Raw genomic sequence first — 43,080 nt, forward strand, 5'->3', positions numbered from 1 at the left:
GGGCTCATTCCGTTTTGCGGGTAAGAGATCGCAAGCGTCAAACAACAAGGTTCGGGAGTGCGCAGAAGGGAGTATAAATGTCCATGAATCCGGGTCAATCCAAAAACGAACGTAAGACCATCCGCCGCAATCCCCTTGCCGTGTTCAGCGGGGGGACCGTCATAGGGGTTCTCGGCGGCCTCATTGGCCTGGGAGGGGCTGAGTTCCGCCTTCCGTTGCTTATAGGGGTCTTCGGCTTTGGGGCGCTCGAGGCCGTGATGCTCAATAAGGCCATGAGTCTTGTCGTCGTTGCCGCGGCCCTTCCTTTTCGAGCCGCCGTTGTTCCATTCGCAAGCGTCCTGCAACGCTATGACGTGATTATCACCCTCCTGTCGGGGAGTCTCGCTGGCGCATGGCTGGGGGCCGGCTGGGCCATACGGCTCAGGTCTCAAGGGCTCTATCGCGTTATCTCTGTTCTTCTGATTGGTATCGCAGCCGTCCTTCTATGGGGACATGGCTTGAGTTCGGGGGGCGCACCGTTGTTCCATGGGTGGTTATTGATATCCGTTGGTGTCCTTGCCGGAGTGGGTATCGGCGTGGTTGCGGCATTATTGGGTGTTGCGGGAGGGGAATTGCTTATCCCGACGGTCATGCTGCTGTTCGGTGTGGACCTGAAACTTGCCGGCAGCATAGCGCTGGCCGTCAGCTTGCCGACCATGATCACCAGTTTTACACGCTACAGCCGCGACAGTGCTTTTGCCGTGATCCGCAGGGAACGACGTTTCCTGGCGATCATGGCTGTGGGTTCTATAGCGGGCGCATACGTGGGAGGGCGTCTGCTCGGTATTATTCCGACTCCTGTGCTGCTGCCCCTTCTGGCGGCGATACTGGTAATCTCCGCAGTAAAAGTCTGGTACCACAAATAAACATCGGTGCGGGGGCCCCGAAGCCCTGGAACCGCCTTCGGTGGTTTCTTGCACTTGCCACCCCTTTAGGTTAATATAGAGCGCTTTACGGGCGCTGCCATGCTTATCGTCAATAACCTTTCAAAGGCCTACGGGACACAGACACTTTTTGATGGGGCGAGTTTTACCGTCGGGCCGGGGGAGCGCCTCGGGCTCGTCGGGCGCAACGGGACGGGGAAGACGACGCTCTTCAGGATGATCCTCGGGGAGGAGACTCCCGATTCGGGAGAGATCCATATCCCCCGGGGCTATACCATCCGCCACCTTTCCCAGCATATCTCCTTCAGTGAACACTCCGTCCTCGCCGAGGCCTGTGTCAACCTTCCCGTCCACGAGGACGGCCGCGACGAGACGTACAAGGCGAAAACGGTGCTCGCCGGACTGGGTTTCAGCGAGGGCGAATTCAGCCTGGACCCGGGGAAACTGAGCGGCGGTTTCCAGGTCCGTCTTAATCTTGCGAAGATCCTCATTGCACAGCCGATGATGCTCCTTCTTGACGAACCGACGAACTATCTCGATATCGTCTCCATACGGTGGCTGACACAGTTCCTTCGGGGGTGGAAGGGCGAGATGGTCCTCATCACCCACGAGAGGGATTTCATGGACTCCGTGACGACGCACACCATGGCCATCCACCGCATGAGGATGCGCAAGATCGCGGGCACTACCCACAAACTCTACGAGCAGATCATCGAGGAAGAGGAGGTCTACGAGCAGACCCGCGTCAATGAAGAGAAGAAGCGCAAGGAGATAGAGCTTTTCATCAACCGCTTCCGCGCCCAGGCGACACGGGCGAGGTCCGTTCAATCGAGGGTCCGTCAGCTCCAGAAGAAGGAGAAGATGGAGAAGCTTGCCACCCTGGAGAACCTCGAATTCTCCTTCAACGCCGCGCCGTTCCCCGGCAGGTGGCTCATTGAGGCCGACAGCGTGGGTTTTTCCTACGATCCGTCGGGGCCGGAGCTTATCAGGGATCTCACGATAGCCGTCAAGAAACGCGACCGCATCGGCATTATCGGAAAGAACGGCAAGGGCAAGACAACCCTCCTCAATGTCCTCGCCGGCGAGCTCAAACCCCGCTGCGGCACGATCACATACAGTCAGAACCTGAAGCTCGGCTATTTCGGGCAGATGAACATCGACCGTCTCGACCCGGAGTTGACCATAGAGGACGAGATCTGGAGCGTCGAGCCGGGCCGGGGCAAGACCGCCGTGAGGGGGATCTGCGGCGCCATGCTCTTTGACGGCGACAGGGCCCTCAAAAAGATAGGCGTCCTCTCCGGCGGGGAGAGGAGCCGGGTGCTCCTGGGGAAGCTCCTTGCCGAACCCGCGAATCTTCTCCTCCTCGACGAGCCCACGAACCATCTCGACATGGAATCCATCGATTCCCTCGTGGAAGCCATCAACAATTTCGACGGCGCCGTGATGATCGTGACCCACAGCGAGATGATACTCGACGCCGTTGCCGAGAGGCTTATTATCTTCGACGGCAACAAGGTCGATATCTTCGACGGGAGCTACGAGGACTTCCTGTCCCGTGTCGGCTGGGAGGATGAGGCGCGTGAGGGCGGTGAAGAGCGTGAAGATGCCGCTGCACCTGCCAAAAGCGCCGGCCGGAAGGAATCGAAGAGGCTCAGGGCCGACATCATCAATGAGCGCTCCCGGGCCATGACCCCGATGAAGAACCGCATCAACGAGATCGAGTCCGCCATCACCGAGGCGGAGGCAGAGCTCGCCCGCGACAACGAGGCCCTCGTCACGGCCTCACAGAAGGGCGACGGCAAGGTCATCATGAAATTGTCGTTGTCCATCCACGAGGCAAAACAGCAGATAGACGGCCTATTCGATGAACTTGAGGTCCTCACCGTGGAACACGATGCGCTGGCCCGCGAGTTCGAGGAACGACTCAGAGAGATATAAAACCGTTTTCTAGAAGATCATCCGTGCGATCGAGTTCTTCTGGATGTTTCCTGTGCCTTCGTATATCGATGTTATCCTTACATCCCTCAGGGCCCCCTCGAGACCCTGGTCGCGCATGTAACCATAGCCTCCGAGGATGTCGATGGTCCTGTTGAGCACCCTGATGGCGCACTCCGGTATCGCCAGTTTGACGAGGGAAGAGTACTTCTTCGATTCCGGGTCCTTGTTGTCGTAGAGCCAGGCCGCCTTGTAGAGAAGGTTCCTGCATTTTTCGATCTCCACGTACATGTCCACGAGATCGTGCTCGACGGACTGGAACCGTATGATCGGCTGGCCGAACTGCTTGCGTTTCTTTGCGTAGCCGACGGTTTTTTCGTAGCCATAGAGCATGCTTCCGAACGCCTGCGCCCCTATCACTATCCTGCCGAGCTCGAATCCATCGAGGACCATTCTGAGACCCTTGCCGCGCTGACCGAGCACGTTTTCCTTCGGTATCTCGAAATCGCTGAAGACAAGCTCGCCCGATGTGGTTGTGTTGATGCCCATCTTCCTGCCCAGGTCGTTTATCTCGAACCGCCCCGGGCCGTTCCTTTCGATAAGCTCGCCGTCGATGATCATTATGCTCTGGCGGTCCGCGTCCTTTGCGAGAAGCGTGTAGAAATCGGCGTAGCCGGCGTTCGTGGTGAATACCTTGGAGCCGTTAACCGTGTAATGGTCTCCCTTGTCCTCCATCGAGGTCTTCAGGCTCATGAGGTCGCTGCCGCTGTCAGGTTCGGTGACGCTTATGGCGGAGACATAGCGCCCTTCTATCATGGGCCGGACATATTTCTCCCGCTGTTCGTCGCTGCCGTACATATCGACGACAAAGCCCGGGATGTATCCAAGGCTCAGGGCCATGCCCATGCCCGGCAGGCACCGGCAGAGTTCTGTGACGGCGACGACGTGGCCGAGCGCCCCGTACCCCGAACCACCGAGGTCCTCGGAGAAACCGACGCCTATGATCCCCAGTTCACCGATCTTCGCGTACAATTCCCTTGGGTACCGGTGCTCATCCTCAAGCTCATGCAGGTGGTCCTGATCCATTTCCTGCGCGCAGAATTCCCTCACCGCGTTCTCAACATCTTTCAGGTCATTGCCGATATATGCGTCCATCGCTCTTCACCGCCTGTTTTGGATTGGTTTTGCCGACTGCATCCATTGTCCTGCGGTTGCCAGTCTTTTGCAAGGAGAAAAAGGATGGTTTCAGGTTAAGACCTCTTGCTCTTTCAATCTCGGTGGCGGATCAAGGATACTTCTTCACACTGTCCGGAAAGATCGGAACCTTTACACACAGTATGGTATACTTGGACCTGGAACATGAAACCGTCTTTTCCCTGGAGGTTCTATGCCCCTTGCTTTTCATTCCCTCAGTCACGGGGAGGTGGCGTTCGGTTTTTTCAATATCGATACTGACATGATGCTCCTCGATGTTCACTTCTTCTTTGCCGACGACTTCTCGGCGGCCGTATCGGAACTGGCGTCTTTCCGTGAGGATGGACCGGCAACGGTGAGCCTCGATGCGTATACCCTTGATCGGGGCCGCATCGGCAACCTGATGGGGGCGATACACGGCATTGAGTTCCAGGGGTTTATCGGCGATGTCTACAGGCGATTCCCTTTCCCGGCTGAAGAGGAAAAGTTCAGGCAGCAGCCCGAGGGTTTTGAGAATCACGGTGTCATCGAGGAAATAATTGAGTCCTATGCCGGCAAGCGAACCATCTCCATCACCTGCGACGATCGCCGTCATGCCGTGGACATCGGGGGGTACCTCTTCGACAAGCTGGGCTTCCACGCCCTTGTCCTCTACGTCTGGCGCGGAGGCTACCCGCGCTGGCGCGACAACCTGCGGCCTGCCTGCGTGATGGAGATGATGAATACGATAGAACAGTCCCGTAACCCCCTTTTCCAGGGCCTGAAACGTTCATGACCTTCAGGATCGGAAGTCTTTCCTCTCAATCTGAAATCTGAAACCTGAAACAGATTGCTCTTTACTCTTTACGCTTCACTCTTTACACTATAGGACTATGGAAGAAAAGAAAAGCAAAGAGGAACGTTATAACGAAGCCCGTATCCTGCACAAGTCGCTTGACGAAAAGCTTCAGATGCTCCAGGTGAAGCCATACCTGACAGAGGATGAAGAGCTTGAAGTAAAGCTGCTGAAGAAGAAGAAGCTTTACTTCAAGGATATGATGGAGCGGATCAAGAACGAGGAATGATCTTTCCCGCGGTAAGGCTCCTGATCTTCGCCGGCCAGCATGAGAGGGGTTGCCGGGCTTGCGCCGGTTCAGCCTGAGGAAGACCATCTTTTCCCCGGTGAGGGGCATCTTTCCGTACAAATCCACCGCCGCCATTTTTATTTCACTTCGCGAGAAAAACCACCCGACGAGATAGACCGCCACGACAAAAAGGACCTTATCCTGCTCTCGGCTGGGCTCCGGAGGTCGGATGATTCACCAAGTTCGGAGGATGCTGTCGACAGTTGATCGATTATTTCCTTGCAAAGCATGCCGAATGGAAGGACAATGGAAAAAAATGCTTCATCGGGGATGATCCTCGGCAGCAGAGGGTTTTCTGATTTCTTAAGAAAATCCACAGCGTATAGAGATCAACATTTTCTGACCGGGAGGAGATCGTTATGACCGCTAAAAAGCGATGCCTGATTGTTATCTTGCCGGCCGTCGTATCTTTGATGATCATGGCGGTGTCACCTGTCTTTTCACAGCAGTGCAGGCAAGTGCCGGGTACCCGCTACAACATTGATAATATCAACAGGTGGCTGCAGGAAGCACAGGGGTTTCTCGGAGGCTGTTCACGGTCCAGTTATGATGCTTGCAGGCAAGCTGACAAAAGGCTGCAAGAGGCCGATGTGGCCATTATTCAAATCCTGACGGAATGCACTATGGGGAACTGCCTGAGGGGCAGGCTGGATGACCTCACAGCCGTGTCACAAAGGCTGGCGAGACTTTCGGGGCAGCTTGTAAGCCAATCAGGGATGCGCAGGACCTACGATAATACCCTCGTTACTGTGAACAGCTGGAGAAGTACCAGAATGTGCCCGGTGGCCCGGTGTCAACAGTACGCGAACGCGGCGGTTTCCCATAACAAGGAGAACCTCGCGAGAAAGTGCGGATTCACGGGTACCAGGTGGACCAGCGACTACAAGGGGCACTATGACTGGTGTTTTACGGCTCCACAGAATCTGGCCGATTCGGAGACCAGGGCTCGGGCCGACGCACTCAGGCAGTGCCGGACCAACCAGGCCAACCGCGGACCACTCTGCCAGCAGTATGCGCGTACAGCGGTTTCCCAGAACCAGCAGAACCTCAACAAGAAATGCGGGTATGCAGGCGCCAGATGGACCGGCGACTACCAGGGCCATTACAAATGGTGCCTTGGAAACCAGCAGTCCGTTGCCGATTCGGAGACCAGGGCTCGGGCCGACGCACTCAGGCAGTGCCAGGCCAACCAGGCCAACCGGGGGCCTCTTTGTCAAAAATATGCGAGCACGGCGGTTTCCCAGAACCAGCAGAACCTCGCGAAGAAATGCGGTTACAAGGGAGCCAGGTGGACCGGCGACTACCAGGGTCATTACAAGTGGTGTCTTGGAAACCAGCAGTCCGTTGCCGATTCGGAGACCAAAGTCAGGGCCGACGAACTCAACCGTTGCCAGTCCAAGCCCAAATCCTGTCCCGGCCCCGGAATGACCGTGGTTCACAAGTTTGTGAACCCCCCGCCCTACACCGGAGCGTTGGTGATCTGCCGGGACGGCACAGGGAAGTTGTGGCTGCAGGGTGCCAATGCCGCCCCGATAGCAAGCCTGACCAGGGGAAAGCTAAACAGGCAGACAGGCTGTTACGACGGGTCAAAGATCGGGGTCCCTGGCAGAACCATCGACGGCAGACTTTGCCCGCCCTGAAAGTGCGGGAACGGGGACGGCGTTGAGTATCTCCTCGACAACCTGCTCCTGGGACCTGCCCTGGAGTCGATTGAAAAAAGACTGCACCCGCTGGACGCGTCATGGGTCTTGTTTTCGTCTGTGCTCTACTTTCCTGCCTGGTTCATGAATCTTTCGATTGCTTCATTTACCGCGGCCGGCTTTTCGATCATTGCCATGTGGCCGGTGTTCTGAATAAGTTCGAGATGTGCCCCGGCTATGTTCTCGGCGAGATAGCGCGAGTACCCGGGGGGTGTGAAACGGTCGGCCATGCCGCAGACGACAAGGGTCGGGACCGTGATCGCCCCGATGTCGCCCATGACATTGAACCCGTCGCAGGCGGTGAAGTCGTTGAAGATGGTCCGGGCGTCGTTCTTCATATACTCCGCGAAGACCTTGTCCTTGAGTGCCGCGGGCACCGTGTCGGAGAAAGCCGTGTCGAGGATCGTCCGTGCCGTTCCCCCCTTGTCCCTGAGGATGCCTTCGAGTATCTCTGGATAGACCTTGAGCCTTGCGCCCGTCCCGATGAGGATGAGTCCTTTCACGACCTCTGGATGGGACAGGGCGAGGCGCATCGCAATGGCGCCGCCCATGGAATGACCGGCTATATATGCCGGGCCGCAGGCAGAGTCTTCAAGAGCGCCTGCCACCGCCTCCGCGCAGGCCTCTATGGAGGCTGACGAATCGCCGCCGGACCTGCCGTGACCCGGAAGGTCAACGAGGACCACCCTGTTCAGCTTCTCGAAATGTGCCTTCTGCGCAAGCCATGACAGGGTCGAACCTCCCGCGCCATGGATGAAAACAATGGGAATGCCGTTTCCGTATGTCTCTACGTTCATGATTGTCTCCTGTAGCAAACATTATAGGGGATTGGAAGGGGAATTCCAAGCGTGCCCGATGACGGGGCCGCAGGCCGCGGGGTTCCCGGACCCATGCCGCGGGTTGCCCCGCAGATTTTCCTTGTAATCCTGGCATTGCTCCAACTATTGTATTCATATCTCGCCACATGTGGTGAAATGAAGATATCCCGGAGGTGGGTTTCTGGTGAAAGTGTTCTTCTGGGGGGCGCGGGGGTCGCTGCCCGCGGCAGCGAATACGTTGAACCTGGGGCAGAAGATATTCGAGGCCTTGAAAAGGTCACGGGGGAGGACATTATCCCGTGACGATGATATCCGTGAATTTGTGGAGAAAGAACTGCCCTTCTCCGTGGCGGGTTTCTATGGCGCGAACACATCATGTGTTGAGATAACGGGCGGAACGGAGCATGTGATCTGCGATGCCGGGACGGGGATCAGAGACCTCTCCCGCAACCTTTGGGCAACCGGCACGGACGGCGCTGACGTCAGGCCGCGCATCTTCAATATCTTCATCTCCCATCTCCACTGGGACCATATCCAGGGTTTTCCTTTCTTCATGCAGAGCTATGCCGAAGGCAACAGGATCGTCGTCCACGGGTGCCATCCTTATATGAAGAGGGCCTTTCTGTACCAGCACAAGCTTGCCAACATCCGCCTTCCCTTCAAGGCCGATATCCGCTTTCACAGACTTGAGCCGGGCAGGCAGTACGATATTGCCGGTTTTTGTGTGCAACCGATATCGCAGAACCATCCCGGTGATTCATACGGGTATCGTTTTCAGCTCCAGGGTAAGAGTGTTGTCTATTCCACCGACTGTGAGCACTTTGAAGAGGTATCGGAGGACGATTACCGGTTCGTAGATTTCTTCCGCGGCGCCGACGTCCTCATCATCGACGCCCAGTATCCCTTGCTCGACGCCCTTTCCGTGAAGGAGAACTGGGGCCATTCGAACAACATGGTCGCCGTCGAACTGGGCGTGAGGGCAGGGGTCAAACGTCTGTGCCTCTTTCACAGTGAACCCACCGTCGATGACATGGCCCTCGAGGCTTTCCTCGATGGCACCAGGCGCTACCTCGAGATCTACGACCCCGAAAGCAGCATGACCGTAGACCTGGCGTACGACGGGATGGAGATAGAGGTCTGAAACCCGGAACGGTCTTTTCTTCCTGAAACGGTTTCTCACAGGTAGTAGTGTCTTGTGGGTTTCAGGTTCTCTGAGAACTCGTAGACGAGGGGTTTGCCTGTGGGTATCTCCAGCGCGGGGATGTCCTCGTCGGGCACGTTGTCGAGATGTTTGACGAGGGAACGCAGGCTGTTGCCATGCGCGGAAACGATGATTCTGGCGCCCCGTGCAAGAACGGGGACGATGGTCCCTTCCCAGTAGGGGATGACCCGTGCAGCCGTGTCTTTCAAGCTTTCGGAAACGGGCAGCTCTTCGGGGGCGAGGGCGTCGTACCGGGGGTCATTGCCGCAAAAGCGCTTGTCTTTTCGCTCCAGCGGCGGGGGTGGAACATCGTAGCTGCGGCGCCACAGGCGGACCTGCTCTTCGCCGTACTGAACGGCGGTCTCCGCCTTGTTCAGGCCCTGCAGGGCTCCGTAGTGGCGTTCGTTGAGTCTCCAGGATTTGCGCTCGGGTATCCACATTCGGTCAAGTTCCTCAAGGACGACCCAGAGGGTCCTTATGGCCCTTGTCAGCACCGATGTGAAGGCTATGTCGAAGACGAACCCGGCCTCTCTCAATAAGCGTCCGGCCTGCCGCGCCTCCTCGGTCCCCTTGTCGGAGAGATCGATGTCGGTCCAGCCCGTGAATCTGTTTTCCAGGTTCCATTGACTCTCTCCGTGCCGCAGTAAAACTATCCGTGTCATAAATGCAGCTCCTTTATCATTATTATAGTTGCTCCACCGTGAACCCTTCCTTTCTCAGAAGCTCCACTATCCCCGTGTCGCCTACGAGGTGTCCCGCGCCCACTACCACGAAGACGGTCCCCGGTGACGCGAGGTGAAGGGCGATCTTCTTTGCCATGTTTCTGTTCCGTTCGGTCATGATCTTGCGATAGACGGCCTGTCGGTCTTTGTCGTTGCCCACCGATCTCTCAAGGATCGCGGCGATCCGCGCGCTGTCGCCCGTTCTCCAGGCGGTCATCAGGATGTCGGCCTGCCGCACGAGGGAACCAAGGTCTTTCAGGGCATAGAGAAGAAAGGATTCCTGTTCGGTGTCGGGGAGTCCCGCCAGAAGGTCGATCTGGTAGTCGAGACTTTCCAGCTCCACTATCTTCTTACGGCCCGCCGCCCTTGTCAGAAAGTACTTGTCGATGCCGTAATGGGGGTTGTAACCAGCCCGCATCAGCTCTATCGAAGACATCGTCATCGCGAGGAACCACGGCCTCTGCCGGTTGAGGGCCGCCACGGGGAATCCCAGCCGTGCGGCCTCGGCAGTGATATAGGTGTATGTTTCGCGAGACACGTGGTTGGCGATGGAGTCATCGGTGCCATAGAAGCCTGTGGAGCGAAGTTTTGAGAAGGTCCCTTCTCCTATGTCATTGATGTCGGCCTCGACGGCTATTGTGTCGGACCTCGTGAAGGCGGCTTCAATGACCGGGCTTAAGGGATAGGCCTCTTTCTTCATGAAGTGAACGGAACCGAGAAGGTAGACCGTCGCGGTGTCCGTCGTGGCCCGCCAGAGAAAATGCCTTTGCCCTTGGGCTCCGGAGAGGGCCGGTGCGGCAAGAAGGCAAAAAAAGAGGATGAGAATAACGGGCAGGGATCGACGGAGAGTTGTTTTCATTATGTCCTCACGCAGGTCGGGATGCCCGACCATTATACCAGAATGGCCGCCGCCTTACAAAGGATGCATGAAGCCTTGATACTATTTCGGCCCGCTCCCTGACGCCTCTTCCAGTGTCCTGAGGTATTTGACGCGCCCTTCGGTCTCGGGGTGGGTGGAGAAAACGCCGAGTTTGAGTGCGCTGGGCTGGCTGGCATCGAGCTTTTCCAGCATCTTCCGGAAAGGGGCGGTTCCCTTGCCGCCGGCAAGGAGAAAGGACCCGGCCGCGCGGTCGGCTTCCCTCTCGAATTCACGTGAATAGCCGTTTTCGATGAGCAGGGTGGGAAGGAAGGCGGCGAAACTGGTTATCGATGTGATATCCCCGGTAAGGAGGGAGATGAGGAAGACAATGCCCGTGCTTTGCAGGATACTTCGCATAGCATGGCGGCCTTTCACATGGGCGACCTCGTGTGCGAAGATGGAGGCAAGCTCGTCATCACTTTCGGACAGGGAAATGAGCTCGTCGGTGACGATGACCACACCGGAGGGGAGCGCAAAGGCGTTGGCGCCGATCTTTCTCCCCGTGCGGAATTCCAGGCTGTAGCCTGCCGCACCGTCGGGATCGACACGGTGGGCGACGTTCCTGAAGATGCCCGATATCTCAGCCTGCCGCGAGGCGGTCAATCCGGTGGGTTTCAGGAGACGAGCGTCGAACATCTTGAGGGTGTTCCTGCTCGCGGAGGCGGTGACCTCCGGCGGGATGGCGAGGGCGACCCGGCTCGACACGCGGGGAATGGCGTAATAGACGAGCGCGAAGAGGACAACCACAAGGCATGCCATGCAGAAGACCACCGTCTTCCAATGGGACTCGAGGAAATGGACCAAATTCCAGGAACGATTTGTGCCCAGGCTGCGCTCGAGTATCCTCACCGCTTCGTGATCGTGCGTCTGCAATAGCGCGCCCCCGGGCAGGCGGATGGACCGTTTAGTCCTTCCAAGAGCCGGGTCGATGGAACAATCCCTGATGGGCACCCTCATGCCGCCGCTTTCCATCTCGTTGCCAGGAACAAGCGTGACCCCGTCGAAATTGACGGTGACGGGCCGGGCAAGGGATGTTTTTCCGTCGAAAAAATGGGCGTCGAAGTGTCTCATAGACCTATCTCTATACCCACGAAATCCGTCGCCGCATCGCCGACGGCGGTTGTGTCCGAGGCGGCCAGGTCGGCAAAATCATCGAGGCCCCGGGCAGTGACGACGGTGAGATGTTCCAGAATGTACCGGGTGCGGCGTATCTTTGCCCAGGGGATGAGAAGTCCCAATGAGCAGAAGATGGCCGCCATGTTGGTGATCCGTATGAAGAGAAGCCTGCGGGCCTTCAGGGTACTTGCGAATTGAACCTCTCCCAGCCGAGTCCTGGCCCAGCAGTGGTTCATCGTCATAGAGTAGACGATGGCCTGGAGGACGTAGAAAATGGTCGCCGCCAGGAGGTAGGTAAAGAAAACGGAATAGAGGAAGGACAGCGGCCCCCACCCACCCGGGGATCCCGTCGAGAGCCGGTGGACGCCGTAGGCGGCAAGGGAGCTCAGCGCAATAAAGACGGCAACCCCGAGAACGGATGCGAGGAAGTAGGCCCTGTAGAAGGGTCCCTTGCGCCCCGAGAAGGCGCTCGCCGTCGTGCCGTATGCCAGGTTGTTGAAGAAGAACCTTTTTTTATAGAATTGCCAGGCCGGGAAGAAGATGAAGAGAGTGAAGGGAACGATGCCGGCAAAGAGAAGGTACGTCTCGAAGCTTTCCCCGAGGCCCCCGCGGAAGTGAAAGCGGATGTTCCTGTATGAGGTGTTGTGCGCGTTGAAGCGAAGCGATTTGTAGACAAGAAAGGGAAAGACGGCGGTGAAAACAAGGAAGAGGATGCCTGCAAAAGCAGGTTCGAACCGTTTCATCCCGATGTAGGCGACGAACATGGCGGCTATGATCATGTTTCCTCTCAGGATGGCCGAGGGATTGCCATGAAAGGTGAAGGGGTGCCCGTCGAGGTTGGTACTGGCCCAGATGTACCGTCGGTTTCGCACCTTCGCCCAGGCGGCGTATACCCCCAGGGTGACGACGGTGAGAAAGAGATTTACGATCCAGATCCTGAAATACTCTCCCGCCGTGGCGGTGAATTGGAAGGCATACCTTTCCACGGCCGCCGGAGTCCCACTGAGGCGAGCCGCCGCGGTGTCCGCGGTGACCATCAAAGGGGCCCCGCATTTCAGGCAGTACAGGGGCCTGCCGATCGACGATGTATCCTCCATCGGGTAATCGCATCTGTTGCATACTATCCAGCCCAATCCTTCAGACCCTCCCTACCTGAAATCTGAAACCGTCTACTTCGTCTTGAGATACTTGTAGGTTTTCTTTTTGAAAAGGGTGGTTGAGTATTCCTGGAGGACGATGCGGGCGTACGATGGGGGTGCCTGTTTTTCGGGGATGAAGACCACCGCCTCGTCGCCGTTGTCCACCTTGACCTTGTACGTGCTCGACGCGGGGTGTCCGCCGGACACAACATCCTTTCCGATGATGCTTGCTTCCATCGTCCTCCCTGTCGGTTTAGACGGGTCAAGGGCCGCCGCATAGAGAACGATGAGAACTATCAGGATAACAGGCGCCCAGAGAAAGACGAACCTCCTGAGCCGCTTCCTGTCGTCATATCCTGCCCTGTCCTTCTGGCGAGCCGTCCCCGCCCCTTTCTTGCCCATGACCCACAAAACTTAGCAGAAGGCCCGGGTAATGTAAAGACTGTTTCGGGCAGGCGGTCGATGAGGGGACCCGCGAATCGGTGCGCCGCTATTTTTATCCTTAACCTATCCCTGGTTTCTTCGATAAATGTCCATGAGGAGATCAAAAAAAAGGGAGGGGCTTACACAGTGAAATCATTTCTGCAGAATCTCAGCATTACCAAAAAAGTGTTTGTTTCACCTGTTGTGGCGGCCGTCTTGATGGTGGTCCTGGGTGTTGCTTTCTATATTCTCTTTCCCGGTTCCGCCAGCCCTGTGATCCTGGCTGTTCTCGGCGCCGCAGTGGTGGTTGTTCTCGCATCGGGGTATTGCATGGCTCAACTTGTCCGTGCACCGGTGAAGGATATTTCAGAGTCCTTCGAGGGTCTTTCGCAGGGCGACCTTACAAAACGGCTGGATAGCTCACCCGGCAACGAGTTCGGCGCCATGGGAAAAAGTTTCAATACCTTTGTGGAGCGCTTCAGTGATGCCCTCTCCGGGGTCGCGGACAGGAGCGGGCAGATATCCTTTGCCGTCAATACCCTGGACGCCACCGCAGGCCAGATGGCAAGGGGCGCCGACGTGGTCCTGACAGAGATCACCTCCGTCGCTACGGCCAGTGAGGAGATGTCGGCAACGGCGACGGAGATAACCAACAACTGCATCGCAGCGGCAAAAAGTTCCGAGATCGCCAACAATTCGGCGGTAACCGGCGAGAACATCATCCAGGAGATCATCCGGAGTATGGGCCGCATCGACGAGCGCGTCAAGGAATCGGCCCTCATTATCCACAAGCTGGGGGAACGCTCCGATCAGATCGGTGAGATCGCCGGCATCATCAACGACATCGCCGAGCAGACGAACCTTCTCGCTCTCAATGCCGCCATTGAGGCGGCCAGGGCAGGCGAGCACGGCCGGGGGTTCGCCGTTGTCGCCGACGAGGTTCGCAAACTGGCCGAGAGGACTACGGGTGCCACGAAGCAGATCGGCGATACGATACAGACGATGCAGGACGAGATGAAGAATGCTGTCGTCTCCATGGAAGGCGGAGTGAAAGAGGTCGAGATAGGCAATAACGAAACGGCGAAATCGGGCAATGCTCTCAAGGAGATACTGAACCAGATCAATGCCCTGGCATCGCAAATAAACCAGATAGCCGTGGCATCGGAAGAGCAGAGCGCCACAACGAACGAGATCAACAATAACATCCAGAAGATATCGAAGATCATGGACGCAGCGGCGAAGAACATCGCCGAGAATGCGGATGCCTCCTCAAACCTGTCCAACCTGTCGGTGGAACTCAACAAGCTTGCCAACCAGTTCAAGCTTCAGGACCGCAACGGTTCTGAAAAGAGCACCGTCACCAAAGAAGAGGTCGTGCTTTTTGTCGAAAAGGCCGCGGACTATCTCAAGAGCTCAAGTGACAGGAAAAAGGTCTACATGGAGATGAGCGATCCCCACGGCCGATTCGTGAAGGGAGACCTCTACATATTCGTGAATACCATCGAAGGCATCACTCAAGCCCATGGACAGAACCCGAAGCTGGTCGGCAAGGAGATGCACGAACTGAAGGACGCGGACGGCAAATTCTTCATAAAAGAGATCACCGATGTGGCGAAGACGAAAGGCAAGGGCTGGGTCGATTACAAGTGGATAAACCCCGTCACGGGCAAGATCCTGGAAAAGACCACCTATTGCCAGCTGGTGGGCGACGTATACCTGGGGTGCGGGATATACAAGTGAAGACGGCTTCAGGTTTCATTCCCCATACATCACAAATGCCGACCAGAAGAAGGGGTGGGAGAAACCGTCCTTTTCCGTATCCGACAGGAGCTGGATCTTTGCGGCACGGAGGGCGTCGGTCTTTGTCATACCCTTGTTGATCATGCCCTCATAGAACCGGATCATCAGGTCTCTTGTACCTTCATCGGCGACATTCCAGAGACTTACGAGCGCAGCGGCGCTGCCGGCGTACATGACGGCCCTTGTAAGCCCCGTAACTCCTTCGGAATAGCTCATCTCGCCCAGACCGGTCTCGCAGGCCGATAAAACCACAAGACGCGCGTTGAAGCGGCTGTTCATGATCTCCCCGAGGGTGAGGAACCCATCTTCCTTGTCGCCCGGTATCTGGCTCAATGCTATCGCCTGGAACCCCGGCTCGAGGATGCCGTGGGTCGAAAAATGAATAAAGGCATACTGGCCAATTTCGGCTGATCTGGCATTCTCTTCCCGGGCGTCGATCCTGAGGAAGGAGCGGGCGGGACTGCCATGCTCTTCATGTATCTTACGGATACCCTCTATCTCTTCACCGCTGCCTTCCAGCCTTGTAAGGGTCCCTCCGGCCCGCAGGTAATTGTACTTCATGAATGCCGCGCCGGGGGTCGTGCCGGGGGCACCATTCCCGCTGCCTTTGCCCCCGGAAGGGTCATTCTTGTCCTGCACATTCTTGTCCGCCGCGACCGAACGTTCCGACGTATACGCTGTGTAATCATAGACGGGATCACCGAAACCGACAAAGCCGCCGCCGTACCCGTCGCGCTCATACTGGCTGCGCAGTACCGCGAGGACCGTTCCCGACTGGATATACTTGACGGGATACTTCTCGACCATGAAGATCTTCCTGCCGCCCTCCTCGGTCCTGAGCGCCTCAAAGGGAAGATATGCAAGGATCCCCTGGGGTGCGACGATGAGCGTGCTCTCGCCCAAAAAGGGCTCAAGTGGCCTCACCAGCATGTCATAGAGGCCCCAGGCAAGGTCTTCACGGAAAGGTTCCTTCTGCTGATGACCCCTCATATTGCCGAGAAATTCCTTTACTCTGGAAATGAGGTCTCCGTGACTGACGGGGAGTTTTATGACGTTGAATTCCTTCTTCTTCACGAGGAGGCAGTAGACACCCTTTTTCGAGAGGAAGTACTGGGCGAGGACCTCGCCGTCCCTGAGGACCTTTTCCTGGAGAGCTTTCACCTCGATGGGCTCCGGGTATTGGACGGAGGCATAGAGAGGATTTTTGTACCGTATGTCCCGCCTCAGGGCGTCAAGTTTTTCCTGGATGACGGAGAATTCCTTTTTCGATCTCTCCATGACCTCCTTGTCCGGTGTTTCCTTTCGGGATTCTTCCGCGAGCTTCCTTTCCATGACGAAGAGTTCCGCTTCCAGGGAGTCCCGTTCCTTTTTTACGGCTGGATCGATGCCTTTCTCAAGATCGACGCGGGCCTCCGCGAGCTGGTCGAGGAATACGCGGGCCTTCATGGCCTCGATGTAGTAAAAGGCCTTCTCATTCTCGTTGTTGTCGAGCATGAAGACGGCCGCGTCCTCATAGTGGCCGTAAACCTTTTCCATGTAGCTCTTCTTCATGTCCGGGAACACGGCCTGGGTCCGCACCTGTTCCAACTTGGCAAGACCCGCTTCATAGAGCCTCATGGATTCCCTTACATCCTCCTTCCGGCCGAACAGGCCTGCTTTCTTGAGAAGGATGAAGGCTTCCGATTCCTTGTCCTGCATCTGGCGGTAAAGTTCGAGGGCGGTATCATAGTTCTCGAGAGACTTGTCCAGATCACCTGCCGACAGAAAGACATCGCCGATGCCCTGATATGCGTGCCCCTGGTCTATAACGGAATGTGCTGTTGTGAGGTAGCCCAGGGCCTCCCGGAACATGTCGAGAGCCCCCATCCTGTTGCCCTTCCGGAGGTAGATCTCGCCCAGGGTCTTGTAGATGTCCCCCTGCCCGATGGGCTCGTTCGTCTTTTTGTACAGTGCCATGGCGGAGTTGAACATCGCAAGCGCATGATCGGTCTTCTTGAGTCTCACATAGGTCTCGCCGATGGTGCGGTAGGTATTTGCCTGACCCATGGGGGAATTTGCCTTTATATAGAGGGAGAGGGCCTTCTCGTAGTATTCCATGGCCCTTGCATAGTCGCCGGCGTAAAAATAGATATCACCCGTGGCACGGTGAACGTTGCCCTGTCCGAGGGGTTCTCCGGCATGGACATAGTAAGGCAGCGCCCTGTCGTACATCTCGAGGGCCTTCGAAAAATTCCTGCCGTAATAACCGATGTCGCCGAGTCCCTTGTATACATCAGCCTGCCCCACCGGCTCTCTGACCTTCCTGTATATGGGGAGTGCTTCCTCGTATGATCCACGCGCCGCTGTCATGTAACCTGTGCGAAGGTTCAGCTGGCCCATCCTTCTGAGGACATCGGCCTGCCCCAGGGGATATCCTGCCGCCGTAAAGCTTTCAAGGGCCTTCTTGTAAAGTCCGCCGGCCTCATCATTTTTGCCGGAAAAGAAAGCGATATCGGCAAGGCCCTTCCTGGCGTAACCCTGGCCGATAAGAGATCCCGTTTTGTCATAGAGGGCAAGCGCCTTTGAGTAGTTTTCGCCTGCCTTTTCGTTATCTCCCGTCCTGAGCGCCGTTTCGCCGAAAGCCCGGCGGATATCGGCCTCGCCATTGCTGAAGCCGGCGGCCGTATACCGCGCCAGGGCAAGTTCAAAGAAGCTCAGGGCCGTTTTGTGGTCACGCTGTCTCATCGCAAGATTTCCGAAACTGCGATAGGCGTTTCCTTCCTCGATGGGGTCCCCGGCGCTTTTGAGAATGCTCATGGCTTTCTCCAGCACCGTCGCGGCCTGCCCGTTATCTCCCGTCTGTATCAGCACGTCTCCCATCTTGCGCGCAACAACGCCCTGACCTGGCAGTGACCCGCCCCTGGTGTAAAGATCGGCGGCCTTCTTGTACATCATGAGGGCGTTCGTCGGATTCCCGGAATAAAAGGAGATATCGCCGTTGCCTTCATACGCCTTTGCCAGTAAGAGAGGGTTTTCCAGGTTTCGGGCCAACGGCATGGAAGCATCGTAGAGTTTCAACGCCTCGTCATACCGGCATGTGGAAAGAAAGTAATCGGCTGCGTCAAGCATGAGAGAGACCAATGCCTTCTGGTCACCCTTTATGCGGGCCCCTTCAAGGACGAGGCCTACAAGGGTATCGTCCCGTTTTGCCGCCGCGTGGTGGAGCGCCTTATCGAGAACGGGCCCGTCGATCTTGTCCTTGTTGTCGCCGAAGACGCTCCAGAAGCGGCCCGCCCCGGACTCGTAGCCTTCCATAAGCTCATTGAAGGACCTTTCCCGGTCGCCGTCCAGTAAGTTCGATGCGAAGGAAACTGTGAAGGAGAGGAAGAATATCGTGACAAGGGATACCATCACGAAGGGAGCGAAAAATGGAAGCTTCGTTTTGTCGTTGTTCATTATGTCGGCCGTATCCTTAGATGTATGGTTTTTTTATGTGTCTCCCGGGAGAACACGCGCGGGATGTGTACGGACGGAGGCCACGGTACGCCCCTGCGGCATGTTGATGAATATCGGGCTTCTCAGGAATCGCCTCGATCAGAGGGGTGCCGGGACGGTCCATCGGACGGTGGGATGACCGGGACACGGGGTGTTCCTTCCCGTGGTGCCGACAGGGAAAGATCGATAGGCGCGGGGGTGGGTGCGACCGGTGGATCGGGAGGATCGCGCCCCTTGTCTGCGAGACAGACACCGACGGAGGTGACGATAAATATGACTGTTACCAGGACGAGGGCAAGCTTCTTCACCAGATGTCTGTGCCTCCTTGTGTCATCACGGATCTGCCGTTTACTTTCAGCCCGGCAGGGAGATCGTGTAGTCTGACGGCGGCTGGGGCGCCGGCGGATCGGGCGGATCGGCAAAGCAGATGCTTGACGCGGATATCACGAGAAGGGTGGAGATGATAATCCTGGTGATTGTTCTCATTGTGCGAACCCCCTTGTCTTAAGGTCGTTGTCTTGCTGCCATTCCTAGTAGAAGTTATATGCAAAAGGTTGAGAATTGTCAATAAGTACAGCCGGTTTTGTGTTGACAGGGACCGGCGGGAGGTGCAGAATCTCAACGGGGTTTTGGAGCAGCAGTAATCTGTCAAGAAAGAGAGGTTTGTGCCATGAAGATCTTTCACGTCAACGCCTTTGCTTCACAACCGTTCAGCGGGAATCCCGCGGGGGTCTGTATCCTTCCCCACCCCAAGGTGGATACATGGATGCAGTGCGTGGCCGCAGAGATGAACCTTTCGGAAACGGCATTTCTCATACGGGCAGCGGACGGTTACAGCCTGAGATGGTTCACCCCCGGGGTGGAAGTCGACCTGTGCGGGCACGGTACCCTGGCGAGCGCCCACATTCTGTGGCAGGAAGGCCTGGCGAGGGTTGATGAGAAGATCACTTTTCACACCCGAAGCGGCACGTTGACCTGTATGCAGGAAGGCGAATGGATCGGCCTCGATCTTCCCTCGACGCCCGATGATGAGGTCGGTGAGCCGGAAGGCCTTGCGGAGGCGCTCGGTGCGGCGCCGCTATATGTGGGCGCCAGTCGGTTCGATTATATCGTTGAGGTTGATTCCGAAGATACGGTGAGAAAGCTGACGCCCGACTACGACAAGATCCTTGGGCTGCCCGTTCGGGGGGTCATAGTGACGAGCAGGGCGACCACGGAAGGATTTGATTTCGTTTCCCGTTTTTTCGCACCCGCCGTGGGTGTCAATGAGGACCCGGTGACCGGTTCGGCCCATTGCTGCCTCGGCCCCTTCTGGGGCAAGCGCCTTTCGAAGGATGATCTCATTGCCCGTCAGATATCAGAGCGAGGCGGCGTGGTCAAGGTCCGTGTCGCAGGCGACAGGGTCCACCTTTTCGGCCAGGCCGTCACGGTGGTAAAGGGCGAACTTCAGGTGTAGAATGGACACCATGATGTGCGGAAAAAGGCGGGCCATGACAGGTGCGAAAGTCTGACCTCTTTTCCGCGAATTGTGATACCTGTCATTTCCCGGGTCCTTCATCTCATATATAAAGGTATGAAACACAGGGGGATGAGGGGGTCTGATGGACGGTCTTTTCGTTACTTCCAAAGATGAATATGAGTCGCGAAGGCAAAGCTCGAAACTCCTGTGGATGCTGTTTGTCGGGGAAGATGGTGCGCGAAAGAGGGTGCAGGCCCGCTTTCCTTTTTTCACCGCCCCCGGTAAAGGATGGAAGGGTGACGGAGTACAAAAAAAGGAGGCAGATCAATGATACGCGAGATCAGATTCATTGTGACCGGCGAGGTCAGGAAACCAAAGCTGGGTGACTGGTTCCTCAACAGGAACAACTCTCCCATACGCGCCGCCCAGGATTTTAACGTCACAAAATTCCCTATATTGGAAATGGAAGTCATCGACGACGAAGGGAGAGTTGTAGAGACCTGCCGCGCCAGTATGTAGGTTGAGGGGCAGGGCCTGTCTTCCTTGCCCTTCACCTGGAAACACTCACGCATTTCTCAAATATTCAGGCTGTTTTTAGGGTGGCAATCGCCGCTGTTGTCGGTTAGTATATCCGCGGAGGTTGGTCGCCAGTGAAGCTCGATCACATTGGTTTTGTTGTCGAGAGGATCGACGAATTTGTGGAGGTCTTGAAGACCCTGGGTTTTGCCGCGGCCACGAAGCCCGTCCCCGACTATGAGAAGAATGTCAATGCATCCTTCCTGCCCGTCGGGGAAAGGGACGAGATATATCTCGAGGTGCTCGAACCGCTGGATGAAACGTCGGCGGTCCACAACTTTCTCAAAAGGACGGGCGGTGGCCTGCACCACCTTTGCTTCGAGGTAGACGACATCGAAGCTGTCTCGAGAGAACTTGAGGGCAGGGGTTTCAAAATGGTTTCGCCGCCGACGGACTGCGGTGCCTACGACGAAAACCTGAGGCGTGCCTGCGCGGGAATAACGAGGATATCTTTTTTCCTTTTGCCCAACCGCCTTCTTATCGAACTCCTGGAAAAGGGCTGCTGAAAAAGGGAGCATGGTGAACAATAGCGACGTGAAGGCAACTGTTTTGGAGAAGATCGGGAACTCGGCCTATCTTCAGGCATTCACGAACCGGCGTATGGTGGTGATGGTCCTTCTCGGGTTCGCTTCGGGCCTGCCCTTGCCTTTGACCGGGGGCACCCTGCAGGCGTGGCTGACCGTGGCTGGCATCGATATAAAGACCATCGGCATCTTTTCGCTTGTGGGAGTCCCTTATACGCTCAAATTCCTCTGGTCGCCTTTTATGGACAGATTTGTACCGCCATGGCTGGGCAGACGCCGCGGCTGGATCGTGTCCATGCAGTTTCTTCTCCTCCTTGGCATCGCCGTCATGGCCCTGAGCTCTCCCGGCAGGATGCCTCTTGCCCTTGCGGCCATTGCACTGGGAGTCGCTTTTTTCTCGGCCTCCCAGGACATAGTCATAGACGCCTACCGTACGGATGTCCTCCCCGAAAAAGAGAGAGGCATGGGTGTGGCGGTCTTCATCTTCGGCTACAGGATAGCCATGCTCGTTGGGGGGGCGCTGGCCCTTATAATGTCCGATATCATAGGATGGCAGAGGACGTATTTCTTTATGGCGCTCTTCATGATCCTGGGGATGCTGGGCGCCTTCGTTGGGCGCGAACCCGATCACCACATCGTGCCGCCGCGGACAATGCAGGAGGCCGTGTGGGGTCCCCTGAAAGATTTCTTTTCGCGCAGGGCGGCCGTAGTGATCATCCTGTTCATCATTCTTTACAAACTTGGCGATGCCTACGCAGGCGCTCTTTCGACAGCCTTTCTCATACGGGGAGTAAATTTTACTCCCACGGACGTGGGGACGATAAACAAAGGAATGGGCCTTGTAGCAACCATCGTCGGCGCTCTCTTTGGCGGGACGTTGATGGTGAAGATGGGACTTTTCAGGTCACTCTGGTATTTCGGCATCCTCCAGATGGTGTCAAACCTTTCCTTCATGGTGCTGGCCATCATCGGGAAGAGCTATCCCGCAATGATCGTCGCCGTCGCATTCGAGAACCTTTCCGGGGGCATGGGATCCACGGCTTTTGTCGCCTTTGTCATGGCGCTCTGCAACAAGCGCTTCAGCGCCACGCAGTTCGCCCTGCTGTCGTCTCTCGCCGTGCTGGGACGTGTTGTCATATCTCCGACGTCGGGTTATATAGTGACCTATGTAGGGTGGGCCAATTTCTTCCTTTTTACCACCCTGGCCGCCCTGCCCGGCCTGCTCCTTGTCCTGTACCTGAAGGGAGAGATCACGGCGCTGGACTCGCCCACAACCACCTGACCGGGAGGCCTTGGGCAAGCATTTTTTCATCGGGATACTTTCCATTAAAAGTTCTTCATAAATTTCATTGACAGCTTTTTGATACTGTGGGATACTGACAACGAAGTTTCGGAAGTCGCTGTCAGTAGTGATGAATTTCATTTTTATCTGAACATCTCCATGACGCAGTTCCGTTACCTTCAAAAATATTACCAAGGAGGGTTTTAGTAAGATGGCAAAAGGAACTGTGAAGTGGTTCAACGAGTCCAAAGGTTTTGGTTTCATCACACAGGATGACGGCGTGGATGTTTTTGTTCACTATTCGGCAATCCAGGACTCCGGTTTCAAAACCCTTGCGGAAGGCCAGGAAGTCAACTTTGACGTCGTCAAGGGTCCTAAAGGACTTCAGGCGGCAAACGTAACCAAATCATAAAAGCCAAAAGAAAGGGTCCGGTCGTACGGCCGGACCCTTTTATAATAGCTCGAAGGCAGTGATTTCCAGAGGGAAGCCCCGAAGGGGGTTTATTCCTATCCCGGGCGAGGTCTTAGCACCACCGCCCCCGGCTTTTCTTTTATATAATCCCCGAACAATTGATCCATCACCCTGCGAGAGGCTGGCGCCGATGAGGCGTGACGCAGGTATACCCCCCCCTTTTCCTTGATGACGATCCCGACATGGGATACATCGAGCCCATCGATATCCGAATAGACCCCTGCATAGTCGCCGCTGCGCAGTTCATTGAGAACATCCTGATCGATCATTGCCGACGGGATGTAATCCACAGTCCGGCTTTGGGCGGGGATCCCTTCAAGGAAGAGGTCTCCATTCGCTTTTCGGTTGAGGGTCTTCAGGCTTCGCCGTGTCCGTTCCTTGCCTATGGTGCCGGTGACATCGCTGACAAAGCGTCCGTTATATTCCCTCCAGTCAGTAAAGAAATGGTTGCGGCTGAAGTACGAAACAACGCCCTCTCTATAACGGACCTTTTTAAGCCCATCAAGGAAGTCCGCGAAGGAACACGCCAGCCGCATCGCCTCAATGTAGTCAATGAAGGTAAAGCAATCGAGAGCGGCAAGGTCCACAACGAGTTTTTCGGGAGTCCCGGGATCTCCCACAAGCGTCGATTCCCCGTAAGGCGTATCCAGAAAATGCCGCGAAAGAAAGGTTATGCGCGAACCCGTCTCGTCGATCTTTGACGCTTCGGTAAGCATTTCATCGATGCGGCCCTGAGACCAGGAGCCAAGCGTGATCCTCGCTCTCATACCCACGGTTTCACCATCATCTTCCATCTTTCATTCCGTTCTCACCTGAGCCCATGAAATCCTGCAACTGCTTTTTCCCTACCAATCCGTCAGCATGAAGCCCACACTGAAGCGGTTGACGCTCTTATTGTAATCGATAAGACTTTCTCCGTAACCATTGAAATACTGCAGGTAGCCGCTGATGTACCGGGCAAGAGGGAAGCTCCACTCCAATTGCACGGCGCCCTTGTTTCCGGAAGGCCTCAGATTGTTGCGCACCATCAAGGCGAACCTCTGTTTTTTCCAATAATAGGAACCCCACAGCTCCCCGTATCCCATGTATTTGTCTATGTCGGGATTGTCGTCGTCCGTGTCGTTCTCGGGTATCCTGTACCACGTTTTGAGAAGAAGGTTGAATCTGCCCCGTTCAAAACCGAAGTTTGCCACCACCCGGTTCCAGCTTCGGGAGAGGGGCTGGGACCTGCCATTCGACTGATGGTTGAGCCCGAGATTGATCATTCTTCCTTTCAGGCCGAAAAGATTGTAATCGGTGCGGAAGTTAAGAAGCAATTCAGGTTCGTAGTTGGTCTCACGGAAAGGGGAGGAGAATTGCTTGTTGTAGACCTGCCAGAAGGCTAGCTGTGTATACGCGAACCACAGGTCCATATCTTTTCCCAGGATGTCTTCCCAGAGCTTTACCTTGAAACTGATCTGAAATTTGGCCTCCGTGTGTTGCGGCCTGGCTTTCGGATCCAGGTCAAGGCTCGAATCCATGTTGGGGGAATTGTTGTAAGCAAGGGGAAGGACATAATTGGGGCGGTAGGGCCTGATGACGAAACGGCGGGACCGGCTCTTTACATCGAGGTCCCATTCCCTGGCCATGACGGATTGCTCCGATGCTTCCTGGCCCTCCCTGGAAAGTGAGATGGCTTCGGAAGATTGTTCCGGTGCCCCTGCGTTTCCTGCAGGCTCGGAAGGCTGCGCGGGCTTTTGTGTTTTTCTGCCTGACACGCCGTCGTAGCATTTCAACCGGGCACCGTCATCCTCTATCGCGGCACACCCGGCTATCGTGTCAACGGCGGCTTTGGAAGGGATCGCCGCCATCACCACGAGCAGCGTCGCCATGAGCGATATATGGAGCCAACGGGCATATCGGTACGGCAGCATGTTCTCTTCCCCTCTCTTCATTGTTTATGCAAAGACAATAATCTCCTTCGAAGAAAAAAGCAACCGCAGGAGAAGAGCGAATACTGCACTGAGACTTCTTTCCTGAAGCCTGAAACGTGGAACGTGGGCCCTCTATCTGGTATAATTCCCCCATGCGGATGATCCCGAAGAAAGTGAGGATTGCCCGGTTTCTGGCACGCCCCAATCGTTTTGTCGTGCAATGCATCCTTGACGGGGACATCACCGATGCCTACCTGCCAAACCCCGGCAGGCTTTGGGAGCTTCTCTTTCCCGGCTGCAAGCTTTATCTTTCGGAAAACCGCGGTACCGTGAAGCTTCACTATACCGTCGTAGCCATGGAAAAAGAGGGCGTTCCCATCCTTCTCCATACGCACCTCGCCAATGATGCCGCGGAAGCGCTCCTCAGGAGGGGCCTCGTGCCGGGGCTCGAGAATGCCCGCGTTCTCAAGCGCGAGGCCACCTTCGGCGACAGCAGGTTTGATTTTCTGCTGGAAAAGGATGGCCGGGAGATGGTCCTGGAGGTGAAGAACTGCACTCTTTTCCGGGGTAGGCTTGCCATGTTCCCCGATGCGGTGACGAGACGCGGAAGCCGCCACCTTGAAGGACTCATGGGGCTTGCCTCGAAGGGCATCCCCGGGGGCGTACTTTTCCTCGTCCAGTGGCCGCATGCGCAATACTTCATGCCTGAGTATCATACAGACCTTCTTTTTTCGCAGACGTTCCTGAAATGCAGGAACCGTATCTTTGTTGAAGCCATGGCGCTCACCTGGCATACAGACCTGTCTCTGGGCAGCGGTGTGAAGAGGCTTGTCATTCCCTGGGAGATGATCGAAAGAAAGAGCCGTGACGGGGGATGCTACATACTCATCCTGAGGCTCGACGAGGACACCCCGATCATGACAGGCGGTCTGGGAGAGGTCCTTTTCAGGAAGGGTTACTATCTCTATGCCGGTTCCGCCAGGAAGGCGCTCACGAAGAGAATGGAGCGACATGGCAGAAAACGGAAGAAGCTTTTCTGGCACATCGACTACCTCCGCGAAAGGGCGTTCTTTCATAAAGTCCTTGCGATCAGGACCCAAAGCGATATCGAGTGCGCTCTTGCCTCCGACCTTAAACGGGTGTCCCGGTGGTCGGTGCCCGGTTTTGGATGCTCCGATTGCTCCTGTGTCAGCCACCTCTTCGGCATGGACACGGACCCCCTGCATTCCCCCGATTTTATCGATCTGCTGTGTGACCATCGGATAGGTTCCGTTGAAAGAGAGCTCGATCTTGAAGATAATTGATATACATACCCACGGCATTGACGGGTACGAAACAAGGGGGGCGAGATCCGGGGACATCCTCGAGATGGCACAGATCCATGGATCGCTGGGAACAGAGGCGATCGTTCCCACGATATTCCCCGCGCCCGTCGATGAGATGCGCAGTGACATGGCCGCAGTGAAGGAGGCGATGGAACAACAGCGCGAAGGAAAGACGGCCCGCGGTGCCCCGGAGGCGAGGATCCTGGGCGTTCACCTCGAGGGCCCGTTTCTCAACCCGTCCAAGGCGGGAGCGCTCGACGGCGGGTCCTTTCTGCCCGCCACCCGGGACACATGGATGAGACTTGTCGACGGGTTTGCCCGGATGGTGAGGATAATCACCGTCGCCCCCGAGCTTCAGGGGGCGACAGAACTGATAGAGAACATCGCCGGCATGGGGATCATAGTGAGCATGGGTCATTCCGATGCGACCTATGGCGAGGCCGAAGCGGGGTTCCGGGCGGGAGCCCGGGGCATAACCCACATTTTCAACGCCATGCGCGTTTTCCATCATCGCGAACCGGGTATCGCAGGCTTTGCCCTCATGAACCCCGATGTCTATGTCGAGGTGATAGCCGACCCCTATCATCTCGATGCAAAGACGGTCGGGCTTGTTTTCGAGGTGAAGGACCCGGGTCGCATCATGATCGTCTCCGATACGGTAAAAGCATCTGTTTCGGTGTCTCAGGGGAAAGCGGTCACAGACGCGGCCGGCGGGCTCCTTGGTGGTTCCATGGCCCTGACAGAGTCCGTGAAACGGCTCATTCGGCTCGGGTTCGACCGCGACCACGTGGAACGCGCTGTGGGTCAGAACCCAGCGGGCTATCTTGGCACATGAAGGTCGAGAAGCTGTCGTGGGTTGCGGGTTGTGCGTTGTGGTCAATTTGTAAGACGTTGTAATGACTGGTGGATAACTCTTAATTAACATTGACTATCCGGGATCTTTCCATTAGAATATACCCCATACCATATGTTTGAGAAACTACAGGAAAGATTTGAGTCGACCTTCAAGAAGGTTCGAGGGTACGGAAAGCTCACCGAAAATAACATAAAGGACACCTTGCGCGAGGTGAGGGTGGCCCTCCTTGAGGCGGACGTAAACTTCAAGGTGGCCAAGGATTTCCTCGAGAAGGTCCGGGTAAAGGCGACGGGCGAGGAGGTGCTTACGAGCATCACCCCCGGTCAACAGTTCGTGAAGATCGTCTATGACGAACTTTGCGACGTTCTGGGGAGCGCCAATAAGCCTCTGGATGTGGCCGCAGCGCCGCCCGTTTCCGTCATGCTCATCGGTCTTCAGGGTTCGGGTAAGACGACAACCTCCGCAAAACTTGCGATTCACCTTCGCAAGATGGGTCGCAGGCCGCTCCTTGTCCCCTCGGATATCTACCGGCCGGCGGCCATCGATCAGCTTGTCACACTGGGAAAGCAGATCAATGTGGAAGCCTTCACCATGGACGTGGTCAAGGACCCGGTAACGATCTGTAAAGAGGCAAAGGTTTATGCCACACGGAACGGCTACGACACCCTGATCGTCGATACCGCAGGTCGCCTTCATATCGATGACGGCATGGTTGGTGAACTTGTCGAGCAGAAAAGGCTTCTCAACCCGAAGGAAACACTCCTTGTCCTCGATGCAATGACCGGTCAGGACGCCGTGAGCATAGCGGGAGTTTTTAACGAAAAGCTTGGCATAGATGGCATAATACTCACCAAGCTCGACGGCGATACCCGCGGTGGCGCTGCCATATCCATCAAGGCGGTGACGGGCAAGCCCATCAAGTTCATCGGTGTCGGCGAGAAGCTGGATGCCTTGGAACCCTTCTTTCCCGACAGGATGGCGTCTCGGATATTGGGCATGGGCGATGTCGTTTCCCTCGTCGAAAAAGCGCAGGATGTCTTCGACGAGAAACAGGCCCGGGAGCTTGAGCGAAAATTTCGCAAGGACGAGTTCACCCTCGAGGATTTTCGTGACCAGATCCGCCAGATGAAGAAACTTGGTTCGCTGGAATCGATCATCGGCATGATCCCCGGCATGAACAAGTTCAAGGGTGGCATTGATTTCGCCGAGGCGGAAAAGGACATCAAGAAGACGGAGGCGATCATCAATTCCATGACCGCCAGGGAAAGGACCCGCCCCAATATTATCGACGGCAGCAGGCGGGTACGCATCTCGAAAGGGAGCGGAACACAGGTCCAGGATGTGAACGAGCTGTTAAAAAAATACATGGAAACAAAGAAGATGTTGAAGAAATTCACGAAGGGAGGCGCAAAGGGCCTCCAAAAACAACTTTTCATGAGATAGGAGGTGGGATTTTGGCTGTGAAATTCAGATTATCAAGGTTTGGTGCAAAGAAAAAACCTTTTTACCGCATTGTTGTGGCTGACGAGCGCTCCCCAAGGGACGGGAGGTTCATCGATAAGGTTGGGTTCTACGATCCGTTGAAGAACCCTGCGGAGATAAGCCTCGACAAAGACAAAATTAAAACGTGGTACGAAAAAGGTGTGAGACCGACGAGGACGGTCGAGAGTTTGTTCAAGAGAGAGGGGGTTCTTAAGGAGCTTTCATAAAACCAACGGAGGTGGATCATGTTGAAAGAGTTGATCGAGTATATTGCGAGGGCGTTAGTTGACAATCCTGAGAGTGTCAGGGTCTCCGAGATCGAGGGGGAAAAGACCTCTGTCATTGAACTCAACGTTGCCAAGGATGATCTGGGTAAGGTCATCGGGAAACAGGGCAGAACCGCCCGGGCCATGAGGACGATATTGAGCGCGGCTTCGACGAAGGTTAAGAAGAGGGCCGTCCTCGAGATCATCGAGTAATGAAATGGATCCCTGTCGGCCGAGTCGTGTCGACATCCGGCATGCGGGGTGAAGTAAAGTTCTACTATTACAACGAGGTGAAGGGAGAGTTTTTCGACCACACCTCGTTGTTTGCCCTTAAAGGCGACGAATATATTGAACTGAAGCCTGTGGGGGCAAAATACCGGAAGCGTTTTTTTTATCTCTCATTTCATGGGGTTTCGACCGCTGAGGAGGTCTCCTTCCTTGTGGCAAAGGAGCTGTTTGTCAGGGAAGCAGACCTCCCCCGGTTGGAAGACGGCGAGTATTACGAGTACCAGTTGATCGGACTTGAGGTAATGACCGCAGAGGGGACAATCCTTGGGAGGGTGCAGTCGCTGTTGCGTACCGGCGCGAATGATATTCTCCTTGTTGAAGGGGAAAGGGAACTGATGATCCCCATGGTGGAAGGATTCATCATCGATATAGACGTGAGCCGCGGCACGATCCGCGTGGACATCGAGAGACTTCTTTTATGATCTTTTCAATTCTAACCTTGTTTCCGGGGATCTTTTCATCGCCCCTTAAGGAGAGTATTCTTGGCAAGGCAGCCGACAAGGGGCTTGTCAATTTCAATATCATCAATATACGGGACTTTGCCGATGATCCCCATCGCTCATGCGATGACACGCCCTACGGGGGCGGGCCGGGAATGGTCATGAAGGTGGAACCTATCTACAGGGCCATAGAGCATGTGAAAGAGGCTTCTGGAAAGGCGAAGTTTGTCCTCCTGACGCCCCAGGGACGCAGGTTCGACCAGTTCACCGCCGAGCGGTTCGCCCGTTCGCCCCATATTTGTCTTGTGTGCGGTCGTTACGAAGGTGTCGACGAGCGCGTGCTCGACCACATCGATGAAGAGATATCCGTGGGGGACTATGTCACGTCCGGCGGGGAGTTCCCGGCGCTCGTTCTCATCGATGCCGTCTCCCGCTTTATCCCCGGGGTTCTCGGAAACGATGAATCGGTGTCGGCGGAGAGTTTCAGGGAACCTCTCCTGGAATACCCCCAGTACACAAGACCGGAGACATTCATGGACTCATCGGTGCCGCCCGTTCTCCTTTCGGGGAACCACGAGGAGATACGGAAGTGGAGGCGTAAAGAGGCGATCAGGAAAACGGTCCTCAAACGTTCCGACCTCCTCCAGGGATTTCAGGCCAGCGAGGAGGACCGCAGGTTCATGAGAGAGATCATGGAGGAATTCCCTGAATAGCGTCAGCATAGGAGTCATTCATTATCCCGTCTATGACAAACGCGGAGACGTCGTGGCAACGAGTCTTACGAATTTGGAAATACATGATATGGCAAGAACTTGCATGACTTTTGGCATAGACTTGTGCTATATTGTGTCACCTCTCGCCCGACAGCGGGAGATAGCGGAAAGACTGGTCCATCACTGGGTAGACGGATACGGGGCCACGTACAACCCCGCACGGGGAGAAGCCCTTAGAAGGGTGAGGATAAGTCCGGACATCGATACGGTGCTCAAGGATTTCGGCAGCGGCCGGCGGCCCTTGATCATCGGTACGTCCTCTCGGAAAAGGGAGGCAAAAACGATGTCCTCCGGTGACTTCCACGATCTCGTCACGAAAGGGCAGCAGCCGGCCCTTGTGCTTTTCGGCACGGGCTGGGGCCTGGCGGAGGAAGTTGTGGATCTTTGCGATAGAATGCTTGAACCCATCAGCGGCGCGGGCGACTACAATCACCTTTCCCTTCGCGTCGCACTGGGTATTATTCTGGATAGAATTTTTAGTGAAAGAGGAGGGCACCATGAATGAGATGATCGATATGCTTGAAAAAGAAAATATGAGGCTCGATCTTCCCGAGGTCGGGATAGGCGATAACGTAAAGGTTTATACGAGGATCTTTGAAGGAGAGAAGGAAAGGATCCAGATATTCGAAGGCGTGGTTATCCGCAGGAGGGGTGGAAACACGAGGGCCTCGTTCACGGTTCGGAAAGTCTCCTACGGCGTTGGCGTTGAAAAGACCTTTCCCATGCATTCGCCCCTTATCGACAGGATTGTAAGGGTGAGCAAGAGCAAGATCAGAAGATCAAAGCTGTACTACCTGCGCAATCTTAGAGGAAAAGCGGCGAAGCTTAAAGAAAAAAGGGATTAGCAGAAGAACGATGATCTGCCGGCTGACAGGTCTCGTGGGTGGAATAGATGAGGCCGGACGGGGTCCGCTCGCCGGCCCGGTGGTTTCGTCCTGCGTGATCTGGGAAAAAGTGCCGGAAAATAAGAACGGGGTGACCGACTCAAAGCTCCTGACCCAGAAAGAGCGAGTCGGTCTTTTTTCGTGGATAATGGACAACGCGTTGAGTGTCGGGATAGGGATGGCAAGCCGTGAAGAGATCGACGCCATGAACATCCTTAACGCCAGCCTTCTTTCCATGGAGCGTGCTTTGCTGGCAACGGGGATGGATCCCGATGTCGTGCTCGTGGACGGCAACCGGGGGCTCAGGAACTACCCCAGGGCGCGCCCCATTGTTCGCGGAGACAGGAAGTGTTTTTTCATGGCCAGCGCCTCCATCGTGGCCAAGGTTGTCCGTGACAGGGCCATGGATGCATATCACCGTGTCTATCCGAACTACAACTTCAAGGACAACAAGGGGTACCCGACAGCGCAACACAAGGCGGCTATCAGGGAATTCGGTATAACCCCCATCCATCGAACAACCTTCAGGGGGGTAAAGGAATACTGTGATCGATAAGCGGGTGACAGGACAGGAAGGCGAAGACCGTGCCGCGGCCGTCCTGAAAAAGGAAGGCTATCGTATCCTTGCCACGAACTTCAGAAGTCCCTTTGGAGAGATCGATATCATTGCCGAAGAAAGCGGCTGCCTTGTTTTCGTAGAGGTCAAGAGGCGCAGGGGCCGCAGCTTCGGCGTTTCCCTCGAGGCCATAGACGCCCGCAAGAAACTGCACATCATACGTTCCGCCCAGGTTTATCTCAAGAAGAACCGATGCATCGACCGGCGCATTCGCTTCGACGTGGTCGGTATCGACGGCGATACGGTCCGCGTGATACGGCATGCCTTCGGAGAGGAGCAAACACGATGGTGACAGATCGGTGTGCCCGATATTCCATTCAATGCTCATCCATCCTTCGCCGGAATGATGAAAAAGCTTTGCTCAGTTGGGGGCTGTTGTGCTTTGCTTGGGGGAGGCTCCAGTGATTGACGAAAAGATCATGACGCTTCTTGCCGCGGTCAGAGACGGGCGTATTTGCGTCGAGGATGCATACGAGCGATTCAAGGATATGCCCTATGAGGACCTGGAACACACCAAGGTCGATCATCACCGGCTGCTTCGGAAGGGTGTTCAGGAGGTTGTTTTCGGTGAGGGGAAGACGCTCCCCCAGCTTTACGACATCGTGGGTTCCTTCAGGCAGAAGGACCTGGACGTGCTTGTGACACGCATTGATTTCGCAACAGGCGAGGCTCTCACGGAAAGGTTTCCCGAGGGGACATACAACACGGAAGCCCGGTGTTTTTTTGTTCGCAGGGAGCGTCCGGCCGAAGGCAAGGGGATGGTTCTTGTGATATCTGCCGGAACCAGTGATTCGAAGGTGGCGGAAGAGGCCTACGTGGCCTCGACCTTTTTTGGCAATGATACGGAAAAGCTTTGTGATGTCGGTGTGGCGGGCATCCACCGGCTGTTTCAGAACTTGCCGATTCTCAAGAGGGCCCGGGTCATTATCGTGGCGGCGGGCATGGAGGGGGCCCTTCCATCCATTGTGGCCGGCATCGTGGGCGTGCCCGTGATAGCCGTTCCTACGAGCGTCGGATACGGGGCGAGCTTCTCGGGGCTGACGGCGCTTCTCGCGATGCTCAATTCCTGCTCCACAGTAGGCGTCTTTAACATAGACAACGGTTTTGGCGCAGCATACTTTGCCACACTTATTAACCGGTTATGAAGATACTTTACATAGACCCCGTATTCGGGATAAGCGGCGACATGATGATCAGTGCCCTCGTCGATGCCGGTGTCCCCTTTGATGCGCTGAAAGAACTCGTCGGAAAGGTATCGCCCGATGCGCCTTCGATGAAGCCGGTGCGGCTCACGCAAGGTGTCATAAGCGGCATTCACCTTGAGATAGGAGAGTCGGACAGGTATTACACCATATCCGAGATGGAAGAGGTCATAAGCGGCATCGACGCCGACAAAAGGGTGAGAGATGACGCCCTGGGCATGCTGTCCCTCATCGTGTCGGCGGAATCCAGGATACACGGTGTTTCCCGCGATGAGCTTCACCTCCACGAACTATCACATATCGATACGATCATAGATCTTCTGTGCGTTGCATATGGTGTCAGGTTTCTCGGGCCGGATAAGGTTTTCTGCGGGCCCGTGCCCTGCGGCAGCGGCACCATCACCACTTCCCATGGCCCGATACCCAACCCGCCACCGGTGACATTGGGAATTCTTGGGGGCCGCCGTCTCGTCTTTTACGGAGAGACCCTCGAGTTGACCACCCCGACGGGGGCCGCTATCGTTGCCTATTACGCGGAGCCGCGGGGCAGCGCCCCCGCCTTCAGGACTATCCGAGAGGGGTATGGTGTCGGGACATACGAGTCTTCGCGGCCCGATGTCCTCAGGATCTTTGTTGGCGAAACGGATGAACCTGTCTATGACCAGGAGGTCGAGGTCATCGAGGCGGACCTTGACGACATGGAAATGGAATACATGGGCGCTGTAGCCGAAAGGCTCCGCGAGGCGGGCGCTCTTGACGTCCTCTTTTTTCCTGTCTTCATGAAAAAGGGAAGGATGGGCATGAGGCTCAGTGTCACGGTCGACCGGAGCGGACTGGAGAAGATCATCGATATGATATTCGCCGAAACGACGACGTTCGGCATGCGTTTCCGCACCCACATGAGGCGCGTGTTGAGGCGGGAAGAGGCGAGCGTAGAGACCTCACTGGGGCACGTCCGCATAAAGAAAGGCTTCGATGGTTCCGGCAGCCTCATCAAAACACACATCGAGTTCGACGACGTCAGATCCATCGCCGACGCCAGGGGCATCCCTTACCGCGAAGCGCTCGAAGCGATCAAGAAGGAAATAGAAAACGGGTAATGTAAAATCATTTCTAACCCGGATGTTTTAGAAAAAACCGTATATCCTTTACGCTGTCCTTTTGGATGATTTCCGCTATTCTGGCCTGAATGTCTATCTTCATATACCGTAGTTGAGTAAGCCACATGGGGTCGTCTACCTCGACATAGAGGATGCCCCTGTCGATGCGCACCGGCTGGCAGTGAGAAGCCATCTTCTCACCGGCTATCCTGTCCCACATCGCAAAGAGCTTGATCGACTCGAGGTCGTTGATGCGATACCCTTTCAGGACCTTGGCAAGGGTCTTCTGCAGGGATATGAAGGCCATTTACGTTTCTTCTATGCGGGGGAAGATGGGCGGTATCTTGTCGATAGGACCGATGTCCGAAGGGGTATAGAACCGCATCTCCTCTTCGAGATCGCTTGACTCGATCTGCCCTCCGATGCCCAGGGCCTTCCAGATAAGCTGGGATTTGCGGGGCATGAAGGGATAAAGCAGGACCGCCGCGATCCGTATGCCGTTCCAGAGATTGAACATGACCGTCTTGACGCGGACGTCGTTTTCCTTCGCCAGTTTCCACGGCGCCTCGGAGTCTATGTACTTGTTGAGGATGGATATGATCTCGAATACACTGTGGAGGGCCTTGTGGAAGGCGAAGGCCTCCATTTCCTTTTGATACTCCGCTATGAGTCTCATTGCCGCGGCTTCGACGTGATCGTCCATGCCGGCTTTCCGCTCCGGTCTCTCTATCGTTCCCTTGAGGAATTTGCCGATCATCGTTACGGTGCGGCTCGTCAGGTTGCCAAAATCGTTTGCCAGATCGCCGTTGATGCGGTGAACGATGGCATGTTTCGAAAAATCGCCGTCGAGTCCGAAGGGGACTTCGCGGAAGAGAAAGAAGCGGAATTCATCGACGCCGTAGGCATTGACAACTTCATGAGGATCCACGACGTTGCCCAGGGACTTGGACATCTTCTGGCCCTCTATGGTCCACCATCCGTGAGCGAAGATGTGTCTTGGGGGTTCAAGGCCGTAGGACATGAGGAAACTGGGCCAGTAGACGGCGTGGAACCGGAGGATATCCTTGCCGATGAGGTGGGCATCACATGGCCAGAAGGATTTGAATGCCTCTTCGTCTTCAAGAAAGCCGACGCCCGTGAGATAATTGGTCAGCGCGTCGAACCAGACGTAGACGATATGATGGTCGTGTGAGGGAACCTTTATTCCCCAGTTGAAGCTTGTCCTGCTCACCGAGAGGTCGCGCAGGCCGCCCTTTACGAAGCTGGCCACCTCGTTATAGCGTACCTCGGGCATCACGAAATCGCGATGCTGTTCCATGTGGTCGAGCAGGGGCTGGGTGTATTTTGACAGACGAAAGAAATAGCTCTCTTCCTTGAGCTTCTCCGGTTTGCGCAGGCAGTCCGGGCAAAGGCCGTCCTTGAGCTGCATCTCCGTGTAATACCCCTCGCAGGGAACGCAATACCAGTCTTCGTATTCGCCCAGATAGATGTCGTCTTTTTCCCGGACCTTCTCGAAGATGTGCTGAACCACCTTTTTGTGGCGCTCTTCCGTTGTTCTTATGAACCCCGTATTGGATATGTTGAGGACCTCCCAGAGGTCGGTGAAACGGTTGACCATGGAGTCGGCGTGTTCCTGCGGGTGGATGCCCGAGAGGGCTGCGGCTTTTTCCACTTTCTGCCCGTGCTCATCCGTTCCGGTCAAAAAGAAGACACGGTAGCCGCGGAGTCTCTTGTAGCGGGCCATGATGTCCGCCGCTATTGTCGTGTATGCATGTCCGATGTGAGGGACGTCGTTGATGTAATAGATGGGTGTCGTTATGTAGTATTTCTTATCCATGATGGGATCTCCGAAGCCTCAAGCTCTTCTCGTCAGGTCATTGGTCGTTATCTTCTTGTTTGGTTATTGGGATCTGGTCATTGGTCGTTATCTTCCTGGTTGGGTTATTGGAATTTGGTGATTGGTTATTGTTCTTCCTTTGACCATTGTTCTTCTTCGGCCCGCGGTGGTCGCCCGGGCCGGACTGCCTGTCCCTTGCCTGACCCCTGGAATTGTCATGTTTCGGCTTGTTTTGTTCCGGTGGGCTTAACTGCCTCTCTCTTGACTGTCCCCTGTCGTTGTCGTTCTTCGGCTTGCTCCTGTCGGCGGGGCTTGTCGCCGGCTGATTGCCCTTCGGCTGTTCCGCTATGGAGACATCCTTGAGGGCCAGCGCTATCTCCTTGCCCTCATCGAGTTGAACGGAAAGGGTTGCGTTGAGGGCGTTGTGCTTCACGACCTTGCCATCACCCTGGGGCGTGGTGACGCGCTTACCTATTCTGGGAAAGTTCTTTTTCAAAGAGAGGTATGTCTCGTACTCATAGGCGAGGCAGCACATGAGCCTTCCGCAGATGCCGGATATCTTTGAGGGGTTGAGCGCAAGGCCCTGTTCCTTCACCATCTTGATGGACACGATGGAGAAATTATTCAGGAACCTCCTGCAACATACGGTATTGCCGCAATTCCCCAGGCCGCCGACTATCTTCGCCTCGTCTCGTACGCCGACCTGCCTTAGCTCGATCCTTATCTTGAATTCCTTCGCCAGTTCCTTGACGAGTTCCCGGAAATCAACCCTGTTCTCGGAGATGAAATAGAAAAGAAGTTTTGTGCCGCCAAAGAGATACTCCGTGGAAAGAAGCTTCATGGGGAGGGCCATTTCGTCGATCTTCCTCTTGCAGAAGTCGAATGCGTACATTTCCTTTTCCTTCAACAGGAAGTGGTCCTCAACTTCCTGCTCTGTGGCCTTCCTGCCGATCTTGGCCAGATCCTCCCTGGCCGTGTCTACGGGCTCGGATATGACGGTGCCGAGGCAGGTTCCCTTGTCAAGTTCACTGATGACATAGTCGCCGATCTTTATATCGTCGACGGCCTCCAGTTCAACGACTCCGGTCAGCCTGTCGATATTGACGTAACAACTTTTCATTGCCTATTCCCTCGCAACGTGAATGAGAAGATTTTCGAACATCAGCCAGCGGTTAACATTATACCTCATTACGCGAACAGTTTCCTGTATTCTTTTCAGCGAGTCTTCTATCCATACGAGGTCGCCATGGGTCTCGTCGAGGATTTCCCCCAGGTCGGTGTTCGTGATGAAGGACATCTCGCCGGTGACCTTTCTTACGAAGAGGTCCCTGAAGAAGGAAAGGAGGAACGTCAGGTACATGGAACTGCTTCTATCTGTCGTGGATGCCTTTTCTGCCAGCGATGAAGTGAGAACAAAACCTTTCATTCTCCCCGAGAGCGCCTCTGCCATCCTGACCCTGAGAGAGAAGTTGCCCTCGTCGAGCCAGAACAGACCGTTGCCGATGCTGCCGAAAGAGATGGAGGCCAGAAGTCGCGCCCGGTCGGGGTCGATGTGGGCCCGGTCAGAAAAGTAGAGTTCGAGCTGTCCCCGGGAGAGCGGCGAAAAGGCGACACGGGTGCACCGCGAGCGGATCGTCAGGGGAATCTCGCGCTCCGAGGAGGTGATGATGAAGAAGTGGTTGTAGGGCGGGGGTTCCTCCAGTGTTTTCAGAAGGGCGTTCGCCGCCTCCGTGGTCATCGTTTCCGCGTTATCGATGACAATGATCCGTCTGTCCTGCTCAAAGGGGCGTTCCGAGACCTCCTTTGTGATCATCCGGGAGTCGTCTATGCCTATGGAACCTTCATTCTGGATAAGGACAAGATCGGGGTGGACTCCCCGGTCGAGTTTCATGCAGGGGCGGCATTTTCCACAGCCCGTTCCGGCCTGGCAGAAAAGGCGCCCGGCAAACTCCATGGCCGTTCTTCTCTTGCCGATCCCTTCCTGGCCGCAGAACAGAAAGGCGTGGGGGATATTCCCGCTCTCTATAAGAGAGTTCAGAAAACGCTTTTGCCTCTCGTGGCCGATGATGTCTTCAAACGCCATAGCTCTTCAGGACGTTGTTTGTCTTCTCTCTGACGATCTCGTGGATTGCCTCCACCTTGAGCGAGCCGTCGACGACAAAAAACCTTTTGGGATCTTCCTTGGCGAGTTTCTCGTAAGCCTTTTTCACTCTCTGATGGAAGGAGATGTCCTCCTCCTCTATTCTGTCCATTAGGGATGCCGCGGCCTTGCGTTTGAGCCCCCTTTCGGCGGTCACGTTCATGAGGATCGTAAGATTGGGACGTATGCCTTTCGTTACGAGCCTGTTGAGGGTCTCGATCACCCCCAGGTCGATCTTCCGGCCGTATCCCTGGTAAGCGTACGTCGCATCGATGAACCTGTCACAGAGGATAACCTTGCCGTCCTGGAGCGCCGGGAGGATGACCTCCTCGACATGCTGTGCCCTCATGGCCATGAAAACGAGAAGCTCCGACAGAGGATCGACATCCATGTTGTTCTTTAAAAGGACCTCCCGCAAGGCCTCGCCGAAGCCGGTACCGCCGGGCTCACGCGTCTTGACCACGGAATGGCCCTCCCCGGAGAGGTAATCGCTCAGGAGTTCGATCTGTGTTGTCTTGCCGCTTCCCTCGATGCCTTCAAAGGTGATTAACATGGGCCTCCTATTTTTGTGCGCGCTCGATGTATTGGCCCGTTCTTGTATCGACTTTGACCTTATCGCCCTCCTCGACAAAGAGGGGGACCTGCACGGTGTAGCCAGTTTCGAGGATGGCGGGTTTTGTGGCATTCTGGGCGGTATCGCCCTTGATGCCTGGTTCCGTCTGGGTAATGGTGAGAATGACGAAGTTCTGGATGTCGACGCCTATCGTCCTGCCTTTGTAGAAGAGGACCGTTATGACCATGCTTTCCTTGAGATAGTTCTTTGTGTCTCCGAGATTGTCCTCTTCAATGAAGATCTGATCGTATGTAGCCTCATCCATGAAATGGTAGTTGACACCTTCCTTGTAGAGGAACTGCATCTGTTTCTCTTCCACATCGGGGACTTCCGCCTTGTCGCCTGACCTGAATGTCTTGTCGAGGACATTGCCCGTAATGAGGCTCTTCATTCGGGTCCTGACGAAGGCGCCGCCCTTGCCCGGCTTAACGTGCTGAAATTCGACAATGGTGAACGGTTCGTCATCCTGGAGAATTCTGAGACCCTTCCTGAATTCTGTTGTGTCGACGATCATATATTTCCTCCTGCGATCTTCCGCCTGTGTGCGTATTTACATCTTTATCATGTCTTTTCTGATGTGAGTAAGAACCTGCGGTCTATCTTTTGTTATTAGTACCATATCTTCAAGTCTGACGCCACCGATATTCGGCAGATATATGCCGGGCTCGATGGTAATGACCATGTTCTCTTCCAGTATCGCCGCAGCCGCGCTGTTGATGCTCGGGGCCTCGTGAACGGCGATTCCCACACCGTGGCCGACGCCGTGGCGAAAGAGATCGCCGTAGCCGTGCTCTTCGATGTAGCCCCTTACGATGCTGTCGAGGTGTCTTACGGCCATGCCTGCCGTGGCTTTTTCGATGCCCAGTTTGCGTGCGTCATTGACAATTGTGTAGATCTCGGAAAGCTTGTCCGGTGTGTCTCCGAGACACACGGTGACCGTCTCGTCGCTGCAGTATCCGTCCACGGCGGCGCCGTAGTCTATAATGACCGTTTCGCCCTCCCTGAGCCTCTTGTCGCCGGGCTGTGCATGCGGCAGAGCGCCCCGCGGACCGGAGGCAACAATGGTCTCGAAGGAGGGGCCCTGCGCCCCGTGTCTGCGCATGGCATGGTCAAGCTCATCGGCTATTTCCTTTTCCGTTCTTCCAGGCGTCACGAGTTCGAGGATGTCCTTAAAAGCATTCGTTGCCGCCGCGATGGCTTCCATGATGGCGGTGATCTCCTCCGGCTCCTTGTTCCTTCGTATCTCCTCGATGGCATTGCTCATGGGGACGAGACTGATGCCGACAAGGCTCTCAGCCCAGGTTCTGTAAACGTTGTACGGGACATGCGCGCCATCGAAGCCCAGTTTTGAAACCTTGTATTTCGTGCAGAGCTCGTGGATGGCGTCACGCTTCGGTTTTATCTCTTCTATGTGGATGTCGCGCACAATCTCTCTGGCGTGCGTGATATAACGAAAATCGACAACGAGCACGACATCGCCCCGGGTGACAAAAAGACTTCCCTCGGAGCCCCTGAAGCCCGTCAGGTAAAAAATGTTGTCCATGCCCTTGAGGACACAGCCGTCGAGCCCCGTCTCACTGAGGAGACCCTGTACCTGTTCTATCCGTGATTGGCGTGTCATTACCATATTTTCGTTTTCAGGACGCTGCGCAATATCCCGGGTTTTTTATGACCGGCCTTCCATTCCTTCTTGAGGCTGGCAAGGCGTTTCTTATACACCTCGTTGTGCGGTTCTGTTCTTACCAGTTCGGCATAGATCTCGATGGACCTTTCGATGTGTCCCTGATCCAAATAGATGTCCGCCAACGTGACGGATGCGATAACCGGTTTGTCCATAAGCCATAAATATATGAATATATTGGACAAAAAGCAAGGAAATAAAGACATGTCGCAGGTTTCATGTTCCAGGTTTCATGTTGGAAACGCCTTAAGACCTGAGCGGCTGGAGGAGCTTCGTACTGTAATAGATCCCGCGCTTTGTTGCGCTGATGACGCCGCCCGTGATGCCCGTCTGCTCCATTATCTTCTCCATGAGGACGGAGGCGAGGTGGCGGGGGCGGCAGGTGTCGTACTGGTTGAGGACTATGGTGCGGTCGAGGCCGGCGGTGTTCTTGAGAAGTGCGTCTTCACGAAAGAGGCGGAGAAAGATATCGGGATATAGCAGTCGCGGCGGTTCGGTCCCTGTGGCGCGCTTGAAGAGTTCGTGGCGGAAGACCACGTTCTGGAAGGGCTGGAAAAGGGCGTCGAGGCCGGCTACTATGAAAACCTTTTCCGAGAAAGAGGGAATGACGGGCTCGTATTCCGCGGGGTACTTAAGGGGATGGCCTTTTGCGCCGTCTGCTTCGATGAGCACGACATCGAACTCGTTGCCGAGGGATTCAACCTCTTCGAAGGAGAGGGCTGTCAGTTTGCCCTTTTCGAGGGTCTTGCCGATATGCATGAAGGGCGTGCGGCACTCTGTCTTCGCCCGGTCGTCAAAAAGCTCGAAAGGCTCCACGGCGAATATCTTTGTCGTCGTGGTGACGGCGACGGACCTTTTTACCGCAAGGCATGAACGGGCGAGGCTCTCAATGAGGCTTGTTTTTCCGCCTCCCCCGACGAAAGAGGCGAACTTTATGCCCCCGACGAGCCTCCCGGGGTCATTCGTCCTTTGAATATGCCACATAGGGGAGGGTTCTGATGCGTTTTACCATCTCAAGGACGCGGTCCCTGTCGCGTTCTTCCACGTAGAGGGATGCGAAGCCTTTCTGGAGGATGAAAAGGCCGTCGTAGGCCGTGTCCCTGTGTTCCTTGATGGTGTATGGTATGTCCTCTCTATCGAGAGCGTCCTTGATCATGTCCATTTCAAAAATGCTCTCGATGGTATGGACGTTTATCTCTCTACTTCGGTCCATTCGCGGCGGCGGGTTTCTGGAGCGATCCCCTGTCGGCGGGGCCCACCCAGATCTCGAGTTCAGTTTGAAATGCGCCGCGGGATATCTTGATATTGCACATCTTGTCATCCTTCGCGTAATTCATGACGATGTCTTTGTACCTGAAACTGTTAATGTATCTCCAGCCGTTCTTGGCCATGTTGATCTTGAAATAGCTCTCGACGGAGGAGGGATCGACGTTGCCGCTGAAGACAATGACTCCCGCTTTGAAGGTGGGGGTCTCGTAGACGAAGCTGCGCTCGTTGACGATCTCGACCTCTTTCGGCACAGGCACGTCGGGGAAACCGTAGAAGGCCTGATTGAAGCCCTGGCTCTTGGGGGCCGGCGCAGGTTCAGACGACTGTTTCTGGAAAGCGGCGCATCCGGCACATATCAGGGACAGCGCAAAACACAGGATCATGATCTTTTTCATACATTCCCTCCCTTGTTGTCTCTTTCAAGATACGCATATGCACTATGGTTGTGTATACTCTCGAAGTTCTCCGCCTCGATTGCAAACCACCGGACATTTGTGTCCTGAGTTAATCTCTCAGATATGTCTCTTACCACATCCTCGACGAACCTGGGATTGTCGAAGGCGTGCTCGGTTATGAACTTCTCGTCTTCTCTCTTGAGAATAGAGTATATATCACTGCTTGCGCTTCTTTCTACAATACCGATGAGGTCCTCGATCCAGAAGAACCTCTTCGTATGCACATCCACCTTTGTGATCCCTCTCTGGTTGTGAGCCCCCCGCTCGCTTATCTCTTTGGAGCAGGGGCAAAGCGTGTTTATCGGGACGGAGACGGAGACGACAAATTCGGTCATGGTACTGTCCGCGTCCATGGATCCCTTGAACCCGCACTGATATTCCATGTAGCTCGGGGTCTTCGAGACGGGAGCCTCCTTCTTGATGAAGTAGGGAAAAGAGACGGACATATGGGCGGCTTCCGCATCGAGCCGCATCTTCATTTCCTTGAGGATGTCGGGGAAATTCCTCATGTTGATCATGTTCTTATATTCATGGAGGATCTCGACGAACCTGCTCATGTGGGTCCCCTTGCAGTGATGGGGAAGGGTTACATACATGTCGATGGTGGCGATGGTATTTTGGTGACCGTTCGCCCTGTCGAGGACGATTATGGGGTACTTGACGTTCTTGACGCCCACCTTGTCGATCTCAATCTCACGGCTGTCATGCATGCTCTGGACGTCGGCCATTTTTTTTCTATCGTTCATAGGACGCATAGGCCCTTTCCGATTCCCAGACCCTGACCTCCCTGACGGAGACGCGCTCGCCGCCCGTGCGCCTATCCATCTCCGAGAATATATACATGGCGATGTATTCGGCGGAGCTGGCCCGCTCTGCGAAGAAGGGTATGTCGTTGATATACTTGTGGTCGAGGATATCGAGAACCTCCTGGAGGTCCGCCTTGATGGTCTGGAAATCAACGAGCATCCCGTCATCCCCCAGGCGATCGCCGCTGATGAAGACCTCCACGGTAAAATTGTGGCCATGCAGCTCCTCGCATTTGCCCTTATACCCAACAAGGCGGTGCGCGGCCGCAAATGAATCCTTCACGCAAAGTGTGAACATGCCATAATCTATCGTTTGGAGGGGGGAAAGTCAAG

The 43,080-nt window shown here is 55.4% G+C and carries 50 protein-coding genes; 25 read left to right on the plus strand and 25 right to left on the minus strand.

Annotation, left to right across the window (positions count from 1 at the left end; genetic code table 11):
- The first annotated feature begins 77 nt into the window (after positions 1-77).
- Positions 78-905, plus strand: a complete 828-nt coding sequence (locus PHC90_08520; protein MDD3846391.1) for a sulfite exporter TauE/SafE family protein — start codon at positions 78-80, stop codon at positions 903-905.
- Between the two features lie 99 nt (positions 906-1,004).
- Positions 1,005-2,861, plus strand: coding sequence for an ATP-binding cassette domain-containing protein (locus tag PHC90_08525; protein ID MDD3846392.1), 1,857 nt, complete (start codon positions 1,005-1,007; stop codon positions 2,859-2,861).
- Between the two features lie 9 nt (positions 2,862-2,870).
- Here the strand turns inward: PHC90_08525 and PHC90_08530 are convergent, their stop codons facing one another.
- Positions 2,871-4,013, minus strand: coding sequence for an acyl-CoA dehydrogenase family protein (locus tag PHC90_08530; GenBank protein MDD3846393.1), 1,143 nt, complete (start codon positions 4,011-4,013; stop codon positions 2,871-2,873).
- Positions 4,014-4,245: 232 nt separating this feature from the next.
- Here PHC90_08530 and PHC90_08535 point away from each other — a divergent pair, with 232 nt between their 5' ends.
- The 3 genes from PHC90_08535 (at position 4,246) to PHC90_08545 (ending at position 6,816) form a co-directional block, all read left to right on the plus strand.
- Positions 4,246-4,827 carry a hypothetical protein gene (locus PHC90_08535; protein MDD3846394.1) on the plus strand — a complete coding sequence of 194 codons (582 nt, stop codon included), beginning with the start codon at positions 4,246-4,248 and terminating at the stop codon, positions 4,825-4,827.
- A gap of 97 nt (positions 4,828-4,924) precedes the next feature.
- Positions 4,925-5,116, plus strand: a complete 192-nt coding sequence (locus PHC90_08540; GenBank protein ID MDD3846395.1) for a hypothetical protein — start codon at positions 4,925-4,927, stop codon at positions 5,114-5,116.
- A 419-nt stretch (positions 5,117-5,535) separates the two neighbouring features.
- Complete coding sequence (locus PHC90_08545) at positions 5,536-6,816, plus strand: hypothetical protein (protein MDD3846396.1); 1,281 nt, start codon at positions 5,536-5,538, stop codon at positions 6,814-6,816.
- 125 nt (positions 6,817-6,941) lie between these two features.
- On the opposite strand, the gene PHC90_08550 is transcribed toward PHC90_08545, so the two are convergent.
- A complete protein-coding gene (locus PHC90_08550) occupies positions 6,942-7,673 on the minus strand; it encodes an alpha/beta hydrolase (protein ID MDD3846397.1) in 732 nt (243 codons plus the stop codon).
- Positions 7,674-7,878: 205 nt separating this feature from the next.
- Between PHC90_08550 and PHC90_08555 the strand changes: the two genes are divergently transcribed.
- Positions 7,879-8,835 carry an MBL fold metallo-hydrolase gene (locus PHC90_08555; GenBank protein ID MDD3846398.1) on the plus strand — a complete coding sequence of 319 codons (957 nt, stop codon included), beginning with the start codon at positions 7,879-7,881 and terminating at the stop codon, positions 8,833-8,835.
- 35 nt (positions 8,836-8,870) lie between these two features.
- Here the strand turns inward: PHC90_08555 and gpmA are convergent, their stop codons facing one another.
- From gpmA to PHC90_08580, 5 genes are all read right to left on the minus strand, one after another.
- The gene (gene gpmA, locus PHC90_08560; GenBank protein MDD3846399.1) at positions 8,871-9,557 is read right to left on the minus strand and encodes a 2,3-diphosphoglycerate-dependent phosphoglycerate mutase; all 687 of its coding nucleotides are present in this window, start codon (positions 9,555-9,557) and stop codon (positions 8,871-8,873) included.
- A 22-nt stretch (positions 9,558-9,579) separates the two neighbouring features.
- The gene (locus PHC90_08565) at positions 9,580-10,476 is read right to left on the minus strand and encodes a TraB/GumN family protein (protein ID MDD3846400.1); all 897 of its coding nucleotides are present in this window, start codon (positions 10,474-10,476) and stop codon (positions 9,580-9,582) included.
- Positions 10,477-10,557: 81 nt separating this feature from the next.
- Complete coding sequence (locus tag PHC90_08570; protein MDD3846401.1) at positions 10,558-11,607, minus strand: M48 family metallopeptidase; 1,050 nt, start codon at positions 11,605-11,607, stop codon at positions 10,558-10,560.
- Positions 11,604-12,785, minus strand: coding sequence for a YjgN family protein (locus PHC90_08575; protein MDD3846402.1), 1,182 nt, complete (start codon positions 12,783-12,785; stop codon positions 11,604-11,606). The genes PHC90_08570 and PHC90_08575 overlap by 4 nt, the downstream gene beginning before the upstream one ends.
- Positions 12,786-12,821: 36 nt before the next feature.
- The gene (locus tag PHC90_08580) at positions 12,822-13,193 is read right to left on the minus strand and encodes a hypothetical protein (GenBank protein MDD3846403.1); all 372 of its coding nucleotides are present in this window, start codon (positions 13,191-13,193) and stop codon (positions 12,822-12,824) included.
- 168 nt (positions 13,194-13,361) lie between these two features.
- Here PHC90_08580 and PHC90_08585 point away from each other — a divergent pair, with 168 nt between their 5' ends.
- Positions 13,362-14,954 (plus strand): methyl-accepting chemotaxis protein, encoded by a 1,593-nt coding sequence (locus tag PHC90_08585; GenBank protein MDD3846404.1) that lies wholly within the window; start codon positions 13,362-13,364, stop codon positions 14,952-14,954.
- A gap of 15 nt (positions 14,955-14,969) precedes the next feature.
- On the opposite strand, the gene PHC90_08590 is transcribed toward PHC90_08585, so the two are convergent.
- The 3 genes from PHC90_08590 to PHC90_08600 all read right to left on the minus strand — a co-directional run bounded on the left by PHC90_08590 (position 14,970) and on the right by PHC90_08600 (position 18,974).
- Positions 14,970-18,449 carry a CHAT domain-containing protein gene (locus PHC90_08590; protein MDD3846405.1) on the minus strand — a complete coding sequence of 1,160 codons (3,480 nt, stop codon included), beginning with the start codon at positions 18,447-18,449 and terminating at the stop codon, positions 14,970-14,972.
- A gap of 122 nt (positions 18,450-18,571) precedes the next feature.
- Positions 18,572-18,796 carry a hypothetical protein gene (locus PHC90_08595; protein ID MDD3846406.1) on the minus strand — a complete coding sequence of 75 codons (225 nt, stop codon included), beginning with the start codon at positions 18,794-18,796 and terminating at the stop codon, positions 18,572-18,574.
- A 46-nt stretch (positions 18,797-18,842) separates the two neighbouring features.
- Positions 18,843-18,974, minus strand: coding sequence for a hypothetical protein (locus PHC90_08600; GenBank protein ID MDD3846407.1), 132 nt, complete (start codon positions 18,972-18,974; stop codon positions 18,843-18,845).
- Between the two features lie 184 nt (positions 18,975-19,158).
- On the opposite strand from PHC90_08600, the gene PHC90_08605 reads away from it, so the two are divergent.
- The 5 genes from PHC90_08605 to PHC90_08625 all read left to right on the plus strand — a co-directional run bounded on the left by PHC90_08605 (position 19,159) and on the right by PHC90_08625 (position 22,741).
- Complete coding sequence (locus tag PHC90_08605; protein MDD3846408.1) at positions 19,159-19,944, plus strand: PhzF family phenazine biosynthesis protein; 786 nt, start codon at positions 19,159-19,161, stop codon at positions 19,942-19,944.
- Between the two features lie 330 nt (positions 19,945-20,274).
- Positions 20,275-20,466 carry a hypothetical protein gene (locus PHC90_08610; protein MDD3846409.1) on the plus strand — a complete coding sequence of 64 codons (192 nt, stop codon included), beginning with the start codon at positions 20,275-20,277 and terminating at the stop codon, positions 20,464-20,466.
- Positions 20,467-20,597: 131 nt separating this feature from the next.
- Entirely contained in the window at positions 20,598-21,029 is a 432-nt protein-coding gene (locus tag PHC90_08615) for a VOC family protein (protein ID MDD3846410.1), read from the plus strand.
- A gap of 10 nt (positions 21,030-21,039) precedes the next feature.
- Entirely contained in the window at positions 21,040-22,329 is a 1,290-nt protein-coding gene (locus PHC90_08620) for an MFS transporter (GenBank protein ID MDD3846411.1), read from the plus strand.
- A gap of 211 nt (positions 22,330-22,540) precedes the next feature.
- Positions 22,541-22,741, plus strand: a complete 201-nt coding sequence (locus PHC90_08625) for a cold-shock protein (GenBank protein MDD3846412.1) — start codon at positions 22,541-22,543, stop codon at positions 22,739-22,741.
- A 95-nt stretch (positions 22,742-22,836) separates the two neighbouring features.
- Here PHC90_08625 and PHC90_08630 read toward each other — a convergent pair whose 3' ends face one another.
- Both PHC90_08630 and PHC90_08635 read right to left on the minus strand, forming a co-directional pair.
- Positions 22,837-23,595 carry a DUF1460 domain-containing protein gene (locus PHC90_08630; protein MDD3846413.1) on the minus strand — a complete coding sequence of 253 codons (759 nt, stop codon included), beginning with the start codon at positions 23,593-23,595 and terminating at the stop codon, positions 22,837-22,839.
- Positions 23,596-23,646: 51 nt separating this feature from the next.
- Complete coding sequence (locus PHC90_08635) at positions 23,647-24,714, minus strand: phospholipase A (protein MDD3846414.1); 1,068 nt, start codon at positions 24,712-24,714, stop codon at positions 23,647-23,649.
- Between the two features lie 152 nt (positions 24,715-24,866).
- On the opposite strand from PHC90_08635, the gene sfsA reads away from it, so the two are divergent.
- From sfsA to larC, 13 genes are all read left to right on the plus strand, one after another.
- Positions 24,867-26,018, plus strand: a complete 1,152-nt coding sequence (gene sfsA / locus PHC90_08640; protein ID MDD3846415.1) for a DNA/RNA nuclease SfsA — start codon at positions 24,867-24,869, stop codon at positions 26,016-26,018.
- Positions 26,005-26,874: a hypothetical protein gene (locus PHC90_08645; protein ID MDD3846416.1), complete on the plus strand. Its 870-nt coding sequence runs from the start codon at positions 26,005-26,007 to the stop codon at positions 26,872-26,874. Before sfsA ends, PHC90_08645 begins: the two co-directional genes overlap by 14 nt.
- A gap of 132 nt (positions 26,875-27,006) precedes the next feature.
- Positions 27,007-28,338 (plus strand): signal recognition particle protein, encoded by a 1,332-nt coding sequence (gene ffh / locus PHC90_08650; GenBank protein MDD3846417.1) that lies wholly within the window; start codon positions 27,007-27,009, stop codon positions 28,336-28,338.
- Between the two features lie 11 nt (positions 28,339-28,349).
- Positions 28,350-28,604: a 30S ribosomal protein S16 gene (rpsP, locus tag PHC90_08655; protein ID MDD3846418.1), complete on the plus strand. Its 255-nt coding sequence runs from the start codon at positions 28,350-28,352 to the stop codon at positions 28,602-28,604.
- A gap of 18 nt (positions 28,605-28,622) precedes the next feature.
- A complete protein-coding gene (locus PHC90_08660; protein MDD3846419.1) occupies positions 28,623-28,856 on the plus strand; it encodes a KH domain-containing protein in 234 nt (77 codons plus the stop codon).
- Complete coding sequence (gene rimM / locus PHC90_08665; protein MDD3846420.1) at positions 28,856-29,353, plus strand: ribosome maturation factor RimM; 498 nt, start codon at positions 28,856-28,858, stop codon at positions 29,351-29,353. The genes PHC90_08660 and rimM overlap by 1 nt, the downstream gene beginning before the upstream one ends.
- Positions 29,350-30,084 (plus strand): tRNA (guanosine(37)-N1)-methyltransferase TrmD, encoded by a 735-nt coding sequence (trmD, locus tag PHC90_08670; GenBank protein ID MDD3846421.1) that lies wholly within the window; start codon positions 29,350-29,352, stop codon positions 30,082-30,084. The genes rimM and trmD overlap by 4 nt, the downstream gene beginning before the upstream one ends.
- 7 nt (positions 30,085-30,091) lie before the next feature.
- The gene (locus PHC90_08675; GenBank protein MDD3846422.1) at positions 30,092-30,649 is read left to right on the plus strand and encodes an RNA methyltransferase; all 558 of its coding nucleotides are present in this window, start codon (positions 30,092-30,094) and stop codon (positions 30,647-30,649) included.
- Positions 30,642-30,989, plus strand: coding sequence for a 50S ribosomal protein L19 (gene rplS, locus PHC90_08680; protein MDD3846423.1), 348 nt, complete (start codon positions 30,642-30,644; stop codon positions 30,987-30,989). The genes PHC90_08675 and rplS overlap by 8 nt, the downstream gene beginning before the upstream one ends.
- 10 nt (positions 30,990-30,999) lie before the next feature.
- Positions 31,000-31,584: a ribonuclease HII gene (locus PHC90_08685; protein MDD3846424.1), complete on the plus strand. Its 585-nt coding sequence runs from the start codon at positions 31,000-31,002 to the stop codon at positions 31,582-31,584.
- A complete protein-coding gene (locus tag PHC90_08690) occupies positions 31,574-31,936 on the plus strand; it encodes a YraN family protein (protein ID MDD3846425.1) in 363 nt (120 codons plus the stop codon). Before PHC90_08685 ends, PHC90_08690 begins: the two co-directional genes overlap by 11 nt.
- Positions 31,937-32,045: 109 nt before the next feature.
- Positions 32,046-32,789, plus strand: a complete 744-nt coding sequence (gene larB / locus PHC90_08695; GenBank protein MDD3846426.1) for a nickel pincer cofactor biosynthesis protein LarB — start codon at positions 32,046-32,048, stop codon at positions 32,787-32,789.
- Positions 32,786-33,946 (plus strand): nickel pincer cofactor biosynthesis protein LarC, encoded by a 1,161-nt coding sequence (larC, locus tag PHC90_08700; GenBank protein MDD3846427.1) that lies wholly within the window; start codon positions 32,786-32,788, stop codon positions 33,944-33,946. The genes larB and larC overlap by 4 nt, the downstream gene beginning before the upstream one ends.
- A 13-nt stretch (positions 33,947-33,959) precedes the next feature.
- Here the strand turns inward: larC and PHC90_08705 are convergent, their stop codons facing one another.
- The 13 genes from PHC90_08705 to queD form a co-directional block, all read right to left on the minus strand.
- Complete coding sequence (locus PHC90_08705; protein ID MDD3846428.1) at positions 33,960-34,253, minus strand: DUF721 domain-containing protein; 294 nt, start codon at positions 34,251-34,253, stop codon at positions 33,960-33,962.
- Positions 34,254-35,783, minus strand: a complete 1,530-nt coding sequence (gene metG / locus PHC90_08710) for a methionine--tRNA ligase (GenBank protein MDD3846429.1) — start codon at positions 35,781-35,783, stop codon at positions 34,254-34,256. It abuts the gene before it with no gap.
- Between the two features lie 37 nt (positions 35,784-35,820).
- The gene (ricT, locus tag PHC90_08715) at positions 35,821-36,903 is read right to left on the minus strand and encodes a regulatory iron-sulfur-containing complex subunit RicT (GenBank protein MDD3846430.1); all 1,083 of its coding nucleotides are present in this window, start codon (positions 36,901-36,903) and stop codon (positions 35,821-35,823) included.
- Positions 36,904-36,906: 3 nt separating this feature from the next.
- Positions 36,907-37,866, minus strand: a complete 960-nt coding sequence (locus PHC90_08720; protein ID MDD3846431.1) for a DNA polymerase III subunit — start codon at positions 37,864-37,866, stop codon at positions 36,907-36,909.
- Positions 37,856-38,476, minus strand: coding sequence for a dTMP kinase (gene tmk, locus PHC90_08725; protein ID MDD3846432.1), 621 nt, complete (start codon positions 38,474-38,476; stop codon positions 37,856-37,858). Before tmk ends, PHC90_08720 begins: the two co-directional genes overlap by 11 nt.
- Positions 38,477-38,483: 7 nt before the next feature.
- Complete coding sequence (gene efp, locus PHC90_08730; GenBank protein ID MDD3846433.1) at positions 38,484-39,050, minus strand: elongation factor P; 567 nt, start codon at positions 39,048-39,050, stop codon at positions 38,484-38,486.
- A gap of 36 nt (positions 39,051-39,086) precedes the next feature.
- The gene (locus PHC90_08735; GenBank protein ID MDD3846434.1) at positions 39,087-40,157 is read right to left on the minus strand and encodes an aminopeptidase P family protein; all 1,071 of its coding nucleotides are present in this window, start codon (positions 40,155-40,157) and stop codon (positions 39,087-39,089) included.
- Positions 40,157-40,372 carry a hypothetical protein gene (locus PHC90_08740; protein ID MDD3846435.1) on the minus strand — a complete coding sequence of 72 codons (216 nt, stop codon included), beginning with the start codon at positions 40,370-40,372 and terminating at the stop codon, positions 40,157-40,159. Before PHC90_08740 ends, PHC90_08735 begins: the two co-directional genes overlap by 1 nt.
- Positions 40,373-40,463: 91 nt before the next feature.
- Complete coding sequence (gene yqeC, locus PHC90_08745) at positions 40,464-41,201, minus strand: selenium cofactor biosynthesis protein YqeC (protein ID MDD3846436.1); 738 nt, start codon at positions 41,199-41,201, stop codon at positions 40,464-40,466.
- Positions 41,176-41,430, minus strand: coding sequence for a hypothetical protein (locus PHC90_08750; protein ID MDD3846437.1), 255 nt, complete (start codon positions 41,428-41,430; stop codon positions 41,176-41,178). The genes yqeC and PHC90_08750 overlap by 26 nt, the downstream gene beginning before the upstream one ends.
- A complete protein-coding gene (locus PHC90_08755) occupies positions 41,417-41,881 on the minus strand; it encodes a hypothetical protein (protein ID MDD3846438.1) in 465 nt (154 codons plus the stop codon). Before PHC90_08755 ends, PHC90_08750 begins: the two co-directional genes overlap by 14 nt.
- Entirely contained in the window at positions 41,878-42,687 is an 810-nt protein-coding gene (folE2, locus tag PHC90_08760; GenBank protein MDD3846439.1) for a GTP cyclohydrolase FolE2, read from the minus strand. Before folE2 ends, PHC90_08755 begins: the two co-directional genes overlap by 4 nt.
- Positions 42,677-43,045, minus strand: coding sequence for a 6-carboxytetrahydropterin synthase QueD (queD, locus tag PHC90_08765; protein MDD3846440.1), 369 nt, complete (start codon positions 43,043-43,045; stop codon positions 42,677-42,679). Before queD ends, folE2 begins: the two co-directional genes overlap by 11 nt.
- Positions 43,046-43,080: the final 35 nt, after the last annotated feature.

This window comes from Syntrophorhabdaceae bacterium (assembly GCA_028698615.1).
In the GTDB taxonomy this organism is placed as follows: Bacteria; Desulfobacterota; Syntrophorhabdia; order Syntrophorhabdales; family Syntrophorhabdaceae; genus Delta-02.

Coding starts and splice junctions, on each gene's coding strand:
- PHC90_08520 (MDD3846391.1), top strand. CDS start 78: ATGTCCATGAATCCGGGTCAATCCAAAAACGAACGTAAGACCATCCGC.
- PHC90_08525 (MDD3846392.1), top strand. CDS start 1,005: ATGCTTATCGTCAATAACCTTTCAAAGGCCTACGGGACACAGACACTT.
- PHC90_08530 (MDD3846393.1), bottom strand. CDS start 4,013: ATGGACGCATATATCGGCAATGACCTGAAAGATGTTGAGAACGCGGTG.
- PHC90_08535 (MDD3846394.1), top strand. CDS start 4,246: ATGCCCCTTGCTTTTCATTCCCTCAGTCACGGGGAGGTGGCGTTCGGT.
- PHC90_08540 (MDD3846395.1), top strand. CDS start 4,925: ATGGAAGAAAAGAAAAGCAAAGAGGAACGTTATAACGAAGCCCGTATC.
- PHC90_08545 (MDD3846396.1), top strand. CDS start 5,536: ATGACCGCTAAAAAGCGATGCCTGATTGTTATCTTGCCGGCCGTCGTA.
- PHC90_08550 (MDD3846397.1), bottom strand. CDS start 7,673: ATGAACGTAGAGACATACGGAAACGGCATTCCCATTGTTTTCATCCAT.
- gpmA (MDD3846399.1), bottom strand. CDS start 9,557: ATGACACGGATAGTTTTACTGCGGCACGGAGAGAGTCAATGGAACCTG.
- PHC90_08565 (MDD3846400.1), bottom strand. CDS start 10,476: ATGAAAACAACTCTCCGTCGATCCCTGCCCGTTATTCTCATCCTCTTT.
- PHC90_08570 (MDD3846401.1), bottom strand. CDS start 11,607: ATGAGACACTTCGACGCCCATTTTTTCGACGGAAAAACATCCCTTGCC.
- PHC90_08580 (MDD3846403.1), bottom strand. CDS start 13,193: ATGGGCAAGAAAGGGGCGGGGACGGCTCGCCAGAAGGACAGGGCAGGA.
- PHC90_08590 (MDD3846405.1), bottom strand. CDS start 18,449: ATGAACAACGACAAAACGAAGCTTCCATTTTTCGCTCCCTTCGTGATG.
- PHC90_08600 (MDD3846407.1), bottom strand. CDS start 18,974: ATGAGAACAATCACCAGGATTATCATCTCCACCCTTCTCGTGATATCC.
- PHC90_08605 (MDD3846408.1), top strand. CDS start 19,159: ATGAAGATCTTTCACGTCAACGCCTTTGCTTCACAACCGTTCAGCGGG.
- PHC90_08610 (MDD3846409.1), top strand. CDS start 20,275: ATGATACGCGAGATCAGATTCATTGTGACCGGCGAGGTCAGGAAACCA.
- PHC90_08620 (MDD3846411.1), top strand. CDS start 21,040: ATGGTGAACAATAGCGACGTGAAGGCAACTGTTTTGGAGAAGATCGGG.
- PHC90_08625 (MDD3846412.1), top strand. CDS start 22,541: ATGGCAAAAGGAACTGTGAAGTGGTTCAACGAGTCCAAAGGTTTTGGT.
- PHC90_08630 (MDD3846413.1), bottom strand. CDS start 23,595: ATGGAAGATGATGGTGAAACCGTGGGTATGAGAGCGAGGATCACGCTT.
- PHC90_08635 (MDD3846414.1), bottom strand. CDS start 24,714: ATGCTGCCGTACCGATATGCCCGTTGGCTCCATATATCGCTCATGGCG.
- sfsA (MDD3846415.1), top strand. CDS start 24,867: ATGCGGATGATCCCGAAGAAAGTGAGGATTGCCCGGTTTCTGGCACGC.
- ffh (MDD3846417.1), top strand. CDS start 27,007: ATGTTTGAGAAACTACAGGAAAGATTTGAGTCGACCTTCAAGAAGGTT.
- PHC90_08660 (MDD3846419.1), top strand. CDS start 28,623: ATGTTGAAAGAGTTGATCGAGTATATTGCGAGGGCGTTAGTTGACAAT.
- rimM (MDD3846420.1), top strand. CDS start 28,856: ATGAAATGGATCCCTGTCGGCCGAGTCGTGTCGACATCCGGCATGCGG.
- trmD (MDD3846421.1), top strand. CDS start 29,350: ATGATCTTTTCAATTCTAACCTTGTTTCCGGGGATCTTTTCATCGCCC.
- rplS (MDD3846423.1), top strand. CDS start 30,642: ATGAATGAGATGATCGATATGCTTGAAAAAGAAAATATGAGGCTCGAT.
- PHC90_08685 (MDD3846424.1), top strand. CDS start 31,000: ATGATCTGCCGGCTGACAGGTCTCGTGGGTGGAATAGATGAGGCCGGA.
- larC (MDD3846427.1), top strand. CDS start 32,786: ATGAAGATACTTTACATAGACCCCGTATTCGGGATAAGCGGCGACATG.
- PHC90_08705 (MDD3846428.1), bottom strand. CDS start 34,253: ATGGCCTTCATATCCCTGCAGAAGACCCTTGCCAAGGTCCTGAAAGGG.
- metG (MDD3846429.1), bottom strand. CDS start 35,783: ATGGATAAGAAATACTACATAACGACACCCATCTATTACATCAACGAC.
- ricT (MDD3846430.1), bottom strand. CDS start 36,903: ATGAAAAGTTGTTACGTCAATATCGACAGGCTGACCGGAGTCGTTGAA.
- PHC90_08720 (MDD3846431.1), bottom strand. CDS start 37,866: ATGGCGTTTGAAGACATCATCGGCCACGAGAGGCAAAAGCGTTTTCTG.
- tmk (MDD3846432.1), bottom strand. CDS start 38,476: ATGTTAATCACCTTTGAAGGCATCGAGGGAAGCGGCAAGACAACACAG.
- efp (MDD3846433.1), bottom strand. CDS start 39,050: ATGATCGTCGACACAACAGAATTCAGGAAGGGTCTCAGAATTCTCCAG.
- PHC90_08735 (MDD3846434.1), bottom strand. CDS start 40,157: ATGACACGCCAATCACGGATAGAACAGGTACAGGGTCTCCTCAGTGAG.
- PHC90_08740 (MDD3846435.1), bottom strand. CDS start 40,372: ATGGACAAACCGGTTATCGCATCCGTCACGTTGGCGGACATCTATTTG.
- yqeC (MDD3846436.1), bottom strand. CDS start 41,201: ATGTGGCATATTCAAAGGACGAATGACCCCGGGAGGCTCGTCGGGGGC.
- PHC90_08750 (MDD3846437.1), bottom strand. CDS start 41,430: ATGGACCGAAGTAGAGAGATAAACGTCCATACCATCGAGAGCATTTTT.
- PHC90_08755 (MDD3846438.1), bottom strand. CDS start 41,881: ATGAAAAAGATCATGATCCTGTGTTTTGCGCTGTCCCTGATATGTGCC.
- folE2 (MDD3846439.1), bottom strand. CDS start 42,687: ATGAACGATAGAAAAAAAATGGCCGACGTCCAGAGCATGCATGACAGC.
- queD (MDD3846440.1), bottom strand. CDS start 43,045: ATGTTCACACTTTGCGTGAAGGATTCATTTGCGGCCGCGCACCGCCTT.